The organism is Georgenia sunbinii, from assembly GCF_036421875.1.
GTDB classification, from domain to species: domain Bacteria; phylum Actinomycetota; class Actinomycetes; order Actinomycetales; family Actinomycetaceae; genus Georgenia_B; species Georgenia_B sunbinii.
In genome coordinates, this window is sequence record NZ_JAZGOL010000001.1 from 797,065 (window position 1) to 853,464 (window position 56,400).

At 72.4% G+C, this 56,400-nt stretch carries 48 protein-coding genes and 1 riboswitch (2 of these 49 cut by a window edge); of the genes, 19 read left to right on the plus strand and 29 right to left on the minus strand.

Annotated elements, in window-relative coordinates:
* Both V2J52_RS03785 and V2J52_RS03790 read right to left on the minus strand, forming a co-directional pair.
* Positions 1-163 carry the 5' portion of a hypothetical protein gene (locus tag V2J52_RS03785; protein WP_331226317.1) on the minus strand. 59 nt of this gene lie to the left of the window's left edge, so only the first 163 of its 222 coding nucleotides appear in the window; the start codon lies at positions 161-163; its stop codon lies beyond the left edge, outside the window.
* A 54-nt stretch (positions 164-217) separates the two neighbouring features.
* Entirely contained in the window at positions 218-1,258 is a 1,041-nt protein-coding gene (locus V2J52_RS03790; RefSeq protein ID WP_331226318.1) for a zinc-dependent alcohol dehydrogenase, read from the minus strand.
* Positions 1,259-1,364: 106 nt separating this feature from the next.
* Between V2J52_RS03790 and V2J52_RS03795 the strand changes: the two genes are divergently transcribed.
* Positions 1,365-1,511: a hypothetical protein gene (locus tag V2J52_RS03795; protein ID WP_331226319.1), complete on the plus strand. Its 147-nt coding sequence runs from the start codon at positions 1,365-1,367 to the stop codon at positions 1,509-1,511.
* On the opposite strand, the gene hemW is transcribed toward V2J52_RS03795, so the two are convergent.
* The 5 genes from hemW to V2J52_RS03820 form a co-directional block, all read right to left on the minus strand.
* Positions 1,508-2,746: a radical SAM family heme chaperone HemW gene (hemW, locus tag V2J52_RS03800; RefSeq protein ID WP_331226320.1), complete on the minus strand. Its 1,239-nt coding sequence runs from the start codon at positions 2,744-2,746 to the stop codon at positions 1,508-1,510. The genes V2J52_RS03795 and hemW overlap by 4 nt on opposite strands.
* A gap of 7 nt (positions 2,747-2,753) precedes the next feature.
* Positions 2,754-4,628 (minus strand): translation elongation factor 4, encoded by a 1,875-nt coding sequence (gene lepA / locus V2J52_RS03805; protein WP_331226321.1) that lies wholly within the window; start codon positions 4,626-4,628, stop codon positions 2,754-2,756.
* Between the two features lie 119 nt (positions 4,629-4,747).
* Complete coding sequence (locus tag V2J52_RS03810) at positions 4,748-4,900, minus strand: hypothetical protein (protein ID WP_331226322.1); 153 nt, start codon at positions 4,898-4,900, stop codon at positions 4,748-4,750.
* Between the two features lie 94 nt (positions 4,901-4,994).
* The gene (locus V2J52_RS03815; RefSeq protein ID WP_331226323.1) at positions 4,995-5,564 is read right to left on the minus strand and encodes a hypothetical protein; all 570 of its coding nucleotides are present in this window, start codon (positions 5,562-5,564) and stop codon (positions 4,995-4,997) included.
* A gap of 96 nt (positions 5,565-5,660) precedes the next feature.
* Entirely contained in the window at positions 5,661-7,469 is a 1,809-nt protein-coding gene (locus V2J52_RS03820; RefSeq protein ID WP_331226324.1) for a BCCT family transporter, read from the minus strand.
* Between the two features lie 156 nt (positions 7,470-7,625).
* Between V2J52_RS03820 and V2J52_RS03825 the strand changes: the two genes are divergently transcribed.
* From V2J52_RS03825 to V2J52_RS03850, 6 genes are all read left to right on the plus strand, one after another.
* Positions 7,626-8,180, plus strand: a complete 555-nt coding sequence (locus V2J52_RS03825) for a type II toxin-antitoxin system PemK/MazF family toxin (protein WP_331226325.1) — start codon at positions 7,626-7,628, stop codon at positions 8,178-8,180.
* A 191-nt stretch (positions 8,181-8,371) separates the two neighbouring features.
* Positions 8,372-8,632 (plus strand): 30S ribosomal protein S20, encoded by a 261-nt coding sequence (gene rpsT / locus V2J52_RS03830; RefSeq protein WP_331226326.1) that lies wholly within the window; start codon positions 8,372-8,374, stop codon positions 8,630-8,632.
* A gap of 137 nt (positions 8,633-8,769) precedes the next feature.
* Positions 8,770-9,735 (plus strand): DMT family transporter, encoded by a 966-nt coding sequence (locus V2J52_RS03835; protein WP_331226327.1) that lies wholly within the window; start codon positions 8,770-8,772, stop codon positions 9,733-9,735.
* Between the two features lie 186 nt (positions 9,736-9,921).
* Positions 9,922-10,851, plus strand: coding sequence for a ThuA domain-containing protein (locus tag V2J52_RS03840; protein WP_331226328.1), 930 nt, complete (start codon positions 9,922-9,924; stop codon positions 10,849-10,851).
* A gap of 82 nt (positions 10,852-10,933) precedes the next feature.
* On the plus strand, positions 10,934-13,087 hold the full coding sequence (locus V2J52_RS03845; protein WP_331226329.1) for an outer membrane protein assembly factor BamB family protein: 2,154 nt from the start codon (positions 10,934-10,936) through the stop codon (positions 13,085-13,087).
* 64 nt (positions 13,088-13,151) lie between these two features.
* On the plus strand, positions 13,152-14,126 hold the full coding sequence (locus tag V2J52_RS03850; protein WP_331226330.1) for a right-handed parallel beta-helix repeat-containing protein: 975 nt from the start codon (positions 13,152-13,154) through the stop codon (positions 14,124-14,126).
* A 137-nt stretch (positions 14,127-14,263) separates the two neighbouring features.
* On the opposite strand, the gene V2J52_RS03855 is transcribed toward V2J52_RS03850, so the two are convergent.
* From V2J52_RS03855 to V2J52_RS03865, 3 genes are read right to left on the minus strand one after another with little or no spacing between them, the layout of a single operon-like run.
* Complete coding sequence (locus tag V2J52_RS03855; protein ID WP_331226331.1) at positions 14,264-15,082, minus strand: citryl-CoA lyase; 819 nt, start codon at positions 15,080-15,082, stop codon at positions 14,264-14,266.
* Positions 15,079-16,260: a CaiB/BaiF CoA transferase family protein gene (locus V2J52_RS03860; RefSeq protein WP_331226332.1), complete on the minus strand. Its 1,182-nt coding sequence runs from the start codon at positions 16,258-16,260 to the stop codon at positions 15,079-15,081. Before V2J52_RS03860 ends, V2J52_RS03855 begins: the two co-directional genes overlap by 4 nt.
* Before the next feature lie 47 nt (positions 16,261-16,307).
* Positions 16,308-17,129: an IclR family transcriptional regulator gene (locus V2J52_RS03865; RefSeq protein ID WP_331226333.1), complete on the minus strand. Its 822-nt coding sequence runs from the start codon at positions 17,127-17,129 to the stop codon at positions 16,308-16,310.
* A gap of 113 nt (positions 17,130-17,242) precedes the next feature.
* Between V2J52_RS03865 and V2J52_RS03870 the strand changes: the two genes are divergently transcribed.
* The 7 genes from V2J52_RS03870 (at position 17,243) to V2J52_RS03900 (ending at position 25,145) form a co-directional block, all read left to right on the plus strand.
* The gene (locus tag V2J52_RS03870; protein WP_331226334.1) at positions 17,243-18,745 is read left to right on the plus strand and encodes an aldehyde dehydrogenase family protein; all 1,503 of its coding nucleotides are present in this window, start codon (positions 17,243-17,245) and stop codon (positions 18,743-18,745) included.
* Between the two features lie 8 nt (positions 18,746-18,753).
* Positions 18,754-20,511 (plus strand): thiamine pyrophosphate-binding protein, encoded by a 1,758-nt coding sequence (locus V2J52_RS03875; RefSeq protein WP_331226335.1) that lies wholly within the window; start codon positions 18,754-18,756, stop codon positions 20,509-20,511.
* A 68-nt stretch (positions 20,512-20,579) separates the two neighbouring features.
* Positions 20,580-21,623 (plus strand): DctP family TRAP transporter solute-binding subunit, encoded by a 1,044-nt coding sequence (locus tag V2J52_RS03880; protein ID WP_331226336.1) that lies wholly within the window; start codon positions 20,580-20,582, stop codon positions 21,621-21,623.
* Between the two features lie 90 nt (positions 21,624-21,713).
* Positions 21,714-22,268 carry a TRAP transporter small permease gene (locus tag V2J52_RS03885; RefSeq protein WP_331226337.1) on the plus strand — a complete coding sequence of 185 codons (555 nt, stop codon included), beginning with the start codon at positions 21,714-21,716 and terminating at the stop codon, positions 22,266-22,268.
* A 2-nt stretch (positions 22,269-22,270) separates the two neighbouring features.
* Positions 22,271-23,533, plus strand: a complete 1,263-nt coding sequence (locus tag V2J52_RS03890) for a TRAP transporter large permease (protein WP_331226338.1) — start codon at positions 22,271-22,273, stop codon at positions 23,531-23,533.
* Positions 23,534-23,619: 86 nt separating this feature from the next.
* Positions 23,620-24,618 carry a DNA polymerase III subunit delta gene (gene holA, locus V2J52_RS03895; protein ID WP_331226339.1) on the plus strand — a complete coding sequence of 333 codons (999 nt, stop codon included), beginning with the start codon at positions 23,620-23,622 and terminating at the stop codon, positions 24,616-24,618.
* Entirely contained in the window at positions 24,615-25,145 is a 531-nt protein-coding gene (locus V2J52_RS03900; RefSeq protein ID WP_331226340.1) for an NUDIX domain-containing protein, read from the plus strand. The genes holA and V2J52_RS03900 overlap by 4 nt, the downstream gene beginning before the upstream one ends.
* Positions 25,146-25,331: 186 nt before the next feature.
* Here V2J52_RS03900 and V2J52_RS03905 read toward each other — a convergent pair whose 3' ends face one another.
* From V2J52_RS03905 to V2J52_RS03935, 7 genes are all read right to left on the minus strand, one after another.
* Entirely contained in the window at positions 25,332-27,902 is a 2,571-nt protein-coding gene (locus V2J52_RS03905) for a ComEC/Rec2 family competence protein (protein ID WP_331226341.1), read from the minus strand.
* The gene (locus V2J52_RS03910) at positions 27,899-28,852 is read right to left on the minus strand and encodes a ComEA family DNA-binding protein (protein ID WP_331226342.1); all 954 of its coding nucleotides are present in this window, start codon (positions 28,850-28,852) and stop codon (positions 27,899-27,901) included. The genes V2J52_RS03905 and V2J52_RS03910 overlap by 4 nt, the downstream gene beginning before the upstream one ends.
* Before the next feature lie 102 nt (positions 28,853-28,954).
* Positions 28,955-29,860, minus strand: coding sequence for a DegV family protein (locus V2J52_RS03915; RefSeq protein ID WP_331226343.1), 906 nt, complete (start codon positions 29,858-29,860; stop codon positions 28,955-28,957).
* Positions 29,861-29,867: 7 nt separating this feature from the next.
* The gene (locus tag V2J52_RS03920; RefSeq protein ID WP_331226344.1) at positions 29,868-30,989 is read right to left on the minus strand and encodes a universal stress protein; all 1,122 of its coding nucleotides are present in this window, start codon (positions 30,987-30,989) and stop codon (positions 29,868-29,870) included.
* A 136-nt stretch (positions 30,990-31,125) separates the two neighbouring features.
* Entirely contained in the window at positions 31,126-32,109 is a 984-nt protein-coding gene (locus tag V2J52_RS03925; RefSeq protein ID WP_331226345.1) for a hypothetical protein, read from the minus strand.
* A 281-nt stretch (positions 32,110-32,390) separates the two neighbouring features.
* Positions 32,391-32,515: riboswitch (SAM riboswitch) on the minus strand.
* A 126-nt stretch (positions 32,516-32,641) separates the two neighbouring features.
* Positions 32,642-34,621 carry a purple acid phosphatase family protein gene (locus tag V2J52_RS03930; RefSeq protein WP_331226346.1) on the minus strand — a complete coding sequence of 660 codons (1,980 nt, stop codon included), beginning with the start codon at positions 34,619-34,621 and terminating at the stop codon, positions 32,642-32,644.
* A 90-nt stretch (positions 34,622-34,711) separates the two neighbouring features.
* Positions 34,712-35,725 carry a WxL protein peptidoglycan domain-containing protein gene (locus tag V2J52_RS03935; RefSeq protein WP_331226347.1) on the minus strand — a complete coding sequence of 338 codons (1,014 nt, stop codon included), beginning with the start codon at positions 35,723-35,725 and terminating at the stop codon, positions 34,712-34,714.
* A 207-nt stretch (positions 35,726-35,932) separates the two neighbouring features.
* Here V2J52_RS03935 and V2J52_RS03940 point away from each other — a divergent pair, with 207 nt between their 5' ends.
* Positions 35,933-36,916 (plus strand): MsnO8 family LLM class oxidoreductase, encoded by a 984-nt coding sequence (locus V2J52_RS03940; protein ID WP_331226348.1) that lies wholly within the window; start codon positions 35,933-35,935, stop codon positions 36,914-36,916.
* Positions 36,917-36,974: 58 nt separating this feature from the next.
* Here V2J52_RS03940 and leuS read toward each other — a convergent pair whose 3' ends face one another.
* Positions 36,975-39,896 carry a leucine--tRNA ligase gene (gene leuS, locus V2J52_RS03945; protein ID WP_491062157.1) on the minus strand — a complete coding sequence of 974 codons (2,922 nt, stop codon included), beginning with the start codon at positions 39,894-39,896 and terminating at the stop codon, positions 36,975-36,977.
* A 230-nt stretch (positions 39,897-40,126) separates the two neighbouring features.
* On the minus strand, positions 40,127-42,601 hold the full coding sequence (ggt, locus tag V2J52_RS03950; RefSeq protein ID WP_331226350.1) for a gamma-glutamyltransferase: 2,475 nt from the start codon (positions 42,599-42,601) through the stop codon (positions 40,127-40,129).
* Positions 42,602-42,891: 290 nt separating this feature from the next.
* Here ggt and V2J52_RS03955 point away from each other — a divergent pair, with 290 nt between their 5' ends.
* Positions 42,892-43,344 carry a Dps family protein gene (locus tag V2J52_RS03955; RefSeq protein ID WP_331226351.1) on the plus strand — a complete coding sequence of 151 codons (453 nt, stop codon included), beginning with the start codon at positions 42,892-42,894 and terminating at the stop codon, positions 43,342-43,344.
* Positions 43,345-43,373: 29 nt separating this feature from the next.
* Here the strand turns inward: V2J52_RS03955 and V2J52_RS03960 are convergent, their stop codons facing one another.
* From V2J52_RS03960 to V2J52_RS03970, 3 genes are all read right to left on the minus strand, one after another.
* Entirely contained in the window at positions 43,374-44,147 is a 774-nt protein-coding gene (locus V2J52_RS03960) for an ABC transporter ATP-binding protein (protein WP_331226352.1), read from the minus strand.
* Between the two features lie 102 nt (positions 44,148-44,249).
* Positions 44,250-45,728, minus strand: a complete 1,479-nt coding sequence (locus V2J52_RS03965) for a UDP-N-acetylmuramoyl-L-alanyl-D-glutamate--2,6-diaminopimelate ligase (RefSeq protein WP_331226353.1) — start codon at positions 45,726-45,728, stop codon at positions 44,250-44,252.
* 126 nt (positions 45,729-45,854) lie between these two features.
* Positions 45,855-46,034 (minus strand): DUF5302 domain-containing protein, encoded by a 180-nt coding sequence (locus V2J52_RS03970; protein WP_331226354.1) that lies wholly within the window; start codon positions 46,032-46,034, stop codon positions 45,855-45,857.
* A gap of 144 nt (positions 46,035-46,178) precedes the next feature.
* Here V2J52_RS03970 and V2J52_RS03975 point away from each other — a divergent pair, with 144 nt between their 5' ends.
* Positions 46,179-46,901, plus strand: a complete 723-nt coding sequence (locus tag V2J52_RS03975) for a PIG-L deacetylase family protein (protein WP_331226355.1) — start codon at positions 46,179-46,181, stop codon at positions 46,899-46,901.
* A gap of 136 nt (positions 46,902-47,037) precedes the next feature.
* On the opposite strand, the gene gcvH is transcribed toward V2J52_RS03975, so the two are convergent.
* The 3 genes from gcvH to gcvP all read right to left on the minus strand — a co-directional run bounded on the left by gcvH (position 47,038) and on the right by gcvP (position 51,788).
* Positions 47,038-47,421 carry a glycine cleavage system protein GcvH gene (gene gcvH, locus V2J52_RS03980; RefSeq protein ID WP_331226356.1) on the minus strand — a complete coding sequence of 128 codons (384 nt, stop codon included), beginning with the start codon at positions 47,419-47,421 and terminating at the stop codon, positions 47,038-47,040.
* A gap of 195 nt (positions 47,422-47,616) precedes the next feature.
* Complete coding sequence (gene gcvT, locus V2J52_RS03985) at positions 47,617-48,741, minus strand: glycine cleavage system aminomethyltransferase GcvT (protein ID WP_331226357.1); 1,125 nt, start codon at positions 48,739-48,741, stop codon at positions 47,617-47,619.
* Positions 48,742-48,746: 5 nt separating this feature from the next.
* The gene (gcvP, locus tag V2J52_RS03990; RefSeq protein WP_331226358.1) at positions 48,747-51,788 is read right to left on the minus strand and encodes an aminomethyl-transferring glycine dehydrogenase; all 3,042 of its coding nucleotides are present in this window, start codon (positions 51,786-51,788) and stop codon (positions 48,747-48,749) included.
* Between the two features lie 213 nt (positions 51,789-52,001).
* Between gcvP and V2J52_RS03995 the strand changes: the two genes are divergently transcribed.
* Entirely contained in the window at positions 52,002-52,694 is a 693-nt protein-coding gene (locus V2J52_RS03995) for an HAD hydrolase-like protein (RefSeq protein WP_331226359.1), read from the plus strand.
* A gap of 6 nt (positions 52,695-52,700) precedes the next feature.
* Here V2J52_RS03995 and V2J52_RS04000 read toward each other — a convergent pair whose 3' ends face one another.
* A complete protein-coding gene (locus V2J52_RS04000) occupies positions 52,701-53,120 on the minus strand; it encodes a YccF domain-containing protein (protein WP_331226360.1) in 420 nt (139 codons plus the stop codon).
* Positions 53,121-53,184: 64 nt separating this feature from the next.
* Here V2J52_RS04000 and V2J52_RS04005 point away from each other — a divergent pair, with 64 nt between their 5' ends.
* Positions 53,185-54,246, plus strand: coding sequence for an ATP-dependent DNA ligase (locus V2J52_RS04005; RefSeq protein WP_331226361.1), 1,062 nt, complete (start codon positions 53,185-53,187; stop codon positions 54,244-54,246).
* Between the two features lie 144 nt (positions 54,247-54,390).
* On the opposite strand, the gene ligD is transcribed toward V2J52_RS04005, so the two are convergent.
* The 3 genes in view from ligD to V2J52_RS04020 are tightly spaced (at most 49 nt apart) and all read right to left on the minus strand, a layout consistent with a single transcriptional unit that may run on beyond the window.
* Entirely contained in the window at positions 54,391-55,452 is a 1,062-nt protein-coding gene (gene ligD / locus V2J52_RS04010; RefSeq protein WP_331226362.1) for a non-homologous end-joining DNA ligase, read from the minus strand.
* Between the two features lie 49 nt (positions 55,453-55,501).
* Positions 55,502-55,831, minus strand: coding sequence for a hypothetical protein (locus V2J52_RS04015; RefSeq protein ID WP_331226363.1), 330 nt, complete (start codon positions 55,829-55,831; stop codon positions 55,502-55,504).
* 13 nt (positions 55,832-55,844) lie between these two features.
* A protein-coding gene (locus tag V2J52_RS04020; protein ID WP_331226364.1) for an SDR family oxidoreductase crosses the window boundary here: on the minus strand, positions 55,845-56,400 show its 3' portion. 215 nt of this gene lie beyond the right edge of the window; 556 of the gene's 771 nt are visible here — the last part of the coding sequence; the start codon falls outside the window, past its right edge; its stop codon occupies positions 55,845-55,847.

Here is a 56,400-nt window from a genome sequence, read left to right on the forward strand (position 1 = left end):
TGTCGCCGAGAGCCGACTTGTCACCGACAGCAGGATTGCCACCGACAGCAGGATTGTCGCCGAGAGCCGACTTGTCACCGACAGCAGGATTTTCCACGGCGGTGGTGTCGACAACCCCGCTGTCACGAACGATGTCGCGGGTGGGGGTTGATGGTGCGGTCACGAGGGTGGCCGGAGTGCACGAATGGGCGCGGTGACACGAACGAGCGGTGCGCGCCTAGCGACGCGGGTCGACGAGCACCTTGGCGTGCCGGCTGCTCCCGGCGTCGAGCTCCTGGAACATCGCCTCGAGCCCGTCGAGACCGATGGTCCCGGTGTGCAGGACCTCGACGTCGACGGCGCCGCTCGCGATCGCCCGCATGGCGCCGACGAAGTCCTCGTGGTTGTAGGCGAGGGACCCGATGACGGTGAGCTCGCGCTGCTGCCAGTCGGGGTAGCTGACCTCGGAGGACTCCATCGGGAAGCCGAGCAGCGCCAAGGTTCCGCCGCGGCGCACCAGCTCCGCTGACGCCTGGAACAGCCCGGCGGCGCCGGTGCACTCGTACAGCACGTCCGCGCCGAGGCCGGCGGAGCTGTCGAAGACGTACCGGGTGAACGCCTCGCCCGGCTCGAGCACCTCGGTGAAGCCCAGCCGCCGCGCCGCGTCTCGGCGCGCCTCGTTGGGCTCGACGACGATGACCCGCCCGGCGCCCGCATGCCGGGCGTGCTGCGCGGTGAGCAGCCCGATCGGCCCGGCACCCTGGACGACGACGACGGCGCCGAGCTGCTGGCGCACCCGCTTGACGGCGTGGAACGTGACCGCCGCCGGCTCGACCAGCGCGGCCTGCTCGTCACTGAGGCTGTCCAGCACCGGCAGCACCCGCCGTGCGGGTACCGCGATCGACGTCGCGAACCCGCCGTGGCTCGGGGAGTCGGCAGTGACGCCGTTGGCCTCGGCGAAGGCCACGTCACAGTTGGCGGTGTGGCCGGCGACGCACTGCGGGCAGGCGCCGCAGGCGGGCCCGACGCACGCGACCACCCGCTGGCCCACGGCCAGGTGCTCGACCTCTGCGCCGACGGCGGCGACCGTGCCCGCCCATTCGTGGCCGAACACGGCCGGCGGCAGCCCGCCGGTGGTGTAGCCGTGGGTGTCCGTCGCGCAGATGCCGCAGTACGTGACGTCGACGACGACGCCGTCGGGAGCGGGTGCGGGAACCTCCCCCGACCGGATCTCCATGGTGTGCGGGGCGGGGGCGACGACGAACCGGTACTGCGGCATGTGCTGCTCCTTCGAGAGTGGACGTCTGTCTCTGTCGTACCACTTTTGTGAGGTCGCGGCGTGCTGGGCCGCGGCGACGTGCGGGCGTCGGGACGACTCCGCTCGTGTGGACAATCCCGCTGTCGATGACAAGTCTGCTGTCGACGACAAGTCTGCTCTCGGCGACAAGTCTGCTCTCGGCGACAAGTCTGCTGTCGGGGACAAGTCTGCTGTCGGTGAGAGAGGGAGGGAGAGCAAGAGAGAGGGGGGTTAGTCGGTGAGGGCGCGGACGACGGTGTCGGCCAGCAGGCGGCCGCGGCGGGTGAGGAGGATGCGGCCGGCCCGGGCGGGGGCGAACTCGATGAGACCGTCGGCGAGCAGGCCGGCGACGGCGGCTCGTCGGGACGGCGGGACGGCGCCGGTGCCGGGTACCAGCTCGAGGCCCTCTGCCAGCCGCACGCCGAGCAGCACGCGCTCCAGCTCGGTGGCGGCGTCGTCGAGCAGCTCGCGGCCGGCGCCGGGGCTCAGCCCCTGCTCGAGGCGGTGGGCGTAGGCGCGGGGGTGCTTGACGTTCCACCACCGCACGCCACCGACGTGGCTGTGCGCCCCGGGGCCGATGCCCCACCAGTCGCTGCCGCGCCAGTAGGCGAGGTTGTGCCGGCAGGCGAGGTCGGGCGACCGGGCGAAGTTGCTCACCTCGTACCAGCCGAGGCCGGCGGCGGCGAGGACGCCGTCGGCGAGCTCGTACTTGACGGCCGCGTCGTCGTCGTCGGGCACCGGCAGCTCGCCGCGTCGAAGCTGCGCGCCCATCTTGGTGCCACGCTCGATGACGAGCGCGTACGCGGAGACGTGGTCGGGCTCGAGCGCGACGGCGGCGTCCAGGGTGGTGCGCCAGTCCTCGAGCGACTCCCCGGGAGTGCCGTAGATGAGGTCGACGGACACCGCGAGGCCGGCGGCCCGGGCCCACGCGACGACGTCGGGCAGCCGCGCCGGGTCGTGGGTGCGGTCGAGGGTGGCGAGCACGTGCGGCACCGCGGACTGCATCCCGAAGGACACCCGGGTGAAGCCGGCGGCGACCAGCTGGTCGAGCGACTCCCGGGTGACCGAGTCTGGGTTCGCCTCGGTGGTCACCTCGGCGCCGGGCGCCAGCCCCCAGGTGTCGCGCACGGCGTCGAGCATCGTGGCGAGGTCGGCGACCGGTAGCAGGGTGGGCGTGCCACCGCCGACGAACACCGTCGACACCGGCCGCGCCTCCAGCCCGGCGCGGTCGAGCACGGTGGCCGCCAGCGCGATCTCGCGCAGCGCGGTGGCCGCGTACTCCGACTGGTTCGCCCCACCGCCGAGCTCGCTCGCGGTGTAGGTGTTGAAGTCGCAGTAGCCGCAGCGCACCCGGCAGAACGGGACGTGCAGGTAGACCCCGAAGTCCCGCCCGGCTGCGCGGCTCGTGACGGACGCCGGCAACGAGCCGTCGTCGGGCACCGGATCCCCGGCGGGCAGTGCCGGGCTCATGAGCGCCTCACTTCTTGGCCTTGGCGTCCTTGCCCGTCGGGGTGTCGGAGCTCAGGGCAGCGATGAACGCCTCGGGCGGGACGTCGACGCGGCCGATGGACTTCATCCGCTTCTTGCCCTCCTTCTGCTTCTCCAGCAGCTTGCGCTTACGGGAGATGTCGCCGCCGTAGCACTTGGCGAGCATGTCCTTGCGCAGTGCCCGGATGGTCTCGCGGGCGATGATCCGTGAGCCGACCGCTGCCTGGATCGGCACCTCGAACTGCTGCCGCGGGATGATCTCGCGCAGCTTGCCGGCCATCTCCACGCCGTAGCTGTAGGCCTTGTCCTTGTGCACGATGGCGCTGAACGCGTCGACGTGCTCGTGGTTGAGCAGGATGTCGACCTTGACGAGGTCGGCCGGCTGGTCGCCGTCGGCGTCGTAGTCGAACGAGGCGTAGCCCCTGGTGCGCGACTTGAGCTGGTCGAAGAAGTCGAAGACGATCTCGGCCAGCGGCAGGTGGTAGCGCATCTCCACCCGCTCCGGCGAGAGGTAGTCCATGCCGAGCTGGACCCCACGGCGCTGCTGGCACAGCTCCATCACCGGGCCGATGAACTCCGACGGCGTGATGATGGTGGACCGCACGACCGGCTCGAACACCTCGCTGATCTTGCCGTCGGGGTACTCGCTGGGGTTGGTCACCCGGGTGCGGGTGCCGTCCTCGGTGACGACGTCGTAGACGACGTTGGGCGCGGTGGAGATGAGGTCGAGGTTGAACTCACGCTCGAGCCGCTCGCGCACGATCTCCAGGTGGAGCAGCCCGAGGTAGCCGCAGCGGAAGCCGAAGCCCAGCGCGACCGACGTCTCCGGCTCGTAGGCCAGCGCAGCGTCGTTGAGCTTGAGCTTGTCCAGCGCGTCGCGAAGCACCGGGTAGTCCGAGCCGTCGACCGGGAACAGCCCGGAGTAGACCATCGGCTGCGGGTCGCGGTACTCCCCGATCGGCTCGGCGGCCGGCCGCGCGGCGTTGGTGACGGTGTCGCCGACCCGCGACTGGCGCACGTCCTTGACCCCGGTGATGAGGTAACCGACCTCACCGACGCCCAGGCCCTTGGTGGGGCGGGGCTCTGGTGCGCTGACACCGATCTCCAGGAGGTCGACGCTGGTGCCGGTCGACATCATGGTCAGCTTCTCGCGGGGGGTGATCCGGCCGTCGACGACGCGGACGTAGGTGACGACACCGCGGTAAGTGTCGTAGACGGAGTCGAAGATCATCGCCCGCGACGGCGCGTCGGCGTTGCCCTGCGGGTTGGGGATGTCGGCGACGATCCGGTCGAGCAGCTCGGTCACGCCCACACCGGTCTTGCCGGAGACCCGCAGGCAGTCCTCGGGCTCGCCACCGATGAGGTTGGCCAGCTCCTCGGCGTAACGCTCCGGGTCCGCGCCGGGCAGGTCGATCTTGTTGAGGACCGGGATAATGGTGAGGTCGTTCTCCATCGCCAGGTAGAGGTTGGCCAGCGTCTGGGCCTCGATGCCCTGCGCGGCGTCGACGAGCAGCAGCGCGCCCTCGCAGGCGGCCAACGAGCGGGAGACCTCGTAGGTGAAGTCGACGTGCCCGGGGGTGTCGATCATGTTCAGCGCGTAGGCCTGCTCGCCCACCTGCCACGGCATCCGCACGGCCTGCGACTTGATGGTGATGCCGCGCTCGCGCTCGATGTCCATCCGGTCGAGGTACTGGGCACGCATGGCACGGGCCTCGACGACGCCGGTGAGCTGGAGCATCCGGTCGGCGAGCGTCGACTTGCCGTGGTCGATGTGCGCGATGATGCAGAAGTTACGCAGCAGCTCGGGCGCGGTCGCCGCCGGGGCGATCTCGGTGGTGAGCTGGGCACTGGGAACTGGGGGCACGGGCCTTCCTCGACTGACGACGGCGTGCCGGGCCGGCACGGGACGATCTGCCACCTATCGTCCCACGTCCTTCGCCGGAGGCCCGCATCAGCCGGCCCGCGGCTCGGGGCGGCCGGTGCTCAGTCCGCCGGCTCGGCGCGCAGAAGGTCGGCGATCTCCTCCTCCGGCCGCGGGGCCACCGTCTCGTCCTCCTCGAGCAGGACCGGGTCGGTGTAGTGCTCGTCCGACGGCAGGTCGGGCGTGGTGCGGGCGGACTCGTCCGGGACCGACATGGCAACCTCCTGGGGCGGGCGGGTCACCGCCGCGACGCGAGTGGGACCTCCCAGCCTAGGCTCGCCGCCTCCCCGGCGCACCAGGGTCGACCGGCTAGCCGAGCAGCAGGGTGAACGCCGTGACGAAGGTGCCGAGGACGCCGAGCGGGATGGCGACGACGGTGCCGAGGAAGGCGACGAGCGTGATGCGGAGGTCGTCGCGCAGGTAGGGCGCGTTGACCGTCCCGCCGGCGGCCCGCACCAGCGCCCGCTGCGTCGCCTCCACCCGCGGGAGCCACCGGGCGGTGCGGATCTGTGTCTCCGACACCGCCTCGTTCCAGGTGCCCATCTCGTCCTGCAGCGCCGCCAGCCGCGGATCTTCCTCACCGGCCGCCGGGCGGTCGACCACTCCCCCGGCGACGAGCGGGCCGTCAGCGCCGTCGGTGCGGGCTCGCAGCCGTTCCCGCCGGACGGCGAGCACGAGGATCGGCAGCGCAAGGACGAGCGAGAGCACGAACAGGGTCCAGCCCGCGCCGGTCTCCGCCTGCCGGCCGACGAGGAACGCGAGGAACGCGAACACCGCCACCGGGACGGCCGCCGCGACGAGGAGCAGCAGCCCCGGCCGGCGCGCCAGTCGCACGAGGTTCGCAGCGAACTGGTTCATCGCGTCGCTCGTCGCACTCATGTCACCAGGTTCCCATGGCGTCTCTGCCGCGACGATTCCTGGCAAGACAGCCGGCATGCCGGCGGCGGACACCGGCGCGGCCAGACCACCGGCCGGCTAGTCGTCCGCGCCGTCGTCAGGCTTCTCGGCGGACGTGCTGTACGTCTTCTTCGCCGTGGCAGTGCGCGCCGGCAACGTCCCCCGTCGACTGGGCAGCGGCTGCTGACCGACGCGGTCCTCGACATACGGGTCGCGCATGACGGGCGGCTCCCCGATCGCTTCCGGCTCGACGACGAACTCCGAGGTGTCGTGCTCTTCCTCGACCTCACGGCGCTCGTACTCCTCCGGCGGCAGCACCCTCTTCCAGGCGCGGGTCCGCATGGCCGGCAGCTCCCCGGCGTCCTCACGCAGCGCGCGGTACACCGCATACATCTGGAAGTAACCCATCACGAAGAACGGCAGGCCCACGAGGATGATGGTCGATTCCAGCGCTTCGAGGCCGCCGCTACCGGAGAACACCAGCAGCGTCGCGGTGATGACGCCGATCGCCAACGCCCAGAAGATCCGCTGGCCGAGCGGATTGAAGTCCTCGTGACCATTGGCCATGGTGTCGGTCACGAGCGCGGCGGAGTCCATGGAGGTGACGAAGAAGATGACCACCAGGATGATCGCGATGATCGAGACCGCGAAGGTCAGTGGATGGTGCTCGAGGAACGCGAACAGAGCGCCGGGGATGTCTTCCTCCTCCACGACGCGTTCGACCAGGCCGCCCTCACCGTTGAGCTCGATGTCGAAAGAGCCATAACCGAAGATCCCGAACCAGATCACCGAGAACCCGGCGGGCACGGCGAGCACACCGGTCACGAACTGCCGGATGGTGCGGCCCTTGGAGATACGCGCGATGAAGATTCCGACGAAGGGTGACCAGGTGATGGTCCACGCCCAGTAGAAGACCGTCCATCCGCTCTGCCAGCCGGTACTGGCGAAGGTGTCGTTCCACAATGCCAGCTCCGGCAGGTTGACCAGGTAGCTGCCGAAGGACTCGATGGTGCCCTGGAGCATGAACAAGGTCGCCCCGGTCGCCAGGATGAACACAAGCAGGGCGACGGCCATGACGATGTTGATGTTCGACAGCACCTTGATGCCCTTGTCGAGCCCCAGCGCCACCGAGATCATCGCCAGCCCGCTGACCACGCCGATGATGATGAGCTGCCAGCCGGCGTTCTCCGGGACACCGAGGACCTGCGAGAGCCCGCCGTTGATCTGCAGCGTGCCCAGCCCGATCGACACGGCGACGCCGAACACCGTGCCGACGATCGCGACGATGTCGATGGTCTTGCCGATCCGGCCGTGGATCCGCTCGCCGAGGATCGGCTGGAAGATCGAGCTGACGCGCGGCGGGAGGTTGCGCTTGTGGATGAAGTAGGCGAAGCAGAGCGCCGGCAGGGTGAAGATCGTCCACGTGTGCAGCGTGAAGTGGTAATAGGTGAAGTTCATGGCGTCGGCCGCGGCCGCCCACGTACCCGGCTCGATACCGAGCGACGGACCACGCGGCGGATCACCGAAGTGGCTGACCGGCTCGGCCACGCCCCAGAACATGAGGATCGAACCGATGCCAGCCGCGAAGAGCATCGCGAACCAGGATGCTCCGGAGTGTTCCGGCGGCTCGCCGTCGGGTCCGAGCCTCACCCGACCGAACCGGCCGATGGCGATGAAGATGAGGAAGGCCAGGAACACGGTCACGCCGAGAATGTAGAACCAGCCGAAGTTCGCGAGCAGCCAGTCCGACGAGGCTCCGACGGCGCGATCCAACGGTTCGGTGAACACAATGGTGGCGAAGACGAAGACGATGATGATCGCGGCAGCACCGAAGAAGATGGCCGGCGAGGTACGGAGCCGTAGGAGATCGTGAAACCGTGTGAGCATGAAGCTAGCCCCCCTGAAAGCTGCTCGACGGACGGGCCGACACACGTCACCACCGTCGGCGCATCGGCCCATTTTCGGGCCGCTCGGGCCAACGGTACCGATGATCAACGTCAGCGCAATACGCGGCGGTAGCAGCCGCGCCGCTAGGCTCGCCGGGTGAACCTGACCCTCAACCGGGTGCTGCGCCTCGCGCGGAGCGCCGCCCGCACCGTCCTCGCGCCGGCCCGCTCCACGGCCCCGCCCCGCCCCGGGCGCCGGACCGGCGGCCAGCCGCCGGTAGCCGCGCACGGCGTCACGGTGGAGTACGACGTCGTCCGGCTTGGCCTTCCGCGGCTGGCGTACAGCCCCGAGCGCGACGGCGAGCCGGACCCCGGCGAGGTGGTGTGGACCTGGGTGTCCTACGAGGACGACCCGAGCCGCGGCAAGGACCGCCCGGTGCTCGTCATCGCCCGGGAGGGCGACCGGCTCGTGGTCCTCCAGCTCACCTCGAAGGACAAGGACCTCGACCGCGCCGCGGAGGCGCGCCACGGCAGGTCCTGGCTCGACATCGGCTCCGGCGCCTGGGACTCGCGGGGCCGGCCCAGCGAGGTGCGGCTCGACCGGCTGCTCTGGGCCTCGGCCGGCGACGTCCGGCGCGAGGGCGCGGCGCTGGACCGCGGTCGCTACGACGCCGTGGTCGGTGCCCTGCGCGCGCTGCACGGCGGTCGGTAGTGAGTCGTCGGACACACCGGCGCGGTGGATCGATCCGGCGTTCCGGCTGCTAGACTCTTGGGCTGAGCCTCCGGCATGTCATGCGGGGGCCAGCTGCTGACCGACCACGGGTGTCCCCACGCCTCAGTCCCGGTCACGGCAATGCCCTCAGACCGAATGTCAGCAAGCTCGACGTAGGAGATAGTCCACACGTGGCGAACATCAAGTCCCAGAAGAAGCGCATCCTCACCAACGAGAAGGCGCGCCTGCGCAACCAGGGCGTGAAGTCCGAGGTCAAGACGCACGTCCGTCGCGTCCGCGAGGCCATCTCCGGTGGCGACAAGGACGCCGCGGCCGCCGCCCTGCAGGCCGCCGGCCGCAAGCTCGACAAGGCCGCGAGCAAGGGCGTCATCCACGCCAACCAGGCCGCGAAGCGCAAGTCGAAGCTCGCGAAGCAGATCTCGGCTCTCTGAGCCGCTAGCAGTACGCGCGACGGCGCCGTCTCCTCGCGAGGAGACGGCGCCGTCAGCCGTTCCTCCCCCGCCACCCCACGCCGAGCACGCCCACCCGGGGCGCCGCGTGGGCCGGCCCCGGTGCGCTGAGAGGTGCCATGCCCCGCCTGACGTCGTCGCGTCGCTTGCTGCCGTCGTGGCTCGCCGCGCTGCTCGCGGGCCTCATCGGCGCCTCGATCCCGGTGCAGTCCCGGCTCAACGGTGAGCTCGGGGTGACGCTGGGCGACCCGGTGATGGCCGCCGCCGTCAGCTTCGTCGGCGGGCTGCTCATCATGCTGATGCTCGCTCTCACGTTGCCCACGGTGCGGCGGGGGCTGGCGAGCCTGCCGCGCGCGGTCGCCACGCGCGCGATCCCGCCCTACTACCTCGCCGCCGGCACGGTCGGTGCCTTCCTGGTGTTCACCCAGTCGACCGTCGTCGCCGTCGTCGGGGTCGCGGTGTTCACCGTCGCGGTCGTCGCCGGGCAGGTGATCAGCGGGATCGTCATCGACACCGTCGGCTTCGCGCAGTCCGTGCGCCGACCCGCGGGCGGCGCACGCCTGCTCGGCGCGGGACTCGTGCTCGTCGCCGTCGTGCTGTCCGCCTCGTCCAGCTTCCGCGGCGGCGGCCCGTTCCTCCAGATGGCTGGTCCGGCGCTGCTCGCGCTGGCCGCCGGGTCGCTCACCGGGTTCCAGCACGCGATCAACGGCCGGGTCGGCTCGGTGGCCGGCTCCCCGCTCGTCGCCACCGCGACGAACTTCATCGCGGGCACCACCCTCCTCGGCGCCGTGCTCGCCGTCCGCGCCCTCCTCGGGACGGCGCAGTGGAGCTGGCCCACCGAGTGGTGGCTCTACAGCGGCGGCATCTTCGGCTTTGCCTTCATCGCCGGGTCCGCGGCCCTCATCCCGCACGCGGGCGTCCTCGTGGTCGGCCTCGGCTCGGTGGCGGGCCAGCTCGTCGCCTCCCTCCTCCTCGACGTCGTCGCGCCGGTCGGCGACACCGGCGTCGACCTCCTCATGGTGCTGGGGACACTGCTCGCGCTCGTCGCGCTCAGCATCACCACGCTCGCCGGTCGCCGCCGGTAGCACCGCCGGTAGCACCGCCGGCCGCGCCGGTCCCGGCGCGCAGCACCCGCCGTCGTCCGGGCGGCACCTCGGCTTGCCTCGCGCGTCGAGCTGTGCGTCGACCCTTGTCGCCGTCGCTGCCGTGCGCTACCTTCAACCCATGCGGTGGACCATCTGGTCCGCCTAGTGGACCCAATGGAGGGGACAATGGGACTGAGATCGACATTCCGCACTGCGGCCACCGGCATGCTTGCCGCGGCTCTCGTAGCATCGGGGGCGCTGGCCACCGGGATACTCACGCGTCAGGACGCCCGGGACAACAGCTACGCGGCCTGCCGCGGTACCGACCCTGACTGCTACAACGACTGGCGCGAGGACGACGGCGAGACCCGGGTACTCGTGTACTCACGCACCGTCGGCCCACGCCACGCACACCTGGGCACCGCACTCGGGCCCGGGCTCAACCCCGAGCTCGGCGCGAACAACGTCGCCCAGCAGGGCATGGTCAACTGGGGCGAGGAGTACGGCTTCGACGTCGACTGGACCGAGGACCACACCTGGATGAACTCGGCGGGGCGGCTTCGCCCCTACGACGCCGTCATCTTCCTCAGCTCGACGCGCGACACCCTCGACGACAACGCGCAGACCGCACTCATGCAGTACGTGCGCAGCGGTGGTGGCTTTGTCGGCATCCACAACGCCTTCGGCACCGAGTACCACTGGGAGTGGTACGAGGGGCTGCTCGGCGGCACCAACTTCTACGACCACGGCCGCCACCAGGAGGGCACGGTCACCGTCAACGCCCGTCGGGACGTGACGACGACGCACCTGCCGAGCCGGTTCACCTTCAAGGACGAGTGGTACAACCTCTACCCCTACCCGAGCGAGGTCCGGGTGCTGCTCAGCGTCGACGAGTCGAGCTGGGAGATCCCGAAGACTTCGGGCCACCCCGGTCACGGCCGCGAGCATCCTGTCTCGTGGTGCCAGTACTACGACGGCGGACGCGCCTTCCTCACCACCCTGGGCCACGACGTCGCCCTGTGGACCGAGGCACCTCTCGTCGGTGGCGCAGAGATCAAGGAACACATCGTCCAGGGCGTGCTCAGCGCCGCTGGCGAGCAGCCGTTCTGCCGGTGACACCACCACGGACGTCCCCGGTCCAGCGCAGCCGGGGACGTCCGTGCGCAGCGCAACGATGCGCCAACCAACGGGGAGAAAAATGGATAACGCAATTTCACGCAGAAGTCTCGTCAAGGGGATGACCGCGGCCGGGCTGGGAGCGGTCCTCGCGGCCAGCACGCCGATGGCCGCGACCGCCGCGCCGCCGCGGCCACGGACCGCCGGTGGGCTGGCGACCGGCACCGAGCCGGTCCAGCTGGTCCACGCCACCGTCCCCGCCGACGCGAACTTCCCGACGATCGGGGGCAACCTCGGCAACCAGAACTACACGGCGCTCGACGGGATCCACCGGGGCAACGTGCGCCGGCTCGGCGGGGCGTGGCTCAACCACATCGAGGGTGGCCTGAAGTCCGGCAGCAGCCAGAGCGGGCTGGTCGTCGTCGACGGCGTCATCTTCATCGAGTCGGCCCTGGGCAACGTCCACGCGGTCGACGGCCGGACCGGCGAGACGCTGTGGACCTACACCCAGACCCGCGGCACGCTCACCCGCCGCGGCGTCGCTGTCGGGCAGGGCCTGGTCTTCACCCACGGCAAGGGCAGCTGGGTCATCGCGCTCGACCAGAAGACCGGCGAGGTGGTCTGGGAACGCCAGATCACCGGCTACGGCAGCATGGAGAAGGTGGCCGTCACCTACCACGACGGCAAGCTGCTGCTCGGCACCCACAACTCCGGCCGAGCGGCCGGCCTGTGCGTCGACGCCTCGAACGGCGACGTCATCTGGGCGTTCTGGGGAGCCCCCGGTCCCGGTGACGCACAGTTCGGCACCTGGGCCGGGGACTCGTGGATGGACGGTGGGGCGACACCCTGGCTGCACCCCGCCGTCGACCCGGACCTTGGGATGGTCTACTGGACCTTCGGCAACGCCCGGGGCAACCCCTCCTCGCAGGACGGCTCGGGGCGCGAGGGGATGAACCTCTTCGCCAACTCCATCGTCGCCACCGACCTGCGCACCGGCGCCTACATCTGGCACTTCCAGTCGGTGCACCATGACATCTGGGACATGGACAACTCGATGAACCCGGTGCTCGCCGACGTCGAGATCGACGGCGAGGAACGCCAGCTGGTCATCTACGGCAGCAAGACGGGGATGTACTACATCCTCGACCGCACCGACGGCTCCGCCCCGCTGGGCATCGACGAGCTGCCGGTGCCCCAGGAGCCTCGGCAGAAGACCTGGCCCACCCAGCCCTACCCGCGCCAGGGCGCCTGGACCGAGACCCGGCCGGTGGAGCAGCCGCTGGGCACCGAGGTGCCCGGCCACCCGGCGCGCGCCGTGCCGAACTACGTCGTCGCCTCGCTGTACACACCGCACTGGGACGTGCCGATCCTGTCGATCCCGGGGCACGGTGGCGGCGCGGACTGGTCCGCGCAGTCGTTCAGCCACAGCACCGGGATGATCTACACCGGGTACGGCTACGTGGCCGCCGCACACTCGCTCACCGAGAGCAGCAACGGGCTGCGCCCGCCGGGCGAGTACCAGACCGGTGGGGTCGTCGCCGTGGACGTCAGCACCAACGAGGTGGCGTGGAAGCAGCGCCTGCCCTACTCCCTCGCCCACGGCAACGGCATCCTCACCACCGCCGCGGACCTTGCCTTCATCGGCATGCCCGACGGGAACCTGCTGTGCCTGGACGCCCGGTCCGGGCGGGAGATCTGGCGGTTCCAGACCGGCGCCGCGATCAGCGCCAGCCCGGTGATGTACGAGGTCGACGGCGAGCAGTACCTCGCCGTCTACGCCGGCGGTACCAGCATCCCGTACGGCAACAGCGCGCCCCGGGGCGACAACCTCTGGGCGTTCAAGATCGGTGGCTCCGTCCCGGCGCTGCCGGCCCCGCCGCCGCCGGTGGTGCGCCGTCCGGTGTCCGGCGGGCCGGTCGAGGGGGCGGACGTGAACAACACGGTCACCCTCGCCCGGACGTACAACGCCAACACCGGGATCATCGGCTCGGAGGAGTCCACCGCCGTCGCCGGCATGGCACCCACCCACCTCCGGGTGCCGGTCGGCACGACGGTCACCTTCGTCAACCCGGCCGACAACGTCCACGTCCACTCCGCGACGCAGTTCTTCGAGGGCCTGTTCAACCCGCAGCTGGCCCCCGGTGAGTCGTTCGAGTACACCTTCACCGACCGCGGGGAGTTCTTCTACAACGACTCCCACAGCGGGCGTCCCACCGGCAAGGTCGAGGTCTACTGATGGACCTCGCGTGCCGTGCCAGCGGGCAGCCGTCCCGTCCCTCTACCCAACCTTTGGAGAAGTCATGAAGAAATTGACAAGTGTCCTGCTCGGCACGCTGCTGCTCGTCAGCGTCGGTGCGATGGGCCCGGCACAGGCCGCGCTCACCACCCAGTGCGTCGGGGAGGCCGGCGCGGTCACCGTGCCCGGTGACCTCGTGGTGCCGGCCGGCAAGGCGTGCTCACTCACCGGCACCACGATCGATGGCAACGTCCGGGTCGCCGCGGGCGCCGACCTCGTCGCCGACGGCATCACGGTCACCGGCAACGTCAACGTCCAGGCCGACGGCTACCTCGACCTCACCGGCTCTGCGGTGGCGGGCAACGTCATCAACCGGGGCGCCTACGGGGTGTACCTCGACGGCACCGCGCTCAATGCCTACACGGCGACGGCGGCCGTCAACCCGGACACCTTCCTTTCGTCCCACGGGTCGTCCTTCACCGGCCGGGTCGCGGTGGGCGGTGGCTCGTTCCTCCTCGAGAGCTCGACGGTCGACCGCTTCGTCGACGTCAACGAGGCGTACTACGCCGACGTCCTCGACTCGGTGATCGGCGGCGCACTCACCGTTGCCGGCAACGAGTACGGCGCGATGGTCTGCGGCAGCGAGGTCGACGGTCACGCGTCGTTCAGCAGCAACGACTACGGTGTCCAGCTCGGCGCCGGCGGCTCCCTCGGCGTCTGCCAGCAGGGCTCGAGCGTCTGGGGCGGGAACGTCACGGTGTCCGACACGACCGGTGCCGTGCAGGTGACGGACAACATCGTCCGCGGCGACCTCGGCGGCGCCGGCAACACCACGGTGACCGCGAGCGACAACCGGGTCCGCGGTGAGCTGCAGGGGCAGTTCGCCGAGCAGACCCAGCAGCGCGCCATGCGCATGCAGCTCGACGCCCGGGCCGGCGCCCAGGCAGACGCAGCCCGCGACGCCGTCGACGCGCTGCGCGAGGAGCGGCTCGGCCAGGCAGAGCAGCTGGCGGAGCTGGCCGGACCTGCCGGTCTCTGACCCCGTCGATGGGAGTGCCCCGGTGATCATCGCGATCACCGGGGCACTCCCGTCTTTGCGTCTGGGGCGCGGCCCGGCGGTGCTGCTGGTCACCGGAGCACCCCTCGCCGCGACCGTCTGCGTCGCGGCGGTGGGGCTCAGCCCTCGTCGGGCCGGAGGTAGGCCGGCAGGATCTCGCGCGGGACGGGTCCCTTGATCCGCCGTCCGCCCTGGGTCTCCTCCCAGGCGTGGGCGAGGATGCCGACCGAGCGGCCGAGCACGAACAGGCCGCGGGCCAGCTCCGGCGCAATGCCGAGCTCGGCATAGATGATGGCAGTGACGCCGTCGACGTTGATCGGGATCGGCCGTGAGCGGCCCTCGTTGAGCAGGCGTTCGACGGTGAGTGCGGCGTCGAGGTGCCGGCCGTCGATCGTCCCGGCGGCCCGGGCGACGTCCAGCAGCTCGAGGATCGGCGCACGTCGGGGGTCCACCGGGTGGAACCGGTGGCCGAAGCCCGGCAGGTACCGCGAGCGCTGGCGCCACTGCGCCATGACCTCAGCGGCGGCGGCGTCCGGGGAAGCCGCGTCGCCCTGCGCCGCCACGATCTCGTTGAGCAGCTGCACGCACTGCTGACCGGCGCCGCCGTGCACGTCCCCGAGCACGTTGATGCCGTTGGCGATGGCGTTGTTCAGCCCCACCCCACAGGTCGCCGCCATCCTCGCCGACGCGATCGACGGGGCCTGCGGGCCGTGGTCGACGGCGGCGACGAGCGCCGCCTCCAGCAGCCGGAGCCGCTGCGGTGACGGCTCGGTGCCGATGACCAGGAGCCACATCACTTCGGTGAACGATCGTTCCGCGAGGAGCTCCTGGATCGGGTGGCCGCGCAGCTCGATGGTGCCCGGGCCGATCTCGCTGACCGAGGTGGCCCACCAGTGCGCGACCGCACCCGTCGGGTCGATCTGCGCGCTGGTGCTCATGCCACTCCTCCGGGAGTCGGGTCGACCATCCGGCGGTCCGCCAGGTGGTTGTGCTCGCCAAGGAGCGGTGGCCGCGCCCGGGGCCGCAGGCTCTGCCCGTCGACCTGGACGCCGTTGCCGATGACGGTGAGCGTGCGGTCCGGCTTGCCCGGGAACTCGAGGTCGTTGACGAAGCCTCGCTGGACCAGCTGGGGCAGCTCGAGGGCTTGCGGCACGGTGAGGATGCGCGCCGCGGGGACTCCGCGCGCGGCAAAACGGTCCTCCCACTCTTCCGCGGTGCGGGTCGCCAGCACGCGGTTGAGCTCGACCGACAGGTCCTCCCGGTGCACCTTGCGTGCCTCTCGGGTGGCGAACCGGGGGTCGCCGACGAGGTCCTCACGGCCGACGACCTCGCACAGCGCCTCGAACTGCGCCTGGCGGTTGGCGGAGATGTTCAGCGAGCCGTCCTGCGCGGTGAAGGTCCCCGACGGGGCCGCGGTGAAGTTGTCGTTGCCCATCGGGCGCGGCTCGACGCCGCCACCGAGGTAGTTGCTCACCGCCCAGCCCATCGCGGAGATGGTGGCCTCGAGCATCGAGACGTCGATGACCGCTCCGGCGCCGCCGCGCTGGCGGCCGACGAGCGTGGCGCAGACGGCGAGCGCCGCCATCAGCCCACCGACCGAGTCCGCGACCGGGAAGCCGACGCGCAGCGGTGCGGTGTCAGGGGTGCCGGTGATGCTCATCATCCCCGACAGCCCCTGGATGATCTGGTCGTACGCCGGGCGCTGGCTCAACGGCCCGGTCTGGCCGAAGCCCGAGATCGCGCAGTAGACCAGGCCCGGGGTGACGAGCTGCAGCTGCTCGGCGTCGAGGCCGAGGCGAGCCATCACCCCCGGCCGGAAGTTCTCCACGACGACGTCGGCCTCGCGGACCATCTCGAGGAAGGCGGCCTTGCCGTCGGGGTCCTTGAGGTTGATCTCCACCGACTTCTTGCCGGAGTTCTGGGCGAGGTAGGACGTCCCCACGAGCTCGGCGTTGAGCGCGGCGTCGGGTCCCAGCTGGCGGGCGAGGTCGCCCCGCCCCGGCTGCTCCACCTTGATGACCTCGGCACCGAACAGTGCCAGGTGATAGGTGCAGTAGGGCCCTGCGAGCACGTTGGTCAGATCGAGGACACGAATACCTTCCAGCGGCAGTGCCATGTGCGAGCTCTCCGGGATCTACTAGAGGGGTAAGACGAGAGGTGGCGCTACTCGGTGGTGCGCAACGGGTGGTCGAAGCCGAGCGAGGCGAAGGTCGCCGCCGCCTCGGTGAGCCGTGCCGCGAGGCGAGGGACGTGGTCGGCCGGGAAGCGCGTGGTCGGCCCGCTGAAGGACAGCGCCGCGGTCACCGTGCCCGGCGTCGGCATCACCGGGACGGCCACCGCTGAGAGGCCGGCCTCCCGCTCGCCGTGACTCTGGGCGAAGCCGTCGACGGCGCACCGGCGGACGTCGCGGACGAACTCCTCCACCGCCGCGTCCCCGGCCGGGTCATCGGTACCGGCCGGGCCGTCGAACAGCCGACGGATGACGTCGTCGTCGGTGGTCGCCAGCAACGCCTTGGACGAGGCGCCCATCGACAGCGGCAGCCGGTCGCCGATCCGCACGACGTGACGCAGCGGCAGCGGGCTCTCCTCCTGCGCGACGCAGATCCGGGTGTCGCCACGGCGGATGTAGAGGTTGACGGTCTCTTCGTGCTCCGCCGCCAGCTCGCGCATGACGCGTCGCGCCGGCTCTGGCAGCTCCCACGCCTGGTGGATGGTGAACCCCCAGCGCCACAGGCCCGGGCCCGGCACCAGGCCGCGCGACGTCGTCGCCAGCAGGCCGTAGCTCTCCAGCGTGGCGAGCAACCGGATCACGGTGGTCTTCGCCAGGCCGGTGGCCTCGACGATCTCCCCGATGGTGCGTGACTGGTTCGCACCGTCGGTGAACAGCGCCATGATGTCGAGCGCGCGCGACACGCTCCGTACCGTCTGGTCGCCCTGCTGCCCGTCGGCGTCCTGCTTGCCTCGAGCGCCTGGCTTTCGCGCCATGTTGTCCGACATCGGTGACTCCGCCCCTTGCGTATCCGGCTGGTTCGGATTACGTTAACACTGGTCCACCCAATGGTCCACCAGGGCCGTCTAGTGGTTTGTGAGGTTATCCAATGGCGGAAGCCGTACCAGTGACAACAGGCGTCGACACGCCATCTCCCTATGAGGTGGCGTCCTTCGTCGACGGCGAGTGGCGGCAGACCGGCGAGGTGAGCGAGCGCCTGGGCCCCTACCGCCGGGAGACCGTCAGCCGGGCCGCGGTGGCCGACATCGGCCTCGCACAGACCGCACTGCGGTCCGCCGCTGCCCACCGGGCCACGGTCGCCACCCTGCCGCCGTCCGACCGGGCGGACATCCTCGAGCGGGCCGCCGACCTCACCGACGAGCGCAGCGACGACCTCGCGCGCCGGCTCGCCCTCGAGCTCGGCAAGCCGGTGCGCGACGGGCGTGGCGAGGCGCTGCGGGTGGCGGCGACCTTCCGGATCGCCGCGGCAGAGACGCGCCGCCTCGGCGGTGCCGTGCTGCCGGCCGAGGGCTGGCCGCTCGGCCGGGGCACCACCGTGCTCACCCGGACCACGCCGGTCGGCGTCGTGCTGGCCATCACCCCCTTCAACGCACCGGCGAACCTCCTCGCCCACAAGGTCGCGGCCTCCTTCGGCGCCGGCAACACCACCGTCATCAAGTCCCCGCCGCAGGCACCGGCCGCCACCTCCGCGGTGGTGGAGACCCTGCTCGACGCGGGCCTGCCGGCGGGCGCCGTCCAGCTGCTGCACGGCGGCGCGGACATCGGTGCCCACCTGTGCGCGGCACCCGAGGTGAACGCGGTCGCCTTCACCGGGTCGGCCGCCGCCGGCGCCGCGGTGGCCCGGGCCGCCGGCCCCAAGCGCACCGTCCTCGAGCTCGGCGGCAACGCCGCCACCATCGTGCACGCCGACGCCGACGTCGCCGCCGCGGCGGCCGCCTGCGCCCGCACCGGCTACAGCAACTCGGGCCAGAGCTGCGTCTCGGTGCAGCGGGTGTACGTCCACCGGTCCCGCCTCGCGGAGTTCGAGGAGGCGTTCGTGGCGCAGGTGAAGAGGCTCGTCGTCGGCGACCCGCTCGACGAGGCCACCGACGTCGGCTCGATGGTCGACGACGACGCGGCCGTGCGGGTGGTCGACTGGCTCGAGGAGTCACTCGGCCACGGCGGCCGCATCGCGGCCGGCGGGGTGCGCACGCACGCCACCGTGACACCGGCCGTCGTGCTCGGCCCGGCGCCCGCCGCGCGGGTGGTCCAGGAGGAGATCTTCGGCCCCGCCGTCGTCGTGCTGCCCTACGACGACCTCGACAGCGTCGTCACCGCCTGCAACGAGAGCCGGTACGGCCTGCAGGCCGGGCTGTTCACCAACGACGTCGGGACCATCTTCGACCTGTGGCGCCGGCTCGAGGTCGGCGCGCTCGTCGTCAACGGACCCTCCAACCACCGCCTCGACCACATCCCGTTCGGCGGGGTGAAGGACTCCGGCATCGGGCGGGAGTCCCCCGCCTTCATGATCGACGACTTCTCGACGACGTCGACCCTGCATCTGCGTGGCATCAGCCTGTGGAGCCCAACGAACGTCCGGGAGGACCGATGACACCGACCATGACACCCACGACCCCGGCGGCGGTGGCGACGACCACCGGCGCGCACCTGCTCGCCCGCCAGCTGGAGTCCTACGGCGTGGAGTACATCTTCGGGCTCTGCGGGCACACCAACATCGCCTTCCTCGACGCGCTCGCTGACAGCAGCATCGAGTTCATCACCTTCCGTCACGAGCAGACGGCGGCGCACGCGGCCGACGGGTACGCCCGCGAGTCGGGCAAGGTCGGGGTGGTCCTCACCCACGTGGGCCCCGGCATGATGAACGCGGTCACCGGCGTCGCGAGCGCCGCGATGGACTCCGTTCCCCTCGTCTGCATCTCCGGGGACATCCCGTCCTACTACCGCGGCCGCCACCCGCACCAGGAGGTCAATCTCCACAACGACGGCGACCAGACCGCGATCTACCGACCCTTCGTCAAGCGGGCATGGACGGTGGACCGGCCAGAGGACCTCGGCCGGTTCGCCGAGCGGGCGTTCTGGACGGCGACGACCGGCCGCCCGGGAGCCACGCTGCTCAACGTGCCGATGGACATGTTCTCCCGACAGCTGGCTACCCCGGTCACGCCGCTCGCCGCCGGACCGGTGCTCCCGGCAGCGGCTCCTGAGGTCATCGACGCCATCGCCGAGGAGCTGCGCGCCGCGAAGGCGCCGGTCCTCTACATCGGCGGCGGGGTCAACCACCCGGCCGGCCGTGCCGCGGTGACCGCGCTCGCCGAGCACCTCGACATCCCGATCGTCCACTCCCTCATGGCCAAGGGCGCGGTGCCCGACTCCCACCCGCTGGTCGCCGGGATGCCCGGCTTCTGGGGCGCGGAGCTGACCAACGAGATCACGCTCGGCGCGGACGTCGTGCTCGCCGTCGGGACGCGGTTCGCCGAGACCGACGCGAGCTCGTGGGACGGCCGCTCGACGTGGTCGATGCCGCCGACACACCTCATCCAGGTCGACATCGACCCTGCCGAGATCGGCCGCAACTACCCGGTCGCCCTCGGTGTGGTCGCCGACGCCACCCGCACGCTCGACGCCGTCGCCCGCCGGCTGCAGGAGACCGAGCCGACCGGCCGGGACCGTCCCGAGCTGCGCCGGCAGATCGCCGACAGCCGGCGCCGGGTGTTCGCCACCGTCCAGGACGCGGCGACCGACGACCAGCTGCCGCTGCGCCCGCAGCGGATCCTCGCCGACCTGCACGCCTCGGTACCGGCCGACACCGTCCTCGTCACCGACGTGGGCTGGAACAAGAACGGCATCGCGCAGTGCTACGAGCTGCCCGGGGCCGGCCGGTTCATCACGCCGGGCGGGTCGTCGACCATGGGCTTCGGGCCGGCGGCCGCGCTCGGCGTGCAGGTCGCCTCACCGGACCGGCCGGTCGTCGCGCTCATCGGCGACGGCGGGATGACCGCCCAGCTGGCCGCCCTGCCGACAGCCGCCGAACGCGGCCTGCCGGTGATCTTCGTCGTCATGAACAACGCCTCGCACGGCACCATCTCCGACCTGCAGGCGTCGAGCTACGGCCGCAGCTACGGCTGCGACTTCGTCGACCGGGAGGGCGACCCCTTCTCGCCGGACTTCGCGGCCCTGGGCATCGCCTGCGGCCTCGACGGCTACCGCGTCACCGAACCTGGCGACCTGCGACGTCACCTCGCCGCGGCCGTCGCCGCCCGCCGGCCGGCCATCATCGACGTGCCGATGGTCAACGAGCCCGTTCCCACCCCCGGGCACTGGAACATCAAGGACATCTACCGCGGTCAGTTCGACTGACCACGTTCGCCGGGCACGGGCACCGACGCCCGTCTCCCACCGACCCTTTCCGAACAGGAGTGCAGACCATGTCCAGAACATCCGCGTACCGCCGAGGTGCGGTCGCGCTCAGCGTCATCGCCCTCACCGCAGCCGCGTGCGGCGGCGCCGACGAGCCGGACGCCGGCGCCGGCACGACCGGTGGTGACGACGGCGGCAACGAGGAGACGGTCACCCTGTCTTTCGCGCACAGCTACGCCACCAACCACCCGCACCAGGTGTGCGGGGTGGAGCCCATCCAGGAGCAGGTCGCGGCGGCCGACGTCGGCCTGGAGATCGAGATTTTCCCCGACAGCTCGCTGGGCGGCCACGCGGAGCGGTTCGCCTCGGTGGTCTCCGGTGACATCGACATCGACATCCAGGGGCCGTCGGAGATCTCGGCGACCTACCCGGCGATCGGCGTCCTCGACGCCGCGTACGCCATCGAGGGCCCCGACCACCTCTTCACGTTCTTCGAGTCCCCGGCGGGCGAGCAGCTGCGTGAGGACATGCTCGCGGGCACCGGGGTGCGCACCATCGAGCCCTGGTACTTCGGGATGCGGCACTTCACCTCGAACACCCCGCTCGAGACGCCGGCCGACTTCGAGGGGCTGCGGATGCGGTTCCCGGACACCCCGCAGTTCCTGCAGAACGCCGAGGCACTCGGCGCCTCCCCGACCTCCGTCGCCTTCGAGGAGGTGTACATCTCGCTGCAGCAGGGTGTCGTCGACGGGCAGGAGAACCCGATCCCGACGATCGCGTCGCTCAACCTGCCGGAGGTGCAGTCGCACCTCAACCTCACCGGCCACATGACGGGCATCCACATGATCGTCATGAACGAGGACGCCTGGCAGTCGCTCTCCCCGGAGCAGCAGGAGGTCCTGGAGACGGCGATCAAGGACGCCCGCGACCCCAACCGTGACTGCATCGAGGCGCAGGAGAACGAGTACGTCGAGGAGTGGGGCGGCAGCGGCACGATGGAGATCATCGAGCCGGACATCGACGCGTTCCGTGATCGGGCGGAGTCGTTCTTCCTCGAGGAGCTCGACGGCGACGCGCTCGAGCTGTACACCGCGGTCCGCGAGACCGCCTGACCGCGCGAGGCCCGTGGCGGTCACCGCCGCCGCGGGCCTCGGCCTGCCCCTTCCCCACCCACCTCACAGCGCAGTGGAGGTTCCACCGGCATGTCCGAGATCGAAGCACCTGACGAACGACCGCACCGCAGACCGGCCGGCACCTATCTGGCGCTGGCCATGGACCGGTTCGGCCAGGTCGTGGGTGCGCTCTGCGTGGCCCTCATCCTCGTCCTCGTCAGCGTCCAGGTCGTCCAGCGTGTCACCACCGGTGGCAGCTGGGCATGGTCCGGGGAGATCGCGAAGTTCGCGATGGTCTGGTCGACCTTCATCCTCGCCCCTCACCTGCTGCGAGTAGGCGGCCACCTCCGGGTCGACGTCATCGAGCAGTGGCTGACCCCGCGGGGAGAGCGGTGGATGACCCGGCTGACCGACATCCTCATCGCGGCGACGTGCGCCGGGCTCACCTGGGCCGGCTGGGGCCTGCTCAACGCACCGTTCCTCGGTTCCGCACCGGCCTCCGGCATCCCGCTGACGGTCATCTACGCGGTGCCCGTCCTCGGCCTGCTGTTCACGACGATCATGGCGATCGGCAAGGCGATCTTCGGTCAGGGCTCGGCCTTCGACGTCGAGGGCATCGCACCGGCTCCTGAGGCGGTGCTCTGACCATGGCCATGATCATCCTCGCCGTCGCGATCCTGCTGCTGCTCATGCTCCGGCTCCCGGTCGCCTTCGCGATCCTCGGTCCCTCGGTGGCCTACCTCATCCTCACCGGCCAGTCGGTCGAGCTCGGGCTGCGCACCGCGATCAACGGCATCAACAGCTGGCCCATGCTGGCCATCCCGCTGTTCGTCCTGCTCGGCGTCATCGCCAACCACGCCGGCATCGCCGAACGCCTCTTCGACTTCGCGATGGCGCTCCTCGGCCCCATCAAGGGTGGCCTCGCCTACGTCAACATCGGCACCAGCGTGGGCTTCTCGTGGATGAGCGGTTCGGCGCTGGCCGACGCGGCCGGCCTCGGCTCGGTGCAGGTGCCCGAGATGCGCAAGCGCGGCTACCCCGACCGCTTCTCGGTCGGCCTCACCGGCGCCGCCAGCCTCATCTCGCCGGTGATGCCGCCGAGCATCCCCGCGGTGGTGTACGCGTCGGTCGCGGCGGTCTCCACCGGTGCCCTGTTCGCCGCCTCGGTGATCCCCGCCTTCCTCGTCGCGCTCGGGCTGGTCATCTACGTCTACATCTGGAGCCGGCGGCAGAACTTCCTCAAGACCTACCCGCTGCGCTGGGCGGAGATCCGCCGCACCGGCCGGCGCGCCATCGCACCGCTCCTCACCCCCGTCATCGTCATCGGCGGGATCCTCGGTGGCTTCTTCACCCCGACCGAGGCCGCCGCGGTGGGCTGTGTCTACATGCTCGTGCTGGGCTTCACCTTCCGGTCGCTGCGGCTGAGCACGCTGGGCAAGGTCGTGGGCAACGCCGCCGCGACGTCTGCCGCGATCATGCTCATCATCGGCTCCGCCTCGCTGCTCGGCTGGATCCTCGCCCGCGAGCAGGTGCCCGCCAGCATCGCGGAGTGGATGACCGGCCTCACCAACGGCCCCACGAGCTTCCTCTTCCTCACCGTGGCACTGCTCATCGTCCTCGGCGCCATCATGGAACCGACCTCCGCGCTCGTCCTCAGCGTCCCCATCCTGCTGCCGGTAGCCGTGAGCTTCGGTGTGGATCCGATCCACTTCGGTGTCATCACGGTGATGACGCTGATGATCGGCCTGCTGACCCCGCCCGTCGGGCCGGTGGGCTTCGTCCTCAGCTCGGTCACCGGGATCCCGCCACGGGAGGTCTTCCGTTCCTTCCTGCCGTTCATGGTCCCGCTGATCCTCGTGGTGTCGCTGATCGTGCTCTTCCCCGCCCTCATCTGGGCGCCCGGCATCTAACCAGCCCGCCGCCGTCGTCCCGGTCCGTCCCCAGACGGGCCGGGACGATCACGCACCGATCGACCGGCTCGTGGCAGGCTGGGCGGGTGCCACCCAGGACCCGTCGCCCCGCCACCTCCGGACTCAGCTGGGACCAGGCGCCGCTGGCGCCGGTCGTGCTCGTGCGCGGCGCCGAAGGACTACTCGCCGACCGTGCCGTCTCCCGGGTCGTCGAGCTCGCCGTCGCCGCCGATCCCGGCACCGAGGTCACCAGGATCGAGGCCGCCGGCTACGAACCGGGCCAGCTGACGATGCTGGCCAGCCCGTCGCTGTTCGACGAGTCGCGCTGCGTCGTCATCAACGGCGTCGAGAGCTGCACCGACGCCCTCATCACCGACGGCATCGCCTACCTGGCATCGGTCCCCGACGACGTCACGCTGGTGCTCCAGCACGGCGGCGGGGTCCGCGGCAAGAAGCTGCTCGACGCCGTCGTCAAGGCCGGGCACCCCGTCGTCAGCTGCGAGCCGCTCAAGCGGGACAGCGACAAGTCCGACTTCGTCGCCGCCGAGTTCCGCCGGGCCAAGCGACCGATCGACACCGCCGCGGTGCAGGCGCTGGTCCAGGCGGTCGGCTCCGACCTGCGCGAGCTCGGCGCGGCCTGCAGCCAGCTGGTCGCCGACACCACCGGCCCGGTGACCGTCGACGTCGTCGAGCGGTACCACGGCGGCCGGGTGGAGGCGACCGGCTTCCGGGTGGCCGACGCCGCAATCGGCGGGAACGCCGCGCTGGCGGTCTCGCTGCTCCGTCACGCCCTGGAGACCGGCCTCAACCCGGTGCCGATCGTCGCGGTCCTCGCGATGAAGCTGCGCACGATGGCCAAGGTCGAGGCGATGTCCGGCCGGGGCGGCGCCGGCGGGCTCGGGCTGGCCCCGTGGCAGGTCGACAACGCACGCCGCGAGCTCGCCGGCTGGAGCCCGGAGGGCCTGGCCCGCGCCATCAGCGCCGTCGCCGCCGCGGACGCCGAGGTCAAGGGCCTCAGCCGTGACCCGGAGTTCGCCATCGAGCGCGCCGTGCTGCGGATCGCGGCCAGCCGGGGCCGGCGGTGACCGCCGAGCGGTACCGCGTCGTCCCCGCCGCCTACGTCCTGTTGCTGCGTGAGCCGCACGACGACACAGCTGCGGCCGAGACGCCCGAGGTGCTGCTGCAGCGCCGGCAGCAGACCGGGTTCATGGACGGCTACTGGGCGGCCGGCGCCGCCGGGCACGTCGAGGCCGGCGAGTCGGTCCACGCCGCCGCGGTGCGCGAGGCCCGTGAGGAGCTCGGCATCGAGGTCCGGCCGTCGGACCTGCGCCCGCTGACGACGATGCACCGCAGCCAGGGCACCGGCGAGTGGATCGATGAGCGGGTGGACTTCTTCTTCACGGCACGCCACTGGCGCGGGCAGCCGCGCCCGGTGGAGACCAAGGCCGCCGACCTGCGCTGGGTGTCGCTGGCGGACCTCGACTCCCTCGACGCGCCGGTGGTCCCCCACGAGCGGGCGGTGCTCGACGGCATGCGGTCCGGTGACCTGCCGGCCATCACGAGCATCGGCCTCCCCGGTGCACTGCTGACCACCGCCCCACCGCCAGCCTGATCCCCCTCCGCCGCCGACAGCGGGATTGTCCACACCCCTCCCCCGCCGACAGCGGGATTGTCCACGCCCACCCCAGCCGCCCGCTCGCGACAGCTGGATTGTCAACGCCCACCCCAGCCACCCGCTCGCGACAGCAGGATTGTCCACGCCCCCTCGCGGCGGCGGCTCTGCGCGACGCCCGCACCCTCAGCCGGGATCACAGCCCGCTGCCACCGCCACTCCGGTCGAGTGGCGGTGGAGGGTGATGAGGCCGCACTCGTCGGTGCGCAGCACGAGCGCGCCGACGTCGCGGTAGGCGGCGAGCGTCGGGGCCGCAGGGTGGCCGAAGTCGTTGTCCGCGCCCACGCTGACAACGGCGAGGCGCGGCGCGAAGGCCGGTGCGAGATCGGGCAGGTGGGCCGCCGAGCCGTGGTGCGGCACGAGCACGACGTCCGGCGTCGGCGACCGCGCCTGCTGCTCCGCCCAGGAGCGCAGCAGGCCCCGCTGCCCCGCCGGCTCCACGTCGCCGGGCGCGAGCACCACGAGGTCCCCCACCTGGACGAGGAGAGCCAGCGAGAGGTCGTTGGCCGCCGCGTCGTCCCCGGGCGCGGCGACCGCCACGGCGCGATCGGTGGGCCAGAGCACGAACCAGTCCGCAGCCACCAGCCCGTCGGCCGGGTGCGGCTGGTCGGCCGGCAGCGGACCAGCCGGTGGCAGCGGCACTGCCGAGTGCGACGGATCCGGCGCCGAGCCGGCCAGGTGCCGGGCGTCGTCGGCCGCCGACGGCGCCGGGCCGGTCGTGCCCGCCGCACCAGCCACCGGGCGCTCGAGCGCGACGCCGGCCGCCGCCAGTGTCTCGACCACGCGGCGCTCGGCCGCGGTCGGGGCGTCGTGCGGGCTGAGCAGAGCACGGTGCACGTGGCGGCCGGCGAGCACGGCGTCGAGACCGCCGACGTGGTCGGCGTGCAGGTGGGAGAGCACGAGCAGGTCCAGCTCGCGGACCCGCAGCTCGTCCAGGCAGCGACCGGCCGCCGGTCCGGGTGGTCCGACGTCGAGCATGACGGCGCGGTGCGGGCCGGTGCGTAGCAGAAAGGCGCTGCCCTGGCCCACGTCGCACTGCGCGGCGACCCAGTCGTCGGGCGGGCCGAGGCCGAGCCAGCCGCCCACCGCGGCCCGCGGCCCGGGCACTACTGCTATCGCGACGACTGCCACAGCGGGTAGCAACCACCAGCCCCGAGGGCGCGACAGCGCGACCAGCACCACCACGGTGAGGGCGGCGAGCAGGAGCGCACCGCCCGCGCCACCGAGCCACCCCAGCCGGGCCCCCGGCATTCCTGCTGTCACGGTGGCCACCCCCGCGATCCAGGCTGTCGCCCACGTCGCGGGGACCACGAGCGCCGCGGCGGCGCCCGGCCACCACGGCGCGCACACCGTGGCCAGCACGCCGAGCACGGTCGCGGGCGGCACCGCCGGTGCGGCGAGTACGTTGGCGGGCACCGCGTACGTCGCGATCGCCGGCTCGAGCAGGATGATCACCGGCGCGCAGCACACCTGGGCCGCTGCCGGCACCGCGACGACGTGGGCGAGAGTGCCCGGCAGGTACTGCGACAGCCTCGCCGCCCACGGGCCGGCGAGCACCACGAGGCCACCGGTGGCGAGCACCGACAGCACGAAGCCGTAGGACCGGGCCAGCCACGGATCGACAACCAGCAGGACGACCACCGCGCCGCCCAGCGCCGGCAGCGCCCGGGCCGGTCGACCGACGAGCAGCGCCCCGAGCGCGACCGCCCCCATCGTGGCCGATCGCAGCACGCTCGCCTCCGGCCGCACGAGCACGACGAACGCCACCAGGACGACGCCCCCGACGGTCGCTCGCAACCATCGCGGCGTCCACGTGAGGGCACCGAGGACCACGCCGAGGATGATCGCCACGTGAGCACCCGAGACGGCGGTGATGTGGGTGAGGGAGACCGTCTTCATGGCGGCATCGAGCTCGGCCGGCATCGCGGTGTCGTCACCCACCGCGATGCCCGGGACCAGCCCGCGGGCCTGCGGTGACGCATCGGCGACCGCCTCGAGCAGACCTCGCCGCATCGCGGTGGCGAGGCGCTGGTGGGCCGGCGCCGCCGCGGTGACCACCGGTGGCTCGCCGACGACGAGCAACGCGGCGACGTCGTCCCCCGGCTCGACCGCCACCAGCCGCCCGGAGGCACGGACCTCCTCCCCCATCGCCGCCGCGCTCCAGGCCGCGGGACCCAGGACCAGCACCGGGGTGCGGACATTGCCCAGCCGGCCCCGCCCCTCGACCTGCTCGACGCGGACCCGGGTACGAAAGCGGTCGGCGCCAGGGCCGGCCCGCTCGTCCCCGCCCCAGGTTGCCGAAGGGTCGGTGGCGACCGGCCGCGGGTCACCGACGACCGTCCCGACCACGGTGACCACCGCGCCCCGCGGCGCCAGCTCGGCCAGTAGCCCGGTACTCCTCACGTGGACGTGTGCGGCGGTCGCCAGCGCGACGAGGACCATCGCGGCCAGCGCGAGGGCCGCAGCCGCCCCCGCCCGGCCAGCCGGTGCGCCGGCCCGGCCCGCCGGTGGCGCCCGGTACCGGGCACGCTGTCGTCGCAGCCGGTACGCCAGCCACCAGCCGCCACCACCCGCTGCAACGGCCACACCGCTGACGACCCCGACGGTCGGTGACGCGCCGACCATGCCGAACGCCACCGCCCAGCAACCGACCGCGGCGGGCACGATCCGCACGTCGAGGGCCGACGGCGGGCTCACACCGTCACCCGAGGCCGCAGCCGCTCCATCGTCGCCGGCCCGATGCCCGGCACCTCGTCCAGCTCGTCGACCGAGTGGAACCTGCCGTTGGTCGCCCGCCAGTCGAGGATCCGCTGCGCGATAGCGGGACCGACGCCGGGCAGCGTCTCCAGCGCGGCCTGGTCCGCCTGGTTGAGGTCGACCGCGGCGGCGCCGTCGCTCCCGGTGGCACCACTGGCGTCCGGCGTGCCGGCCGGCGCCCCTGCCTCCGCCCCGGGGACGCCCTGCCCCACCTCGGGCACGAACACCTGCTCGCCGTCGGTGACCACCCGGGCGAGGTTGATCCCGCCGAGCTCTGCGTCCGCGGTGGGACCGCCGGCGCGCTCGACGACGTCCGCGACGCGGGCTCCCGAAGCGACCGTCACGATGCCGGGCTCGGCGACCGCCCCGGCGACATGGACGACCACCTCCGTGGCCGGCGGATCATCCGGCGCGGTGGCCGGCTGCTGCCCGCTCTCACCGGCGGTACCGGCCGGGACGTCGGCCGGCCCTGCCGCGTCCGGCGGTGCAGCCGCGTCCGACGGGGCACCCGCAGCGGGCTCGAGCACCGGCGTGGCTGCCACGGGCAGCGGTACCGTCGGCGGGTCGACCTGCACCAGCGACCGGACGACGACCACGCCGGTGAGTGCACCGAGCACGATGACCGCCGCCACCGCCGCCCTCACCGACACCCGCCACCGCACCCGCTCCGGCGGCCTCTCGGCCGGCCGGCTGGCAGCTCTCGCCGCGGGGTACCCGCCATCTTGACCACGGATGATCTCGTCGAACTCCGCCCGCCGTGCCGTTCGGACCGAGATCGGGGGCTCGTCCTCGAGCTCGAGGTGCCCACCGGTCGCGAGGTAGGCGCGGCGGGTGAGTGCCCGCAGCCGCTCGGCGGAGTCGGTGTCGCGCCGACGCGCCCGGGTGGCCATCCCGCGACTCTAGGAAGAGTGCGACCGGCAGCGTCCCCGCGCCGGCGGACCTGCGCACGGCGCCCACGCCGGCCCGGCCTGTGGGTCAGGCGTGCTGCTCGCTCAGCGCGGCAGCGGAGCGAGGGCGACGCCCACGACGCCGGGCCCGGTGTGGGCGCCGACGACAGCCGTCACCTCGCCGATGACCAACCGGTCGATCATCGCGCCGGTCTCCTGCAGCCGCTCCCGCAGCGCGGTCGCCAGCTCGGCAGCGGCGTCCTGCGCGTCGAAGTGGTGGACGACGAGCCGCACCGGTGCGCCGTCCCCGCGCGGCACGGCAGCGCCCGGCCCGCCCGCGGCGCGGGCAGCGAGCTCCACGAGCTGGCGTCGCGCGCGGACCGCGCCGCGGACCAGCTCGGCGACGACGATCCGCCCCGAGACCATCGTGAGGATGGGGCGCACGCCCAGCGCCGCGCCGATCGAGGCCCTGGCGGCGCTCATCCGTCCGCCGTGGGCAAGGTGCTGCAGGTCGGGCACCATGAACAGCACGCGGCTGCGCGCACCGACCTCCCGGGCGACCGCCAGCACCCGGTGCACGTCACCGCCGGCCGCCGCCTCGGCCGCCGCGACCACCGCGAGGCCGAGCCCGCCGGCGGTGGTCCGGGTGTCGACGACGTGCACCGGCACCCCGGTCGCCGCGGTCACCTCGGCGGCCGCGACCCGTGACTGCGCCGCGGTCCCCGACAGCTCGCCCGACAGGTGCACCGCCACGACAGCCTGCGCACCACGCTCGACGGCGTCGCGCATCGCCCTCGCCAGCTCGCGCGAGGCCGGCTGCGAGGTGGTCACCCGCGCGCCGTCGCGCATCCGCTCCGCCAGGTCGCCGCGGGTGATGCTCACGCCGTCGTCGTGGTGGTCCTCACCGTCGACGACGACGTGCAGCGGGACCACCGTGACGCCGTCGCCGTCACCGAGCAGCTCCGGCGGCAGCGACGCGGTGGAGTCGGTGACGATCGCGACCCTGGTCATCCGCGGCCTACGGCGTCTGCCTGTCCTCGGGTCGGTCCGGGGACGCGACCGGCGGCAGGTCAGCCAGCTCCACCGCGGACGGCGCCGACGCCGCGGACACCGCGGAGGCGGCCCGGGCGATCCGGCGGGCCGCGGAGGACTCGGCGCGCCCGACCTTGGCGGCGGCCGCGGCCTGCACCTTGCCCACCTTGCGTGCCTCGGTCGCCTCGGTCTTCTCCAGCTTGCGCTGGGCGGCCCTCTCGACGTCCAGCTCGTGGCGGGAGCGGACGACCGCCACCACCGGCGCACCGTTGAGCACGCCGCGGCTCACCGAGCCGAGCACGAGACCGACGAGCCCGCCACGGCCACGGCTGCCGACGACGACGACCGACGACTCGTCGCCGGCGCGCACCAGTGCCTTGACCGGCCGCTCCCGCACCAGGCGCAGCTCGACGGGGACGTCCGGGAACTGCTTGTGCCAGGCGGTGAGGCGGTCGCTGGTGAGCTTCGCGGCCTCGCTCGCGCCGGCATCGTAGTGGCCGGAGATGACGGCGTCGGGGAAGTCGGGGAACGCGGCGTCGTCCTGCGAGCCCTGGACGACGACGAGCCGCTGACCGCGACGTGCCGCCTCCTCGAAGGCGTACTCCATGGCCTCGGGGGCACCCTCGTTGGGGTCCATCCCGACGACGACCGGCCGGTCCGGGTCGAGATCGGCGTCCGCCCGGACGACGACGACGGCGGAGCGAGCGTGCGCGGCGGCCTTCTGCGAGACCGAGCCGAGGAAGCTGTCGCTGCCGGCGCCCATCCCCTGGGCGCCGACGACGGTCACCACCGCTGACTCGGACGACGTCACCAGTGCCATCGCCGGGTCCTCGATGCGGACCTCGGTGGACACGGCGAGCCCGGGGTGGTTCTCCTCGACCCGCTTCTTGGCAGCAGCCACCACCCGGTTGCCGTTCTCGGTGATCTCCGGCGGCGGCTCGAACTCCCAGGCACGCGCCCGCGTCAGCCAGGGGAAGGCGTACAGGATGTGCAACCCGGTGCTACGGCGTGTCGCCTCGGCTGCGGCCCAGTCGACGGCAACATCGGCCGCGGCGGAACCATCGGTCCCCACAAGGACGCTACCCGCCGGGAACTGCTCGTTGACCATTTGCTGACCCCAATCGATCGCGTGTCCAAGCCCTGAAGAACACCGGTACCACGTCGATCCTCCCACGGAGTGGGGCGGCGCGGCGGGCCCGACCGGAGGGTGGATCGGCTCAGGGGCCCGCCGCGCCGTCCGCCGCTCAGCTCACGCGCTGCGCCTCGACCTCCAGCAGACCTCGGGACCGCAGCGCCGGGATGACCCCGCGCAGCAGACCGGCGACGTCCGCCGGCACCGAGCCGGGCAGCACGACGAAACCGTCGGCGGCACCGGCCTCGAGCCACTTCTCGATCGTGGTGACGACGTCGCCGACCGTGCCGACGGCCTCGAGGGCGCCGGCCCAGCCATGGTCCCCGCCGGCGATGTCGGTCAGCAGGTCGGCACGCACCCGCGCGGCCTGGTAGTCGGCCGAGATGACCGCGCGCAGGTCGACGAGCACCTTGACCGGTGGGCGGCCCGCCGCCCGGGCCGCGGAGCGCACCGCGTAGCGCAGCTCACGGGCCCACGCGAGGTCGGTCTCGCGCAGGCGGACCACGTCGGCGAACTCCCCGGCGACGTCGAGGTCGCTCTCGTCGGCCAGCGGCACGACGACCGTCGGCAGGTCCGCGGATGCCGAGCCGCCTCGACGGCCCCGGCTCGCAGAGCGGACGAGGTGCTCGAGGTGGTCACCGAGCGACGGGATGCCGGCAGCATCGGCGGTCGCCGCACCCCGACGGCCAGTGACCTCCAGGCCGGCCCAGGCGCCGGTCTTGCGGTTGAACTGGGACAGCTCGGCCGCCACCGCGGAGTCCGCCCGACCGAGCTGGACGGTGGGGACGAGCCCGGTGCCGCCGGCGCTCGGGCTGATCCGGCGGGCCGCCACGATCGGGTCGAGCCAGGAGTTGGCCCGCGGGGCGGCGTCGGACCGCAGCCGGAAGCCGTCCCCCAGGCTGACGAAGGACACCCCACCCTGGTGGGCGGCGCGGGCATAGGCGGCGAGCCGCACGAGGTTGGCGTGCTCGGCGGGCAGGCCGGAGGCGAAGTCCGGATCGGCGCTGGGAGCACCGAGGGCGGACAGGTCCAGCGCGATCGTCGCGGGGCTGGTGGTGGTCTCGGTGGTTCGGGTAGGCAGGTAGGACACAGTCATGGCAGGGCACATCCATCAGTCAGCAGCGCGCAGTGAGCGCGTCAAGGAAGACTGACCGGCCGTCCCGAGGGCGGCGTCTCACTCGCCGACGATCGGGGGCTCTGGTCAGGGGTGATGCGTCAGCACGGGCTGTGCTGGGGCATCGCTGGGGGTTGTCCTCAGCGGGACATACCCGGACGACACATGCCGCAACACATCGCACCGCTGGCCAGGTCGAAGGACCGCCGGGGGGTGAGGATGGTGCGCATCGTCGTTCTTCCTTCGTGCTCGACACCGAGGTGTGCATGCGTTGCCCCACGCCTGCGCGGGGCCAGGTCATCACCCGGAGCACCCGCCGCACGTGGCGGGTTGCCGACCAGCAAGCCGGGGCTTAGCGCACGCGTGGTGCGCACTGGTGCTCTGAACCTGCTCGGAGCCTACGAGGCTCTCACTTCACCTGTCAACCTTCGGGCCGCGGCGTGTCTCGGGACGCCAGAGGGGGCTGGTCGGTGCGACCAGCCCCCTCAGCGGTGTGCGTGACGACCCTGCTGGGTCAGTCGACCGGGAAGAGTCGGACGTTGACCGCGCCCGCGTAGCTGCCCTCCGGGGTGTCGACGGGCACGTCGAGCGCGAGGTCGGCCACGACCTCGGTGGTCCCGAAACGGGCGTGGTCGTCCGCCCTGGCGAGCAGCATGGCCTCGGTCAGGCCCTGTCCGCCGTCGAGCTGGCCGAGCACCTGCGGGCCGGCGTCGGCGGTCGCCGCACCGAGGACCCGGGGCGCCCAGCCGAGGAACGCGGAGCTGATGGCGCCGGCCGGGGAGGTGAGGCCCTCGGTGCTGCCGGTGAGCGACCAGCCGGCCGCGGCGGTGCGGGTGTCGGTGACCGAGATCTGCGGCAGCGTGGCGTCGAAGGACCAGCGGTCCCCGCCGTTGCGGGCGTCACCGAGGTCGACGGTGCTGTCGGCGGCGATGGTCATGGTCAGCGCACCCTGCTTGAGCGCCGGGTCGCCGGCCGGGACATCGGCCTCGAGGACGATGTCACCGTCGACGGGGTCCATCTCGAGCTGCCCGAGGCCGGTCGCCACGCGACGCTCGATGCCCTCAGTGACGGCCGTGGTGCCGTTGGCGAGCCGGCTGATGGTGAAGGAGTCGGCGGTCTCACCGATCTCCAGGTCGGTGTTCGGGTTGTTGCCACCCCGCTGCGCGACGATCGCCTCGTACTCGAGGGTGTCGGGGGTGACCCGCATGCCCTGGATGAAGGAGACGTGCTGGTACTTGACCACCTGGGTGGCGTCGTTGTTCAGCCACACGTTGGTCGAGTCGGGCGCGAGGTTGTAGTGCTTCGGCCCAGAGTTGGTCACCGCGAACACGGTGCCGGAGGTCACGCCGGGGGTGCTGGTGGCGTCGGCGTCGAGGAAGCCACGGGCATAGGTGTGGTCGTGGCCGGACAGCACGAGGTCGACGTCGTTGGCCTTGATGACCGGCAGGAAGGCCGCGCGCTGGTGCGCGTTGTCGCGGCCGCTGGAGACCGAGAAGGTGGGGTGGTGGAACTGGATGACGTTCCAGTTCGCGGTCGACTCGTCCAGCACCTCGTCGAGCCAGTCGGCCTGCATACCGAGGTAGAGGTCGCGGAACTCGCTGCTCGGGATCTCCGGCAGGGTGACGCCGGCGGCCTCCTGCAGCTGGTTCTGGTTGCGCAGGTGGGAGTTCAGCGCGATGAAGCGCACCCCCTGGTAGTCGGTGTAGTAGACCCGGTTCGCCAGGTGGCCGGCGACGAGCTCCATGTGCTCAACCCGGTTGGCGGGCGCGTTCTCCGGCACCTCCGGGCCGTTCTTCGGCACCGTGAAGCTCGCGTTCCAGTAGTCGGCAACCGTGTCGCTGGAGTACTCGTGGTTGCCGATGGCCGGCAGCCAGTTCTCCGTCTGTCGCTCGCCGTCGGTGATGGTGAACCACTCCTCCCACTCGCTCTCGACCGAGTGGTTGATGAGGTCACCAGACTGCAGCGTGAGCTCGGAGTTCGGGAACGCCTGCTTGGCGAGTCCGACAATCGGCGTCCACTTCTCGGTGAGGTCGTTCTGGCCGTCGCCGTACCAGGTGAAGGTGAACGGGTCGTCCGAGGCGGAGCCGGTGGTGAAGGTGTGCCAGTCGTCGGCGACCTCACCGGTGAGCACCCGGTAGGCGTACTCGGTGCCGGGGGTGAGGTCGGTGAAGGTGGCGCTGTAGGTGATGGCCTGGGCACCGTCGATGACGATCTTCTCCGAGGTCACCACGGCGTCGACCGAGGTCACCTGGCCGTCGGGGGTGCGCAGCTCGGCGGTGGCGGGCACGTCGGCGGTGGTGCCGACCGACCGCCAGGTGACGGTCTGCGAGGTGGCGGGGTCCTGCGTCGGGTTGAGGATCACCCGCTGCGGCGCGGCGTCGGTGGAGTCGAGGGGAACTGGTGCGGCTGCTGCCGGGGCGACGCCAGCAGCCAGCAGGCCCGCGGTGACGGCGCCGGCGACCAGGGCGCGGCGCGAGGTCAGGAGGTTTCGCATCGTTGTCCTTCATCTGGGTGGGTGTCCGTGAACCCGGACACCCGAAGGCTTCCCGACGAAGGCGAACGGCCCGTTGACCGGTCATGACCGCTAGATGGCGACCTCTTGAACCGCAGATGACGCCGCTGCCACCCGCGCGCGCCGGCGCCGACGGCGCACGACCAGAGCGACGACGCCGCCCAGCGCGAGCAGCAGGACGACGAGCTGCGCCCACGGCACCGCCGTCGTCGTCGTGGTCGCGAGCGTCGCCGGCAGGGCGACGTCCAGCGCGTCCTGCCCGACGACGGCGGTGCTCGCGGAGACCTGGGTGGTCAGCAGCCCGAACGGCCAGGCCTCGACCGAGGCGCGCAGCGACACGGCCTGCCCGGGCAGCACCTCCCGCTGCTGGCCGACCTGCTGAGCGACTACCCCGGGGTCCAGCCCGAGCAGCCCAGACACCTCGAGCAGCTGGGTCGCCCCCAGCCGGACGTTGCCGTCGTTGCGCACGGTCCACCGGACGTCGAGGACACCCGGCTCGAGCGGGTGCCAGGAGCCGGTGTAGCTCGCGTCGAGGTCGGTGACCGCGACCGAGGGCCGCACCTGCCCCGCGACCCGCAGATGGATCCGGGTGCCGACGCCGGCGTCGAGGCCGACCGCCGCGCCGCCGCCGGGCGCCGAGAGGACCGAGGCGAGCAGCCCGCCGGGGTGGTCGCCCGGGACCGCGTCCTGCGGGACCGTGACGGCGAACGGCACGACGGCGGTCTCCCCACCCTCGACCGTCACCTCATCGGGGTGCTCGATCCACTCCCCGGTCCCGGTGGGGCGCTCGGAGGTGAGCAGGTCGAACTCGCCCTCCTCGGTGATGACTCCGTCGGACGCGGTGAGCGCGAAGGTCACCTCGTGCTTCGAGTGGTTGATCACCGCGACGTGGTCCTCGTAGGTGTCGCCCGGCGCGACCTCCGCCCGGAAGGACACCCGGTCGTCCGGGCCGTCCGCGGTCGCCGGCGCGATGCCCCAGGTGATGCGTTCCGGGGCGCTGGGCGTGGGCGCCGCAGCGGCCGGCCCCGCTAGCAGCAGGCTCACTGCCAGGGTCGCGGCCGCGGTGATCGCTCGTCGCACGTGCATGGGTGTCCCTCCGTCGTGCCGGGCCGGTGGCAGGTGAGCAGCCTGGCGCGGTCACGCTAGGCAGCAGAGGTGAACGCCGGATGACGGCACGGGGGCAACCCGGCCGGGCAGCGGTCTCCGGAGCCGGTCCGATACCGTGGAATGTCCCGTCTACCTCGGGCGTTGCCCGGTAGAGACCACCCCCGACCAAGAGAAGACTCCTCCGCCGTGCCGAGCCGCCTGACCGTTCCGATCTCCCTCCTCGACCGAGCCCGCACCCGTGAGGGGGAAGAGCCTGCGGCGGCGCTGCGGGCGGCCGTCGACCGGGCGCAACGCGCCGAGCAGCTCGGCTACCACCGGTTCTGGGTCGCCGAGCACCACGCCGTGCCGGGGATCGCCGGGTCGGCGCCGGCGGTGCTGCTGGCCGCGATCGGCGCCCGGACCAGTCGGATCCGGCTCGGCACCGGCGGCATCATGCTCGCCAACCACCAGCCGATCGTCGTCGCCGAGCAGGCGCTGGCGCTGGCTGGCCTGTTCACCGGCCGGGTCGACGTCGGGCTCGGCCGGTCGCTGGGCTTCACCCAGCCGGTCCGTGAGGCGCTGCAGGTGACGAGCTATCCCGCCCGGACGTTCTCCCGGGACATCGCCGAGGTACGCGCCTACCTGCACGGTGAGGCACCGGTGACCGCGACCCCCGCGACCAGCACCCCACCGCCGATCTATGTGCTCGCCACCCGTCAGGGCCTGACGACGGCGGCCGAGCTCGGCCTGCCGGTCGTCGTCGGTGGCCCGTCTCTTCGCGGTGCCCTCACCGAGCTGACCGCCTACCGCCGCGACTTCGCGCCGAGCGCGCAGTGCCCCGAGCCGCAGGTGATCATCAGCGTCGATGTGATGGTCGCCGCCAGCCGCGCGCAGGCCCGCGACCTGCTGCTGCCGGAGGCGATCTCGCTGGCCCGCAGCCGCACCACCGGCAGCTTCGCGCCGCTCCGGCCGGTGCCCGACGGCGGGCTGGCCGAGGTCTCCGCGAAGGAGCGGGCGGTGGTCGCCCAGCAGCTGCAGCTGGCGGTCTACGGCACGGCGGCCGAGGTGGCCGGCGAGCTGGGCTCGTTGGTCTCGCGCACCGGCGCCACCGAGGTGCTGGCGACGACGTCCACCTACGACCACGGCGCCCTCGCCGCGGCGGACACCGCGCTGGCCGAGCTCGCCGGCTGACAGGCATGACGTGCCGGTCCCCGCCCGCGGCGGGCGGGGACCGGCACGGCCAGGCCTGCTACGCCGGCACGATGTTGACCAGCTTGGGCGCTCGGACGATCACCTTGCGCACACCACGGCCGTCCAGCGCACGCACGGCGCCGTCGGTCGCCAGCGCGAGGCGCTCGAGCTCGGCGGCGTCGATCGACGGCGGCACCTCGAGCCGGTGACGCACCTTGCCGGCGACTTGGACCACGCAGGTGACGGTGTCCTCGACCAGCAGCGCCGGGTCCGCCGTCGGGAAGGCCTCGTGCGCGAGCGAGGCCTCGTGGCCCAGCCGCTGCCACAGCTCCTCGGCGATGTGCGGTGCTACCGGCGCCAGCATGAGCAGCAGCGGCTCCACCGCCTCCCGCGGTACCCGGGCAAGTCCGGTGAGGTGGTTGTTGAGCACGATGAGCCGCGCGATGGCGGTGTTCACCCGCATCGCCGACATCTCGGTCTCGACCTCCTCGACCGTCCGGGCGACGAGGCGACGGGTCGCGTCGTCGGCGGGGTCGTCGACGACGACCAGCTCGCCGGTCTCCTCGTCGACGACGTTGCGCCACAGCCGCTGCAGGAACCGCTGCGAGCCGACGACGGCGCGCGTGTCCCACGGCCGCGAGACGTCCAGCGGCCCCATCGACATCTCGTAGACGCGGAAGGTGTCGGCGCCGTACGCCTCGTACATGTCGTCGGGGGTGACGATGTTCTTCAGCGACTTGCCCATCTTGCCGTACTCGCGGAAGACCTCCTGGCCCTGCCAGGAGTAGCTGACCTCGCCGGAGCCGTCGGCCGCCGCGACCTCCTCCACCTCGTCGGCCGGGACGTGCTGGCCGCGGGCGTCGGCGTAGGCGTAGGCCTGGATGTAGCCCTGGTTGAAGAGCTTGTGGAACGGCTCGGCGCTGGAGACGTGGCCGAGGTCGAACATCGCCTTGTGCCAGAAGCGCGCGTACAGCAGGTGCAGCACGGCGTGCTCGACGCCGCCGACGTACAGGTTGGCGCCACCGGCCGGGGCGCCGTCCCGCGGGCCCATCCAGTACTGCTCGTTGGCCGGGTCGACGAGCACGTCCTGGTTCGTCGGGTCCAGGTAGCGCAGCTCGTACCAGCACGAGCCCGCCCAGTTGGGCATGGTGTTGGTGTCACGGCGGTAGGTCTTGACGCCGTCGCCGAGGTCGAGCTCGACGTTCACCCAGTCCGGCACCCGGCCCAGTGGCGGCTCCGGTGAGGAGTCGGCGTCGTCGGCGTCGAAGGTGCGCGGGGAGTAGTCGGGGACCTCGGGCAGGTCGACCGGCAGCATCTCCTCGGGCAGCGCGTGGGCGCGACCGTCCTCGTCGTAGACGATCGGGAAGGGTTCGCCCCAGTACCGCTGCCGGGAGAACAGCCAGTCCCGCAGCCGGTAGGTGGTGCGCGACTCCCCCAGCCCGCGGCCCTCGAGCCACTCGGTGATGACGGCCTTCGCCTCGTCGACCCCCAGGCCGTTGAGGGAGACCTCGTCGTTCGCCGAGCTGACGATCTCGCCGTCGCCGGTCCAGGCGCCGCCGGCGAAGTCGGCCGGCGGCGTCACGGTGTGGACGACGTCGAGGCCGTAGGCCTGCGCGAACTCGAAGTCCCGCGCGTCACCGCCCGGGACCGCCATGATCGCCCCGGTGCCGTAGCCCATGAGGACGTAGTCGGCGGCGAACACCGGGATCTGGGCGCCGTTGACCGGGTTGGTGGCGTACGCGCCGGTGAACACCCCGGTCTTGGCGCGGCCCTCGTCCTGCCGCTCCGCCTCGGTCTTCGCCGCGGCGGTGGCGCGGTAGGCCGCGACGGCGTCGGCCGGCGTGCCGTGGCCACCGGTCCAGCTCTCGCCGGTGGTCACCGGCCAGGTCGCGGGGACGATGTCGTCCAGCAGGTCGTGCTCGGGGGCGACCACCATGAAGGTCGCGCCGAACAGGGTGTCGGGCCGGGTGGTGAAGACCTCGAGCGACACCTCCGCCGTCGCGCCGTCGGACTCGCCCGCGCTCATCCGCGCCGGCACCGCGAAGCGCACGCTGGCGCCCTCGGAGCGGCCGATCCAGTGGCGCTGCATGGACCGGACCTTCTCCGGCCAGTCGATGAGGTCGAGGTCGTCGACGAGGCGGTCGGCGTAGGCGGTGATCCGCATCATCCACTGCCGCAGGTTGCGCTTGAAGACCGGGAAGTTGCCGCGCTCGGAGCGGCCGTCGGCGGTGACCTCCTCGTTGGCGAGCACCGTTCCCAGGCCGGGGCACCAGTTCACCGGCGCCTCGGTGACGTAGGCCAGCCGGAAGCCGTCGAGCACGTCGCTGCGGGCGGCCTCGTCCAGCTCGGCCCACGCCGCACCGGCGGGGACCGGCCGGCTGCCCGACTCGAAGGCAGCGACCAGCTCGCTGATCGGCCGCGCTGCGCCGAGCCCGCCGCCGGGGCGGGGCGCGTCGTCGTCGTAGTAGGCGTGGAAGAGCTGCAGGAAGATCCACTGCGTCCAGCGGACGTAGTCCGGGTCGGTGGTCGCGAAGGTGCGGCGGTCGTCGTGCGCCAGGCCCAGCCGCCGCAGCTGGCGGCGCATGGTGGCGATGTTCTCCTCGGTGGTGACCCGGGGATGCTGCCCGGTCTGCACCGCGAACTGCTCGGCCGGCAGCCCGAAGGCGTCGTAGGCCAGCGCGTGCAGGACGTTCTTGCCCTTCATCCGCTGGTAGCGCCCGACGACGTCGGTGGCGATGTAGCCCAGCGGGTGCCCCACGTGCAGGCCCCTGCCCGAGGGGTAGGGGAACATGTCGAGGACGTAGAACCGGTCCGACGGCACGTCGCCGTCACCGGCGAGCGGCCCGACCGGGTTGGGCGCGTGGAAGGTGCCCCGCTCCTCCCACCGGTCGTGCCAGGCCGCCTCGATACGCCCGGCGAGCGCCGGGGTGTAGCGGTGGGTGGGCTCCGTCGGGGTGCTGGTCGCGCTGTCTGTGCTCATCATCTTCCTCGCCGCTGGGTGGGGCCGCTCGCTCCTGGCATGAGAAAACCTCCCCGCAGGGAGGTCGGCCGCGCTGTGGCGACGCCGCTGGGGCGCCCGCTGCTGTCAGCGCGGCTGGATAAGAAGGGCACGAGCCGTCATGGCCACAGGTTAGCGCATCACCGGGCCCGGCCCGCGGCGGGGACCGCAGCCGTGGTGGCCGCGGTCCCCGTCAGGGCGTCGGGTGACGGTCAGTCGGCCGACGGCGCGCGGCGCACGCCGAGGGTGTCGGTGCCGTTGGCGTCCCAGTCACCGACCAGCACCTCGTCGTCCGCCCGGCCGAAGGTGACCCGGATGTCTGCCGGCCCCCCGCTGAGCGAGTTGCGCAGGTGGTAGGCCGCCCCGCGGCGCACGGCGAGCGTGTCGCGCCCGTCACCGTCCCAGTCGCCGGCCAGCGTGGTGTCGGCCTCCCGGCCGTAGTGGAGCACGACGTCGGCCCAGCCCGGGGTCATCGAGTTGCGCACGTGGTACTCGGCCCCGCGGCGGACCGTGAAGGTGTCCTGGCCGTTGCCGTTCCAGTCCCCCACGAGTACCTCGTCGTCGGCGTGGCCGTAGCGCACGACGTGGTCGGCCTGCCCGCCGGCGAGCCGGTTCTTCACGTGGTACTCGTTGCCCCGGCGGACAGCGAAGGTGTCGCGTCCGTCGCCGTCCCAGTCACCCACGAGCACGACGTCGCCCGGGTGGCCGTAGCGGAAGGTCTGCTCGGCATCACCGCCCCGGTGGGCGTTGGACACGTGGAACACATTGCCCCGGCGGACGGCGATCGTGTCCCGCCCGTCCCCGTTCCAGTCGCCGATGAACACGTCGTCCCCGACGCGCCCGTACCGGAAGAACTCGTGCGTGGTGCCCAGCCAGTCGTTGCTCAGGTGGAACTGCGGAGATCCGCTCGGTGGCTCGGGTGCGTCCTCCGGAGTCACCACCATGGCGCTGCCGCCACCGCTGCGTGCCGGCTCCGCGGCAGCCTGCAGCCTGCCGCCTGGCAGGAAGGCGATGCCGGTGACGTTGCCGAGGGTGCCCGTCGGGTTGAGCTGATGGCCACGGGCCCGCAGCGCGTCGCCGAGGGCGGTGTCGTGGATGCCCGCCTCTGCGTCGGTCGCGGCACCGTTGCGGTTGGACAGTCGAGGTGCGGCGATGGCCTCGGGCAGGGACATGTCGAGGTCGAGGTGGTTGACTGCGACCTGCAGCACGGTGGTGATGATCGTGGAGCCTCCCGGCGACCCGAAGGCGGCGACCGGCGAGCCGTCCTGAAGGACGATGGTCGGCGCCATGCTGCTGCGCGGCCGCTTCCCCGGGGCCGGCGCGTTCGCCGGGTGGTCGGGGTCGGGCTCGAAGTCGGTGAGCTGGTTGTTCAGCAGGAAGCCGTACCCGGGCACCGCGATGCCGCTGCCGCCGATCCCCTCGATGGTGAAGGTGAAGCTCACGACGTTGCCCCACTGGTCCGCCACGGTGAGGTGCGTCGTCGACGTCCCATCCACCGCGGTGCCCGCCGAGGCCGCGGCACCGTCGGCGTCGCCGTTGTACGGCCACGGGTCACCCGCCGGCACCGGCCGCGGGTGCATGTCCTCGCCGATGAGCTCGCGGCGCTCGTCGGCGAAGCCCTGCGACAGCAGCCCGGCCAGCGGGACGTCGATGAACGCGTCGTCGCCCACGTAGGCGTTCCGGTCGGCGAAGGCGATCGCCGAGCTCTCGATGACGTCGTGCAGTGCCTCCTCCTGCGGCAGCGCCGCCAGGTCGAAGCCCTCGAGGATGTTCAGCGCCTCACCGACCGTCGAGCCACCGCTGGACGGCGGCCCCATGCCGTAGACCTCGAAGCCGCGGTAGTCCACCATCGTTGCCTCGCGCTCCAGCGCCTCGTACTGGGCCAGGTCGGCGAGGGTCATCGCGCCGACGCGGACGTTGCGGTCGACGTCGTCGGCGAGCGGCGGGTGGTTGTTGGTCTCGACGATCGCCTCGGCGATCTCGCCCCCGTAGAAGACGTCCGGCCCGTGCTCGCTGAGCAGCCGGTAGGTGTGCGCGAGCTCCTCGTTGGTCATGACGGTGCCGGGCTGCGGCGCCTCGCCGTCGACGAGGAACGTCTCGCTGCTCGAGGTGAAGTCGCGGAACATCGCCTGGTTGCTCTGGGTGCGGGCCTGGTACTCGTCATCGACGACGAACCCGTCCTCGGCGAGGACGATGGCCCGCTGCAGCACGTGCTCCAGCGGCATCGTCCCGTGCTCCGCGAGCGCGACGTCCCAGCCACTGACCAGCCCGGGCACGCCTTGGGACAGGCCCGAGACCCGGCGCTCGGTGAACGGGATCGGCTCACCGTCCTCGAGGAAGACGTCCGGCTCCATCGCCGCCCACGCTTCCTCGCGTGAGTCGATCGTGGTGACCTCGCCGGTCTCCGCGGAGTAGAAGACGAAGAACCCGCCCCCACCGACGCTGCCGTCGTAAGGGCGGGTCACGCCGAGCGCCGCGGAGGCCGCCACGGCCGCGTCGACCGCGTTGCCGCCCTCGCGCAGGATCTCCAGCCCCGCGAGTGACGCGTACGGGTCGAGCGAGGCGATCGCCCCGCCGTAGCCCGTCGCGGTGGCCTCCTTGTCGAGCTCCTCCGGCAGGCCGAGAGCCGCGGGCGCCTGGACGAAGCCCAGGACGAGCGCCGACGTCAGCGCCGCCGGAAAGAGCAAGGTGGCCGTTCGTCGCGGCCTCGTAAGAACCTCTGACACCGTCATCCCCCCTTGGATGTGGGATCCGGCGGGCCGGATCGTCCGGGCGGCTGATACTACTGTGCCGCGCAGCTTCCGGGAAGGGACGAGGTCGATCCGTCCCGGCGGGGGCGGGCGCCGGCCTGGCGGGCGCCGGCCCGTCGGGCGCCGGCCCGTCGGGCGCCGGCAGACCGGTCGTCCTAGGGTTGAGGTCGGCAGCCCGGCTGCCCGAGCACGCCGGCAGAGCGCACGGCGTGGGAAGGAGAACCACCATGTCCAAGCCCGCCGAGATCGTCGCGACCAGCCTCCAGAGCGCGCTCGTCGACCTCATCGACCTCGCGCTGCTCGGCAAGCAGGCCCACTGGAACATCTACGGCCCCCACTTCCGGTCGGTCCACCTCCAGCTCGACGAGGTCATCGACCAGGTGCGCCTCGCGTCCGACGACGTCGCCGAGCGGCTCGTCACGGTGGGCGGCACCCCCGACGGCCGCGCCAGCGTCGTGACCGAGACCTCGCAGGTCGACGGGCTCGCCGGTGGCCGGCTGGCCGTGGACAAGGTCATCCGGCAGTTCGACGAGCGGCTGCAGTCCGCCTCGGACCGGATCAAGGCCAACCTCGACGACCTCGAGCCGGTCGACCCGCTGAGCCACGACCTCCTCATCGCCGTGGCGTCCGGCCTGGAGAAGCAGGCGTGGATGTTCCGCGCCGCCACCGACGAGGGCTGACGCCCGGCTCCTCGCTGGCTTGGCACCGCTCAGCGGAAGCGCTGCACCGCGAGCGGGGCCGCCGCGGCCAGCTCCCGGACCGCGGGGTGCTCGCTGGTGGCGAAGACCTCGCTCAGCGGTCCGCGGGCGACGAACTCGCCCCCAGCGAGCACATGGACCTCGTCGCAGGTGCGTTCGACCAGCTCGAGGTCGTGCGAGACGAGCACCAGCGTGGTGTCCAGCCCGGCTGCGGCACCGGCGAGCTGTCGGGCGAGGTCACCGCGAGCCTGCGGGTCGACCGCGGTGAGCGGCTCGTCGAGGACGAGGATCTCTGGCCGGGTGGCGATCGCTGCCGCGAGGGTGACCCGCTGCTTCTCACCGCCGGACAGCGTGGCGAGCAGCCGGGTGGCGAAGGACGTCGGCAGGCCGACGGCGTCGAGCATGTCGGCCACTGTCGTCCCGTGCGTGCGGCCGGCCTTGCGTGCGTCCGCCAGCGCGAGGGTGAGGCGGCGCGCGACGGTGAGGCGACGGTCGAGCACGGTGAGGGCGTCCTGCGAGGTGAACCGGACGGCCGCCCCAAAGTGCTTGGCCTCGCGGCGCGGCAGCCGGCGCACAGCGCGGCCGTCGAAGGTGACGGTGCCGCGGCTGGGCCGCAGCTCGCCGGACAGCGCCCGCACGAGGGTGGTCTTGCCGGCGCCGGACGCCCCGATGATGCCGACCGGTGCACCGCCGCCCTCGATACGCAGCTCGAGGCCGCGCAGGATCTCCACCCCTGGGTAGCCGGCCCACAGGTCGGCGGCGTGGAGCACGGAGCCTGACGACATCACACGTCCTTTCAGCGGGGTGCGGACCAACGGTCACACCGTCGGGTCCGTGACCCGCATGCTACGTGCTGCCCCGCCATGCCCGAGACGTCACGGCGGGGCTCAGCCGCGGCGGCGGCGCTCGAGCGCGTCGTTGGCCTGCGCCATCTCGTCCCAGTCGATGGTCTCGGTGTCCCGCTCGAGGGTGGCCTCGGGGCCCTTGCCGGCGAGCACCACCGTGTCCAGCGCCGTCGCCTCGCCGATCGCGTGACGGATCGCCGCCGCGCGGTCCCCGATGCTGACGAAGTTCGCGCGGCCCGCTTCGCGCGCGCCGCGCTCCATCTCGGCGAGGATGTCCGCCAGCGGCGTGTCGCGGTGGTCCTCCTCGGTGAAGACGGCGACGTCCGCCAGCCGGGTCGCCACGTCGCCCAGCGGCGCCCGCTTCGACGGGTCGCGGGGCCCGCCCGCGGATCCGAGGACCACCCACAGGCGTCCATCGGTGGTGACACGGACGGTCTCCAGCGCCTTCTCCAGGCTCGGCGCGGTGTGCGCGAAGTCGACGATGACGCGCGGGTCCCCCTCGGCGCGCGGGGCCATCTCCATCCGGCCGGGCACGCCCCGGAAGGTGGTCAGCCCGGCGACGAGCTGCTCGAGCGGGACGCCGACGGCGTGCACCCCGGCCATGGCGGCGAGGGCGTTCGCGACGTTGAAGCGGCCGATCATCGGCAGTTCCGCGGTCGCCTCGCCGTCGGGGCTGTTGATGGTGAACCGCAGCCACCCGGGCCCCTCGACGACGTCGGTGGCGCGCCAGTCCGCCGGCCGTCCCTCGGCGCTGTACGTGGTGGCCTCCTGGCTCAGCTCCTTGAACCGGCCGGCCCAGGGGTCGTCGGCGTTGAGGACCGCGCGGCCGGCGCGCTGCACGAGTCGCGCCTTGTCGCTGAAGTACTGCTCCATCGTGCCGTGGAAGTCCAGGTGCTCGCCGGTGAGGTTGGTCCACACCGCGACGTCGAAGTCCACCGCCCGCACCCGGTCGAGTGCCAGTGCATGGCTGGAGGCCTCGACGACGGCGGCGGTGGCTCCGGCGTCGACCATCTCGCGCAGGATCTGCTGGACCTGGGGCGCCTCTGGCGTGGTGAAGTGGGTGGGCGGCTGGCGGAGCACGCCGTCGGGCAGCTCGTAGCCGACGGTGGAGAGCAGGCCGGTGTCGCGGCCGGCGCTGCGCAGCAGGTGGCGGGCGAGGCAGGACGTGGTGGTCTTGCCGTCGGTCCCGGTGACGCCGAGGGTGGTCAGCTGCCGGCTGGGGTGCCCGGCGAGCGCGGCGGCGATGTCGGCGAGCGCGGCACGAGCCGAGTCCACCCGCACGTAGGGCACCGGCACGCTCACACCCGGCGGAGGTCCCTCGCCGACGACGACGACGGCGCCCCGCGCGACCGCGTCGGGGATGAAGCTGTGCCCGTCGGCGCGAGCACCGCGGACGGCGACGAAGATGTCGCCGGGCCCCGCCCAGTCGGCCTGGTGTGTGATGCCACGGACCTCGATCTCGGCGTCGTCGGCCGAGGGCGGTTGGAGGTTCAGCGCAGCGGCAAGGTCACCCAGTCTCATGGGTGCCAGGGTAGGCCGACCAGCCACGTCCGGTGCGCGGCGCCCCGCTCAGTACTTCGGTCGCCCTTCTGGCGGCACTGAGCCGTGCCAGAGGGGCGACCGAAGGTGAGAGTGCGTCGGGACGGGTCAGCCGGACTTGCGGCGGAAAACGCGGCGGCCCTCGCCGGCGGCGACCTGGCTACCGTGGACGGCGCCGGTACTGCGCCTGCCCTCGGCGTTGGCGTGCTCGCCCTGCTTCTTGCGCTCGAGTGCCTCGCGCATCTTGGCCTTGGCGTCCTCGCGCGGATCGGTAGTGTTCTCTGACATCGTCGGCTCCCTGTGTGATCTGGTGCTCGCCGGACCCTCCGACTCCCCCAGCCTGCCCAGTTGCGACGTCGAAAGCCAGCGGAAATCTTCGGCGCCCGCCCGGTAGCGTGGTGGGCCCACCCGCCCGTCCCCACCGGAGGACCGATGTCGACTCTGAACCACGTGACCGAGGACTGGCAGCGTGCGCTGGCGATCGTGGCGCACCCGGACGACATGGAGTGGGGCGCGGCTGCCGCCGTCGCTCGGTGGACGGGCCAGGGCAAGGTGATGACGTACTGCATGGTGACCTCCGGCGAGGCCGGGATCGACGCTGTCGCGCCCGCCGAGGCCGGTCCGCTGCGCGAGCGCGAGCAGGTCGACGCCGCCCAGGAGGTGGGCGTCGACGAGGTGCTCTTCCTGCGCCGGCCCGACGGTGTGCTCGAGTACGGCCTGGACCTGCGCCGTCGGATCTGCGACGTCGTGCGGCGCTACCGGCCGGAGATCGTCATTACCAACAGCTTCCGGGAGACCTGGGCCGGCGGCGGTCTCAACCAGGCCGACCACATCGCCACCGGCCGCGCCACCCTTGATGCGGTGCGGGACGCCGGCAACCGGTGGGTGTTCCCCGAGCAGCTGGGCACCGACCGTCAGCCGTGGGACGGGGTCCGCCAGGTGTGGCTACCGGGCTCGCCCGAGGCCCGCCACGCCGTGGACGTCACCGACACCTTCGAGGCGGGCGTCGCGTCACTGGCCGCGCACCGCGCGTACATCGACGGGCTCGCCCAGGAGTTCGACCCGCGGGCCATGCTCGACGAGATGGGCCGCGCCGCCGGGGCCCAGCTCGGCGTCACCCACGCCGCCGCCATCGAGGTCCTCGACCTCTCCTAAGCCGCTCCCCCCTGCCCTCCGCCCTCCCCACCCCGCGAGAGCAGGATCCTCCACACCCCCAACCCGCGAGAGCAGGATTCTCCACGCCCTCAACCCGCTGTCGGCGACAAGTCTGCTGTCGCGGGAGGTGGTCAGGTTAGGCGAGCTCGGCGTCGTTGGCCCGGGCGTAGTCCTCGGCGGTCATCAACGTGCTGGGCCCGGCGACGTCGACGGTGAACAACCAGCCGTCGCCGTAGGGGTCGGAGTTGATGAGCGCGGGATCATCGACGGCCGCCTGGTTCACCTCGACGACGGTGCCGGTCACGGGGGCGAACAGCTCGGAGACCGACTTCGTCGACTCGATCTCGCCGCACACGTCGCCCGCGGTCAGCGAGCTGCCGACGTCCGGTGGGTCGACGTAGACGACGTCGCCCAGGGCCTCGGTCGCCACGCTGGTCACGCCCACCCGCACCGGGCTGACGGAGTCGTCGACCCACTCGTGCTCGGCGGTGTACTTCAGGTCTGCGGAAATCCTGGCCACGGTGCTCTCCTCGGTCGATGGGCGAACAACTCTGTCGTAGACAACTCGGCTCTCGGCGACAAGTCGGCTGTCGCGGACAATCCCGCTGTCGGCGACAAGTCGGCTGTCGCGGACAATCCCGCTCTCGGCGACAAGTCGGCTGTCGCGGACAATCCTGCTGTCGGCGACAAGTCGGCTGTCGCGAATGGGGCGGGGTCATGGGTGGGGGCGGCGGTAGAAGGGGCGTTGGACGACGGTGAATGGCTCCAGCCGGCCCCGGACGTCGACCTCGACGACGGTTCCGGGGGCGGCAGTGGCCGCGTCGACGATCGCCAGCGCGACGGGGTGACCGAGGGTCGGGCTGAGCAGCCCGGATGTCACCGCGCCGGCGGGCTCGCCGTCGGCCAGCACCGGGTAGCCGGGCCGCGCCGCCCGGCGGCCCTCCCCCGCCAGGCCGACCAGCCGCCGTCGGCCCGGGGACCGGGCGGTGTGGGCCTCGTGGGCCCGGACGAGGGCGTCGCGGCCGACGAAGTCCTTCTTGGCCAGGTCGACGACGCTGCCGAGGCTCACGGTGTACGGGTCGACGTCGCGTGACAGCTCGTTGCCGTAGAGCGGCATGGTGGCCTCGAGGCGCAGCGAGTCGCGGGCGGCGAGGCCCGCCGGGACCAGGCCGTGCTGCTGCCCGGCGTCGAGCAGCCGGTCCCACAGGGCCGGGGCGTCCGCCGCGGGCAGCACGAGCTCGAAACCGTCCTCGCCGGTGTAGCCGGTACGGGCGAGGAGCACCGACTCGCCGGCGACGCCGGTCTCCATCACCGAGTAGTAGCGCAGCGCGCGCACCCGTGCTGGCTCTCGGGCGTCACCGGCGACGATCGCCTCGGCCGCCGGGCCCTGGACGGCGACCAGCGCGGTCTGCTCGGTGGTGTCCTCGACGGTGACGTCGAATCCCGTCGACCGCTCCCGGAGCTCATCGACCACTACCTCGGTGCTGGCGGCGTTGGGCACGAGGAGGAAGCGCTCCGGGGCGAGCCGGTAGGCGATGAGGTCGTCGATGATCCCGCCGTCGGGCGCGCACAGCAGGGTGTACTTCGCTTGCCCGAGCTCCATCGCCGACAGGCGCCCGACGACCGCGTGGTCGAGCATCTCGGCGGCCGCGGGCCCCCAGAGCCAGACCGTGCCCATGTGGCCGAGGTCGAAGATCCCGGCGGCCTGCCGCACCGCGTGGTGCTCGGCGAGCTGGGAGGCGTAGCTCAGCGGCATCGCCCAGCCGCCGAAGCTCGTGAGGGTCGCGCCGAGCGCCTCGTGGCGGGCGAGCAGCGTGGTGGTGCGGTCGGGGGCGGTCATCTGGGTCAGTCCTCGTAGGAGTCGACGGGTGGGCAGCTGCACATGAGGTTGCGGTCTCCGTAGGCGCCGTCGATGCGGCCCACCGGCGGGAAGTACTTGTCCTGCCGGAGGCCGGGCACCGGGAACGCGGCCTGCTCGCGCGGGTAGGGACGGTCCCACGCGTCGGCCGCGACGACGACGGCGGTGTGCGGCGCGCGTCGCAGCGGGCTGTCAGCCACCGCCAGATCGCCGTCGAGGACCTGCTGGATCTCACCTCGGATGGCGACCATCGCCGCGACGAAGCGGTCGAGCTCGGCGAGGTCCTCGCTCTCGGTGGGCTCGACCATCAGCGTGCCGGCGACCGGGAACGACAGCGTCGGCGCATGGAACCCGTAGTCGATGAGCCGCTTGGCGACGTCCTCGGCGGTCACCCCGGACGCCTTGGTGAGCTCGCGCAGGTCGAGGATGCACTCGTGGGCGACGCGGCCGGCGGTGTCGGTGTAGAGGATCGGGAAGTGCGGGGCGAGCGCGGTGGCGACGTAGTTCGCGGCGAGCAGCGCGCTGCGGGTGGCGGCGGCGAGGCCGTCGGCGCCCATGAGCGCGATGTAGGCCCACGAGATCGGCAGCACCCCCGCGGAGCCGAAGCGGGTCGCCGAGATCGGTGTCCCGCCACCGGCAGCTGTCGGGGACAACTCAGCTGTCGGGGACAATCCAGCTCTCGGCGACAAGTCGGCTGTCGGCGACAAGTCGGCTGTCGGCGACAAGTCGGCTGTCGGCGACAATCCCGCTGTCGGCGACAAGTGGGCTGACAGGGGCGCGGGGGCGCGGGCGGCGTCGCCGGGCAGGAAGGGCGCCAGGTGCTCGCGCACCGCGACCGGGCCGACCCCTGGCCCACCTCCGCCGTGCGGGATGCAGAACGTCTTGTGGAGGTTGAGGTGGGAGACGTCGCCGCCGAACTCGCCGGGTTTGGCGAGCCCGATGAGGGCGTTGAGGTTGGCACCGTCGATGTACACCTGGCCACCGGCCTCGTGCACGGCCTGGCACACCTCGTGGACGTCGGCGTCGAACACGCCGTGGGTCGAGGGGTAGGTGATCATGATCGCCGCCAGCCGCGGGCCGTGCTCGGCGAGCTTGTCGGCGAGGTCGCCGTGGTCGATACTGCCGTCTGCCGCGGTCCCCACGGTGACCACCCGCAGACCGGCGAGCACTGCGGAGGCGGCGTTGGTGCCGTGCGCCGAAGACGGGATGAGGCACACGGTGCGCTCGTCGTCGCCGCGGGAGCGGTGGTAGGCGCGGATCGCCAGCAGCCCGGCGAGCTCACCCTGCGAGCCTGCGTTCGGCTGCACCGAGACCCGGTCGTAGCCGGTGATCGCCGCCAGCCAGGACTCCAGCTCGCCGATCAGCTCGCGCCAGCCGGCGGTCTGCGCGTCCGGCGCGAACGGGTGGATGCTCGCGAAGCCGGGCCACAGCATGGCCTGCATCTCGGTGGCGGCGTTGAGCTTCATCGTGCACGAGCCGAGCGGGATCATCGTGCGGTCCAGCGCGAGGTCACGGTCGGCGAGCCGGCGCAGGTAGCGCATCAGCTGCGTCTCGGACCGGTGGGTGTGGAACGTCGGGTGGCCGAGGAAGCCGCTGGTCCGGGCGAGCGCGGGCGGGATCGCGAACCGGTCGGTGCCACCGTCGACGGCTACCGGCTCGGTCGGCGCGATCAGCTCGGCGGGCTCAGCAGCCGGCGCCGCACCGTCACCCGCGAACGCCGCGAGGACGGCGGCGAGGTGCGCCGCCGTCGTCGTCTCGTCGCAGGAGATCCCCACGTGGTCGGCGTCGACGCGGCGCAGGTTTACCCCGCGGGCCTCGGCGTCTCGCACGACGGCGTCGGCCCGGCCCGGGACCCGCGCGGTGACGGTGTCGAAGAACGCGTCGTGCACCACCTCGACGCCGAGCCGGTCGAGGCCGGTGGCGAGGGACCGGGCGGCGTCGTGGGCGTGCCGGGCGATCGCCCGCAATCCCTCGGGGCCGTGGTGGACCGCGTACATGCCGGCGACGATCGCCAGCAGCGCCTGCGCGGTGCAGATGTTCGACGTCGCCCGCTCGCGCCGGATGTGCTGCTCACGGGTCTGGATCGCCAACCGGTAGGCGGGCGTGCCGGCGTCGTTCTTCGACACCCCGACCAGGCGGCCGGGCAGCTGCCGCTCGAGCCCCTGGCGCACCGCCATGAAGGCGGCGTGCGGGCCGCCGAAGAACAGCGGGACGCCGAAGCGCTGCGCGGAGCCGACCGCGACGTCGGCGCCCTGCTCCCCCGGCGGCGTGATGAGCGTGAGGGCGAGGAGATCCGCAGCGACGGTCACCAGCGCGCCGCGGTCCTTCGCTGCGGCGATGAGGCCGGCGTGGTCGCGCAGCCGGCCGGACGTGCCGGGCTGCTGGAGGACCAGGCCGGTGAGATCACCGCCGTCGAGCGCGGGCAGCCCGTCGTCGAGGTCCACGACGACGGTGCGCAGCCCGACCGCCTCTGCCCGGCCCGCCACCACGGCCAGCGTCTGCGGGTGCAGCTCGGCGTCGAGCACGACGACGTCGGTGGTCACCGACCGGTTGGCACGGGCCATGAGCAGGACCGCCTCGGCGACCGCGCTCGGCTCGTCGAGCAGCGAGGCGTTCGCGACCGGCAGCGCGGTGAGGTCGGCGACGGCGGTCTGGAAGTTCAGCAGCGCCTCGAGCCGTCCCTGGGAGATCTCCGGCTGGTAGGGCGTGTAGGCGGTGTACCAGCCGGGCGACTCGAGGATGCCGCGCCGGATCACGCTGGGGGTGTGGGTGGCGTAGTAGCCCTGGCCGATCATCTGCACCCGCTGGACGTTGCGGGCGGCGAGCTGCTCCAGCCGGGCGAGCGCCTCGGCCTCGGTGAGCGCCGGGGGCAGTGCGAGCGGCTCGGACTGCCGGATGTTCGCCGGCACGGAGTCGGTCAGCAGCGACCAGTCGGCGCCGTCGGCCAGCGAGTCGAGCATTGCGCGGGTGTCAGCCGGGCGCGGGCCGAGATGGCGCGAGAGGAAGCTGGCGGTGGACAGCGGTGTCATCAGTGGGCTCCCCGGGATCCGTCGAGGGGGCAGGTCCGAGCGGCCCGCTCCGCGTCGTCGCGTGAACCTGCGTGCTTTCGCGGGCGGTGCCAGGCTAGCGAAGAATGCGCTGGAGCGATCGGCGGAGGCGCGAACGGCAGGCCTCCCAACGTCTCGTCGGGCGTCCGTGAGATCCTGGGGGCAGATCCCTGTCCCACTGATCCGAGGAGCTCCATGCCTACGTCCGCCCCGTCCACCGCTCCGGAGACGACGCTGCGGTCGCTCGCACCCACCGCTGTGCTGTTCGACCTCGACGGCACCATCTCCGACTCCGGCCCGGTCATCACCCAGTCGATCGCCGAGACCCTCGCGCACTTCGGCTACCCGGTCCCCACGCAGGACGAGCTGCTGCAGTACGTCGGCCCGCCGATCCGGACCGGCTTCGCCACTTTCGCCGAGGTGCCGGCCGACCAGCTCGAGCAGGTCGTGGCCAACTACCGCGACCGCTACAACCGCCGGATGCTCGACGCACCGGTCTTCGACGGGATGGCCGAGCTCATCACCGCGCTGCACGCGCGTGGCGTCCCCGTCGCGCTGGCCACCTCCAAGCGCGAGTCGATGGCCAAGGTCATCCTCGATGACGCCGACCTCAGCCGGTACTTCACCTCGATCCACGGGGCGTCGGAGGACGAGACCCGGGCGATCAAGGCGCACATCGTCGAGGACGCCATCGCGGGCCTGCGTGCCGCCGGCGCCGACCTCAGCCGCGCGGTGATGGTCGGCGACCGCCACCACGACGTCGATGGCGCCACCACCCACGGCCTGCCGGTCGTGCTCGTCACGTGGGGCTACGCCCGGCCGGGCGAGGAGGACGGCGCGACCGCCGTCGTCACCACTGCCACCGAGCTGGCCGCGCTGCTGGCCTGAGACGCCTCAGCCGTGCTGCGGCTGCGGCAGGGCGAACGGGTCGTGGCGCACCGCGGAGACCGGCACGATCTGGCGACCCAGCGGGACGAGGGCCAGCGGGATCATCTTCCAGCAGGCGATGCCGAACGGGATCCCGACGATGGTCACGCAGAGGAGGAGCCCGGCGACCAGGTGCGCGATCGCCAGCTCCCAGCCGAGCACGATGATCCACACGATGTTGCCGATGATCGACCAGATCCCCGCCTCGCGCCGCCACACGGCCGTCCGCCCGAAGGGCCACAGCACGAACCCGGCCAGCCGGAACGAGGCGATCCCGAACGGGATGGTGACGATGAGGATGCACGCGATCACGCCCGCGACGGCGTAGCCGAGCGCGAGCCACCAGCCGGCGAGGATGAACCACAGGACGTTGCCGACGGTGCGCATGGCAGGAGCGTAACGCTCCGCCGTCGCCCTGGAGCCGATCGAGGGCAGGCAGTACCGTCGGACGATGGACCTGCCCGTGATGCCACCCGTCGCGCCGATGCTCGCCCGCTCGGTCAAGAACGTGCCCGACGGCGACTACCTGTACGAGCCGAAGTGGGACGGCTTTCGGGCCATCGTCTTCCGGGACGGCGACGACGTCGAGATCGCCAGCCGCAACGAGAAGCCGATCACCAGGTACTTCCCGGAGCTGGTGGTGGCACTGCGGGAGTCGCTGCCGCAGCGGTGCGTGGTCGACGGCGAGATCATCGCGGTCACCGGCGACCGCCTCGACTTCGACGTGCTCAGCCAGCGGATCCACCCGGCGGAGTCACGGGTGAGGATGCTGTCGGTCGAGACGCCGGCGTCGTTCGTCGCCTTCGACCTGCTCGCGCTGGACGACGAGGACCTTACCGGCCAGCCGATGGCCGAGCGCCGCGCCCGGCTCGAGGAGGCGCTCGCCGGGGCCGTGGCACCGATCCACCTCACCCGCGTCACCCGGGACGTGGGCACCGCCCGCGGCTGGCTCGACCTGTTCGAGGGCGCCGGGCTCGACGGCGTGGTGAGCAAGCCGCTCGAGAGCAGCTACCAGCCCGGCAAGCGGACGATGCTCAAGACCAAGCATGAGCGGACCGCCGACTGCGTGGTCGCCGGCTTCCGCTGGCACAAGTCCGGGCCGGTGGTCGGCTCGCTGCTCCTGGGCCTGTACAACGACGACGGCGCGCTGCAGCACGTGGGGGTGGTGGCGGCGTTCTCGATGAAGCGCCGCGAGGAGCTGGTGGCCGAGCTCGAGCCGCTGCATGCCGCCGACGGCGAGGACCACCCGTGGTCGAGCTGGCAGGACGCCGCCGCGCACGAGAAGGGCCGGCTGCCCGGCGCGGAGAGCCGCTGGAGCTCCGGCAAGGACATGTCCTTCGTGCCGCTGCGCCCCGAGCTGGTGGTGGAGGTGGCCTACGACCACATGGAGGGCACCCGGTTCCGCCACACCGGCCAGTTCCGCCGGTGGCGCCCCGACCGCGACCCGCGCTCCTGCACCTACGAGCAGCTCGAGGAACCGGTCCAGTTCGACCTCGCCGACGTGCTGGGCTGATGTCAGAAAAGTAAGGCGCCCCGCCCTGGTGGCGAGACCGGGGCGGGGCTAGTGGCAATCCCGTGGAGGGGATTACCACCGGGACGAGCCTACCCCGCGCCGCGCCGGCCGTGAACTCGGGGCCGGTGGTCTGCCGGCCCGGCGCTACTCGGCGTCGCGACGTTTCCGGCTCGGCTGCACCCTCGCGGGTTCGCCGGGCATCTTGGGGTACTCCGGCGGGTAGGGCATGTCCGTGACGCCGTCGGCCTCGTCGCGGGCGTAGGCCTCGAGGAGCGGCGTGAGGTCGTGGGCGACGTCGTCGATCGTCGCGTGCAGGTCGCCGAGCTCGGCGAACCGGGCGGGCATGGTGCGCACCGTGAGGTCGCGGGGGTCGACGTCGTCGAGCTCGTCCCAGGTGACCGGCGCGGAGACCGGCGCGTGGGCGCGGGGCCGGACGCTGTAGGCGCTGGCGATGGTGCGGTCGCGGGCGTTCTGGTTGTAGTCGACGAAGATCCGCTCGCCGCGCTCCTCCTTCCACCAGTTGGTGGTGACCTTGCCCGGCATCCGGCGCTCGAGCTCGCGGCCGAGGGCGATCGCGGCGTGCCGGACCTGGGTGAAGTCCCACAGCGGTTCCAGCCGGACGTAGATGTGCACGCCGCGGTTGCCGGACGTCTTGGGGTAGCCGGTCCAGCCGAGCTCGGCAAGGTACTCCCGCAGCACCCGCGCGACCGCGACGGCGTCGGCGAAGTCGGTGCCCGGCTGCGGGTCGAGGTCGATGCGCAGCTCGTCGGGGTGGTCGACGTCGCCGCGGCGGACCGGCCACGGGTGAAAGGTGATGGTGCCGAGGTTGACCGCCCACGCGACGGCGGCGAGGTCGGTGGGGCACAGCTCGTCGGCGGTGCGTCCGCTGGGGAAGGCGATCCGGGCGGTCTCGATCCAGTCCGGAACACCCCGGGCAGGGACGCGCTTCTGGTAGAACGCGTCGCCGTGGGGGTCGGCGCGGGTCGCGAGCTTCATGTCGTCGCTGACGCCCTTCGGCCAGCGCTCGAGGGTGACCGGCCGGTCCCGCAGCGCCCGCAGGATCCCGTCGCCCACGCTGAGGTAGTACTCCATGAGCTCACGCTTGGTGATGCCCGGCTCGGCGAAGTAGACGCGGTCCGAGCTGGTCAGCCGGACCGTCCTGCCCGCGACCTCGAGCTCGACTGCCGGTGTGCGCGACGCTGCCATGGCACGACGCTACCGCCGACGTGCTCCGAGCGGCAGTGCGACGTCCGTGTCAATGGCGCCGTCGATGCCCGGTCCGGCGCCCGGCCGCAGCCCGCGCTGCTGCCTCGGTCGCCGCCATCCAGGCAGCCATCGCGGCCGCGCCCACCTCGAACCACGGCAGCCGGGAGTCCCACCCCGCCGGCCCGGCCTTGGTCCGAAGCAGCGCCAGTCCGCCGACCAGGTTGGCCAGTCCCCACACGGCGTTGACGGCGGGTGAGGAGTTGCGGCCGGCGAGCGGCGTCAGGTGCCTGCGCCCCACGACGGCGGTGGCCAGGTGCGGGGCGCTGTTGGCCGCGAGGACCCCCGCGACCGCTGCCCACTTCTGCTGTGGTGTCGCCATGCGTCCAAGCGTCTCAAACCTGGGGCGGCGATGACCAGCCCCGGTTGGCATCTGCTGCCAGCCAGTCGGTGAACCGGAGCTCGCCGCGCGGGCCGTCCCGCAGGGGAAGCAGGGAACCATCGACCATCGCCCGGCCGGCACCGCCCGGGAACCGCACCGAGAGGATCGGACGCCGCAGGCCGCGCACGGCCGTCAGCTCGTGGGCGAGGTCGACCAGCTCGAGCACCTGCGGGCCGGCGAGCTCGGCGGCCCTGCCTCGGGGCTCCCCCGCCGTCAGCCCCACCAGGTGCGCGGCGACCTCGGCGGCGGCTACCGGCTGCATCAGCATCCGTGGGACGACGGCGACCGGGCCCGGGACACGGGCCATCGTCTGGTCGACGAACTCGTGGAACTGCGTCGCACGCAGCACCGTCGTCGGCACCGGGCCGGCGAGCGCGACGTCCTCCTGGCGCAGCTTGGCGCGGTAGTAGCCGAACGGCGACCGGTCGACGCCGATGATCGAGAGGACGACGTGGTGCCGGACCCCGGCGCGCCGTCCCGCAAGCATGAGGTGCTTCGTCGCGGTGACG

Bases quoted from the DNA above. Each gene is read 5' to 3' on its own strand.
- V2J52_RS03790 (WP_331226318.1), bottom strand. From the start codon at position 1,258: ATGCCGCAGTACCGGTTCGTCGTCGCCCCCGCCCCGCACACCATGGAG.
- hemW (WP_331226320.1), bottom strand. From the start codon at position 2,746: ATGAGCCCGGCACTGCCCGCCGGGGATCCGGTGCCCGACGACGGCTCG.
- V2J52_RS03810 (WP_331226322.1), bottom strand. From the start codon at position 4,900: ATGTCGGTCCCGGACGAGTCCGCCCGCACCACGCCCGACCTGCCGTCG.
- V2J52_RS03815 (WP_331226323.1), bottom strand. From the start codon at position 5,564: ATGAGTGCGACGAGCGACGCGATGAACCAGTTCGCTGCGAACCTCGTG.
- V2J52_RS03820 (WP_331226324.1), bottom strand. From the start codon at position 7,469: ATGCTCACACGGTTTCACGATCTCCTACGGCTCCGTACCTCGCCGGCC.
- V2J52_RS03835 (WP_331226327.1), top strand. From the start codon at position 8,770: ATGCCCCGCCTGACGTCGTCGCGTCGCTTGCTGCCGTCGTGGCTCGCC.
- V2J52_RS03840 (WP_331226328.1), top strand. From the start codon at position 9,922: ATGGGACTGAGATCGACATTCCGCACTGCGGCCACCGGCATGCTTGCC.
- V2J52_RS03845 (WP_331226329.1), top strand. From the start codon at position 10,934: ATGGATAACGCAATTTCACGCAGAAGTCTCGTCAAGGGGATGACCGCG.
- V2J52_RS03850 (WP_331226330.1), top strand. From the start codon at position 13,152: ATGAAGAAATTGACAAGTGTCCTGCTCGGCACGCTGCTGCTCGTCAGC.
- V2J52_RS03855 (WP_331226331.1), bottom strand. From the start codon at position 15,082: ATGAGCACCAGCGCGCAGATCGACCCGACGGGTGCGGTCGCGCACTGG.
- V2J52_RS03860 (WP_331226332.1), bottom strand. From the start codon at position 16,260: ATGGCACTGCCGCTGGAAGGTATTCGTGTCCTCGATCTGACCAACGTG.
- V2J52_RS03865 (WP_331226333.1), bottom strand. From the start codon at position 17,129: ATGGCGCGAAAGCCAGGCGCTCGAGGCAAGCAGGACGCCGACGGGCAG.
- V2J52_RS03870 (WP_331226334.1), top strand. From the start codon at position 17,243: ATGGCGGAAGCCGTACCAGTGACAACAGGCGTCGACACGCCATCTCCC.
- V2J52_RS03875 (WP_331226335.1), top strand. From the start codon at position 18,754: ATGACACCCACGACCCCGGCGGCGGTGGCGACGACCACCGGCGCGCAC.
- V2J52_RS03880 (WP_331226336.1), top strand. From the start codon at position 20,580: ATGTCCAGAACATCCGCGTACCGCCGAGGTGCGGTCGCGCTCAGCGTC.
- V2J52_RS03885 (WP_331226337.1), top strand. From the start codon at position 21,714: ATGTCCGAGATCGAAGCACCTGACGAACGACCGCACCGCAGACCGGCC.
- V2J52_RS03890 (WP_331226338.1), top strand. From the start codon at position 22,271: ATGGCCATGATCATCCTCGCCGTCGCGATCCTGCTGCTGCTCATGCTC.
- V2J52_RS03910 (WP_331226342.1), bottom strand. From the start codon at position 28,852: ATGGCCACCCGGGCGCGTCGGCGCGACACCGACTCCGCCGAGCGGCTG.
- V2J52_RS03915 (WP_331226343.1), bottom strand. From the start codon at position 29,860: ATGACCAGGGTCGCGATCGTCACCGACTCCACCGCGTCGCTGCCGCCG.
- V2J52_RS03920 (WP_331226344.1), bottom strand. From the start codon at position 30,989: ATGGTCAACGAGCAGTTCCCGGCGGGTAGCGTCCTTGTGGGGACCGAT.
- V2J52_RS03925 (WP_331226345.1), bottom strand. From the start codon at position 32,109: ATGACTGTGTCCTACCTGCCTACCCGAACCACCGAGACCACCACCAGC.
- V2J52_RS03930 (WP_331226346.1), bottom strand. From the start codon at position 34,621: ATGCGAAACCTCCTGACCTCGCGCCGCGCCCTGGTCGCCGGCGCCGTC.
- V2J52_RS03935 (WP_331226347.1), bottom strand. From the start codon at position 35,725: ATGCACGTGCGACGAGCGATCACCGCGGCCGCGACCCTGGCAGTGAGC.
- leuS (WP_491062157.1), bottom strand. From the start codon at position 39,896: ATGAGCACAGACAGCGCGACCAGCACCCCGACGGAGCCCACCCACCGC.
- V2J52_RS03955 (WP_331226351.1), top strand. From the start codon at position 42,892: ATGTCCAAGCCCGCCGAGATCGTCGCGACCAGCCTCCAGAGCGCGCTC.
- V2J52_RS03960 (WP_331226352.1), bottom strand. From the start codon at position 44,147: ATGTCGTCAGGCTCCGTGCTCCACGCCGCCGACCTGTGGGCCGGCTAC.
- V2J52_RS03965 (WP_331226353.1), bottom strand. From the start codon at position 45,728: ATGAGACTGGGTGACCTTGCCGCTGCGCTGAACCTCCAACCGCCCTCG.
- V2J52_RS03970 (WP_331226354.1), bottom strand. From the start codon at position 46,034: ATGTCAGAGAACACTACCGATCCGCGCGAGGACGCCAAGGCCAAGATG.
- V2J52_RS03975 (WP_331226355.1), top strand. From the start codon at position 46,179: ATGTCGACTCTGAACCACGTGACCGAGGACTGGCAGCGTGCGCTGGCG.
- gcvT (WP_331226357.1), bottom strand. From the start codon at position 48,741: ATGACCGCCCCCGACCGCACCACCACGCTGCTCGCCCGCCACGAGGCG.
- gcvP (WP_331226358.1), bottom strand. From the start codon at position 51,788: ATGACACCGCTGTCCACCGCCAGCTTCCTCTCGCGCCATCTCGGCCCG.
- V2J52_RS03995 (WP_331226359.1), top strand. From the start codon at position 52,002: ATGCCTACGTCCGCCCCGTCCACCGCTCCGGAGACGACGCTGCGGTCG.
- V2J52_RS04000 (WP_331226360.1), bottom strand. From the start codon at position 53,120: ATGCGCACCGTCGGCAACGTCCTGTGGTTCATCCTCGCCGGCTGGTGG.
- V2J52_RS04005 (WP_331226361.1), top strand. From the start codon at position 53,185: ATGGACCTGCCCGTGATGCCACCCGTCGCGCCGATGCTCGCCCGCTCG.
- ligD (WP_331226362.1), bottom strand. From the start codon at position 55,452: ATGGCAGCGTCGCGCACACCGGCAGTCGAGCTCGAGGTCGCGGGCAGG.
- V2J52_RS04015 (WP_331226363.1), bottom strand. From the start codon at position 55,831: ATGGCGACACCACAGCAGAAGTGGGCAGCGGTCGCGGGGGTCCTCGCG.